At 65.8% G+C, this 53994-nt stretch carries 61 protein-coding genes (2 of these 61 only partly in view); 31 read left to right on the top strand and 30 right to left on the bottom strand.

Translation table 11 applies throughout. From position 1 onward, the window contains the following. The 7 genes from ACN0S5_RS14595 to ACN0S5_RS14565 all read right to left on the bottom strand — a co-directional run. Positions 1 to 194, bottom strand: partial view of an amino acid ABC transporter substrate-binding protein gene (locus tag ACN0S5_RS14595; protein ID WP_417209416.1) — the 5' end (the start) only. The gene continues 820 nt to the left of window position 1, outside the view; only the first 194 of its 1014 coding nucleotides appear in the window; its start codon is at positions 192 to 194; the stop codon falls past the left edge of the window. A gap of 178 nt (positions 195 to 372) precedes the next feature. Beyond that, on the bottom strand, positions 373 to 1083 hold the full coding sequence (locus ACN0S5_RS14590; RefSeq protein WP_417209414.1) for an ATP12 family chaperone protein: 711 nt from the start codon (positions 1081 to 1083) through the stop codon (positions 373 to 375). Next, a complete protein-coding gene (locus ACN0S5_RS14585; protein ID WP_417209412.1) occupies positions 1080 to 1754 on the bottom strand; it encodes an HAD-IA family hydrolase in 675 nt (224 codons plus the stop codon). The genes ACN0S5_RS14590 and ACN0S5_RS14585 overlap by 4 nt, the downstream gene beginning before the upstream one ends. Beyond that, positions 1751 to 2797: an RluA family pseudouridine synthase gene (locus ACN0S5_RS14580; protein ID WP_417209410.1), complete on the bottom strand. Its 1047-nt coding sequence runs from the start codon at positions 2795 to 2797 to the stop codon at positions 1751 to 1753. The genes ACN0S5_RS14585 and ACN0S5_RS14580 overlap by 4 nt, the downstream gene beginning before the upstream one ends. Then, a complete protein-coding gene (gene crcB, locus ACN0S5_RS14575) occupies positions 2794 to 3168 on the bottom strand; it encodes a fluoride efflux transporter CrcB (RefSeq protein WP_417209408.1) in 375 nt (124 codons plus the stop codon). The genes ACN0S5_RS14580 and crcB overlap by 4 nt, the downstream gene beginning before the upstream one ends. Before the next feature lie 118 nt (positions 3169 to 3286). Further along, on the bottom strand, positions 3287 to 4615 hold the full coding sequence (locus tag ACN0S5_RS14570) for a replication-associated recombination protein A (protein ID WP_417209407.1): 1329 nt from the start codon (positions 4613 to 4615) through the stop codon (positions 3287 to 3289). 5 nt (positions 4616 to 4620) lie between these two features. Beyond that, positions 4621 to 5994, bottom strand: coding sequence for a trypsin-like peptidase domain-containing protein (locus ACN0S5_RS14565; protein WP_417209406.1), 1374 nt, complete (start codon positions 5992 to 5994; stop codon positions 4621 to 4623). A gap of 117 nt (positions 5995 to 6111) precedes the next feature. On the opposite strand from ACN0S5_RS14565, the gene ACN0S5_RS14560 reads away from it, so the two are divergent. The 3 genes from ACN0S5_RS14560 to ACN0S5_RS14550 all read left to right on the top strand — a co-directional run bounded on the left by ACN0S5_RS14560 (position 6112) and on the right by ACN0S5_RS14550 (position 10521). Further along, a complete protein-coding gene (locus ACN0S5_RS14560) occupies positions 6112 to 6822 on the top strand; it encodes a CDP-alcohol phosphatidyltransferase family protein (protein WP_417209404.1) in 711 nt (236 codons plus the stop codon). 198 nt (positions 6823 to 7020) lie between these two features. Continuing rightward, on the top strand, positions 7021 to 7845 hold the full coding sequence (locus ACN0S5_RS14555) for a transglutaminase-like domain-containing protein (RefSeq protein ID WP_417209403.1): 825 nt from the start codon (positions 7021 to 7023) through the stop codon (positions 7843 to 7845). Positions 7846 to 8082: 237 nt separating this feature from the next. Further along, positions 8083 to 10521 (top strand): DUF4214 domain-containing protein, encoded by a 2439-nt coding sequence (locus tag ACN0S5_RS14550; protein ID WP_417209401.1) that lies wholly within the window; start codon positions 8083 to 8085, stop codon positions 10519 to 10521. A 139-nt stretch (positions 10522 to 10660) separates the two neighbouring features. On the opposite strand, the gene xylA is transcribed toward ACN0S5_RS14550, so the two are convergent. The 3 genes from xylA to ACN0S5_RS14535 all read right to left on the bottom strand — a co-directional run bounded on the left by xylA (position 10661) and on the right by ACN0S5_RS14535 (position 13970). Further along, on the bottom strand, positions 10661 to 11968 hold the full coding sequence (xylA, locus tag ACN0S5_RS14545; protein ID WP_417209400.1) for a xylose isomerase: 1308 nt from the start codon (positions 11966 to 11968) through the stop codon (positions 10661 to 10663). Further along, entirely contained in the window at positions 11965 to 13416 is a 1452-nt protein-coding gene (gene xylB, locus ACN0S5_RS14540; RefSeq protein ID WP_417209399.1) for a xylulokinase, read from the bottom strand. Before xylB ends, xylA begins: the two co-directional genes overlap by 4 nt. Before the next feature lie 314 nt (positions 13417 to 13730). Beyond that, complete coding sequence (locus ACN0S5_RS14535) at positions 13731 to 13970, bottom strand: accessory factor UbiK family protein (protein ID WP_323767166.1); 240 nt, start codon at positions 13968 to 13970, stop codon at positions 13731 to 13733. Between the two features lie 94 nt (positions 13971 to 14064). Here ACN0S5_RS14535 and lgt point away from each other — a divergent pair, with 94 nt between their 5' ends. From lgt to ACN0S5_RS14510, 5 genes are all read left to right on the top strand, one after another. Continuing rightward, the gene (gene lgt, locus ACN0S5_RS14530; RefSeq protein ID WP_417209397.1) at positions 14065 to 14979 is read left to right on the top strand and encodes a prolipoprotein diacylglyceryl transferase; all 915 of its coding nucleotides are present in this window, start codon (positions 14065 to 14067) and stop codon (positions 14977 to 14979) included. A 50-nt stretch (positions 14980 to 15029) separates the two neighbouring features. Beyond that, positions 15030 to 16049 carry a class I SAM-dependent methyltransferase gene (locus ACN0S5_RS14525; RefSeq protein WP_417209436.1) on the top strand — a complete coding sequence of 340 codons (1020 nt, stop codon included), beginning with the start codon at positions 15030 to 15032 and terminating at the stop codon, positions 16047 to 16049. Continuing rightward, positions 16046 to 16801 (top strand): peptidoglycan editing factor PgeF, encoded by a 756-nt coding sequence (pgeF, locus tag ACN0S5_RS14520; RefSeq protein WP_417209396.1) that lies wholly within the window; start codon positions 16046 to 16048, stop codon positions 16799 to 16801. Before ACN0S5_RS14525 ends, pgeF begins: the two co-directional genes overlap by 4 nt. 116 nt (positions 16802 to 16917) lie before the next feature. Continuing rightward, the gene (locus tag ACN0S5_RS14515; protein WP_417209395.1) at positions 16918 to 17073 is read left to right on the top strand and encodes a hypothetical protein; all 156 of its coding nucleotides are present in this window, start codon (positions 16918 to 16920) and stop codon (positions 17071 to 17073) included. Between the two features lie 313 nt (positions 17074 to 17386). Then, on the top strand, positions 17387 to 18190 hold the full coding sequence (locus tag ACN0S5_RS14510; protein ID WP_417209393.1) for a Hint domain-containing protein: 804 nt from the start codon (positions 17387 to 17389) through the stop codon (positions 18188 to 18190). Between the two features lie 78 nt (positions 18191 to 18268). Here ACN0S5_RS14510 and ACN0S5_RS14505 read toward each other — a convergent pair whose 3' ends face one another. Next, the gene (locus tag ACN0S5_RS14505) at positions 18269 to 18769 is read right to left on the bottom strand and encodes an Lrp/AsnC family transcriptional regulator (protein ID WP_089276733.1); all 501 of its coding nucleotides are present in this window, start codon (positions 18767 to 18769) and stop codon (positions 18269 to 18271) included. A 180-nt stretch (positions 18770 to 18949) separates the two neighbouring features. Between ACN0S5_RS14505 and trxB the strand changes: the two genes are divergently transcribed. The 4 genes from trxB to ACN0S5_RS14485 all read left to right on the top strand — a co-directional run bounded on the left by trxB (position 18950) and on the right by ACN0S5_RS14485 (position 24959). After that, on the top strand, positions 18950 to 19918 hold the full coding sequence (trxB, locus tag ACN0S5_RS14500) for a thioredoxin-disulfide reductase (RefSeq protein ID WP_417209391.1): 969 nt from the start codon (positions 18950 to 18952) through the stop codon (positions 19916 to 19918). Positions 19919 to 20022: 104 nt separating this feature from the next. Next, positions 20023 to 21351, top strand: a complete 1329-nt coding sequence (locus tag ACN0S5_RS14495) for a cytochrome P450 (RefSeq protein WP_417209389.1) — start codon at positions 20023 to 20025, stop codon at positions 21349 to 21351. Between the two features lie 200 nt (positions 21352 to 21551). Beyond that, the gene (locus ACN0S5_RS14490) at positions 21552 to 23630 is read left to right on the top strand and encodes a bifunctional sulfate adenylyltransferase/adenylylsulfate kinase (RefSeq protein WP_417209387.1); all 2079 of its coding nucleotides are present in this window, start codon (positions 21552 to 21554) and stop codon (positions 23628 to 23630) included. Between the two features lie 192 nt (positions 23631 to 23822). Next, complete coding sequence (locus ACN0S5_RS14485) at positions 23823 to 24959, top strand: hypothetical protein (RefSeq protein WP_417209386.1); 1137 nt, start codon at positions 23823 to 23825, stop codon at positions 24957 to 24959. Positions 24960 to 24996: 37 nt separating this feature from the next. Here the strand turns inward: ACN0S5_RS14485 and ACN0S5_RS14480 are convergent, their stop codons facing one another. The 4 genes from ACN0S5_RS14480 to ACN0S5_RS14465 all read right to left on the bottom strand — a co-directional run bounded on the left by ACN0S5_RS14480 (position 24997) and on the right by ACN0S5_RS14465 (position 28505). Next, positions 24997 to 26223 (bottom strand): peptidoglycan-binding domain-containing protein, encoded by a 1227-nt coding sequence (locus ACN0S5_RS14480; RefSeq protein WP_417209384.1) that lies wholly within the window; start codon positions 26221 to 26223, stop codon positions 24997 to 24999. A 91-nt stretch (positions 26224 to 26314) separates the two neighbouring features. Further along, positions 26315 to 27520, bottom strand: coding sequence for a hypothetical protein (locus ACN0S5_RS14475; RefSeq protein ID WP_417209382.1), 1206 nt, complete (start codon positions 27518 to 27520; stop codon positions 26315 to 26317). 341 nt (positions 27521 to 27861) lie between these two features. Then, positions 27862 to 28089: a DUF1150 family protein gene (locus ACN0S5_RS14470; protein WP_323767189.1), complete on the bottom strand. Its 228-nt coding sequence runs from the start codon at positions 28087 to 28089 to the stop codon at positions 27862 to 27864. A gap of 5 nt (positions 28090 to 28094) precedes the next feature. After that, positions 28095 to 28505 carry an Hsp20 family protein gene (locus ACN0S5_RS14465; protein ID WP_417209380.1) on the bottom strand — a complete coding sequence of 137 codons (411 nt, stop codon included), beginning with the start codon at positions 28503 to 28505 and terminating at the stop codon, positions 28095 to 28097. A gap of 161 nt (positions 28506 to 28666) precedes the next feature. Here ACN0S5_RS14465 and ACN0S5_RS14460 point away from each other — a divergent pair, with 161 nt between their 5' ends. The 3 genes from ACN0S5_RS14460 (at position 28667) to ACN0S5_RS14450 (ending at position 30564) form a co-directional block, all read left to right on the top strand. Next, positions 28667 to 28891, top strand: a complete 225-nt coding sequence (locus ACN0S5_RS14460) for a YdcH family protein (protein ID WP_417209379.1) — start codon at positions 28667 to 28669, stop codon at positions 28889 to 28891. Between the two features lie 75 nt (positions 28892 to 28966). After that, a complete protein-coding gene (purE, locus tag ACN0S5_RS14455; protein ID WP_417209378.1) occupies positions 28967 to 29455 on the top strand; it encodes a 5-(carboxyamino)imidazole ribonucleotide mutase in 489 nt (162 codons plus the stop codon). A 35-nt stretch (positions 29456 to 29490) separates the two neighbouring features. Beyond that, a complete protein-coding gene (locus ACN0S5_RS14450) occupies positions 29491 to 30564 on the top strand; it encodes a 5-(carboxyamino)imidazole ribonucleotide synthase (RefSeq protein WP_417209376.1) in 1074 nt (357 codons plus the stop codon). A gap of 112 nt (positions 30565 to 30676) precedes the next feature. On the opposite strand, the gene ACN0S5_RS14445 is transcribed toward ACN0S5_RS14450, so the two are convergent. Together ACN0S5_RS14445 and ACN0S5_RS14440 are read right to left on the bottom strand one after the other, a co-directional pair. Beyond that, a complete protein-coding gene (locus tag ACN0S5_RS14445) occupies positions 30677 to 31822 on the bottom strand; it encodes an alpha-D-ribose 1-methylphosphonate 5-triphosphate diphosphatase (protein ID WP_417209375.1) in 1146 nt (381 codons plus the stop codon). Continuing rightward, positions 31812 to 32567, bottom strand: coding sequence for an esterase/lipase family protein (locus tag ACN0S5_RS14440; protein ID WP_417209373.1), 756 nt, complete (start codon positions 32565 to 32567; stop codon positions 31812 to 31814). The genes ACN0S5_RS14445 and ACN0S5_RS14440 overlap by 11 nt, the downstream gene beginning before the upstream one ends. 53 nt (positions 32568 to 32620) lie before the next feature. Here ACN0S5_RS14440 and ACN0S5_RS14435 point away from each other — a divergent pair, with 53 nt between their 5' ends. Continuing rightward, the gene (locus ACN0S5_RS14435; protein ID WP_417209371.1) at positions 32621 to 33061 is read left to right on the top strand and encodes an NUDIX domain-containing protein; all 441 of its coding nucleotides are present in this window, start codon (positions 32621 to 32623) and stop codon (positions 33059 to 33061) included. A 92-nt stretch (positions 33062 to 33153) separates the two neighbouring features. Here the strand turns inward: ACN0S5_RS14435 and ACN0S5_RS14430 are convergent, their stop codons facing one another. The 9 genes from ACN0S5_RS14430 to ACN0S5_RS14390 form a co-directional block, all read right to left on the bottom strand. Beyond that, entirely contained in the window at positions 33154 to 33996 is an 843-nt protein-coding gene (locus tag ACN0S5_RS14430; protein WP_417209370.1) for a DMT family transporter, read from the bottom strand. 243 nt (positions 33997 to 34239) lie between these two features. Further along, positions 34240 to 37695 carry a chromosome segregation protein SMC gene (smc, locus tag ACN0S5_RS14425; RefSeq protein ID WP_417209369.1) on the bottom strand — a complete coding sequence of 1152 codons (3456 nt, stop codon included), beginning with the start codon at positions 37693 to 37695 and terminating at the stop codon, positions 34240 to 34242. Positions 37696 to 37818: 123 nt separating this feature from the next. Continuing rightward, positions 37819 to 38217, bottom strand: coding sequence for a hypothetical protein (locus ACN0S5_RS14420; RefSeq protein WP_417209367.1), 399 nt, complete (start codon positions 38215 to 38217; stop codon positions 37819 to 37821). 81 nt (positions 38218 to 38298) lie between these two features. Further along, complete coding sequence (locus ACN0S5_RS14415) at positions 38299 to 39108, bottom strand: division plane positioning ATPase MipZ (RefSeq protein ID WP_417209365.1); 810 nt, start codon at positions 39106 to 39108, stop codon at positions 38299 to 38301. A gap of 135 nt (positions 39109 to 39243) precedes the next feature. After that, entirely contained in the window at positions 39244 to 39804 is a 561-nt protein-coding gene (locus ACN0S5_RS14410; protein ID WP_417209364.1) for a F0F1 ATP synthase subunit B, read from the bottom strand. A 4-nt stretch (positions 39805 to 39808) separates the two neighbouring features. Then, positions 39809 to 40360 carry a F0F1 ATP synthase subunit B' gene (locus ACN0S5_RS14405; RefSeq protein ID WP_417209362.1) on the bottom strand — a complete coding sequence of 184 codons (552 nt, stop codon included), beginning with the start codon at positions 40358 to 40360 and terminating at the stop codon, positions 39809 to 39811. 85 nt (positions 40361 to 40445) lie between these two features. Continuing rightward, positions 40446 to 40670 (bottom strand): F0F1 ATP synthase subunit C, encoded by a 225-nt coding sequence (locus ACN0S5_RS14400; RefSeq protein ID WP_089276753.1) that lies wholly within the window; start codon positions 40668 to 40670, stop codon positions 40446 to 40448. Between the two features lie 75 nt (positions 40671 to 40745). Beyond that, positions 40746 to 41516 (bottom strand): F0F1 ATP synthase subunit A, encoded by a 771-nt coding sequence (locus ACN0S5_RS14395; protein ID WP_417209360.1) that lies wholly within the window; start codon positions 41514 to 41516, stop codon positions 40746 to 40748. Then, complete coding sequence (locus ACN0S5_RS14390; RefSeq protein ID WP_417209358.1) at positions 41506 to 41919, bottom strand: AtpZ/AtpI family protein; 414 nt, start codon at positions 41917 to 41919, stop codon at positions 41506 to 41508. The genes ACN0S5_RS14395 and ACN0S5_RS14390 overlap by 11 nt, the downstream gene beginning before the upstream one ends. A 252-nt stretch (positions 41920 to 42171) precedes the next feature. On the opposite strand from ACN0S5_RS14390, the gene ACN0S5_RS14385 reads away from it, so the two are divergent. Together ACN0S5_RS14385 and ACN0S5_RS14380 are read left to right on the top strand one after the other, a co-directional pair. Then, the gene (locus ACN0S5_RS14385; RefSeq protein ID WP_417209356.1) at positions 42172 to 43110 is read left to right on the top strand and encodes an alpha/beta hydrolase; all 939 of its coding nucleotides are present in this window, start codon (positions 42172 to 42174) and stop codon (positions 43108 to 43110) included. After that, positions 43107 to 43463, top strand: a complete 357-nt coding sequence (locus ACN0S5_RS14380) for an ArsR/SmtB family transcription factor (protein WP_417209354.1) — start codon at positions 43107 to 43109, stop codon at positions 43461 to 43463. Before ACN0S5_RS14385 ends, ACN0S5_RS14380 begins: the two co-directional genes overlap by 4 nt. On the opposite strand, the gene ACN0S5_RS14375 is transcribed toward ACN0S5_RS14380, so the two are convergent. Next, positions 43464 to 43736 carry a tetratricopeptide repeat protein gene (locus tag ACN0S5_RS14375; RefSeq protein ID WP_417209352.1) on the bottom strand — a complete coding sequence of 91 codons (273 nt, stop codon included), beginning with the start codon at positions 43734 to 43736 and terminating at the stop codon, positions 43464 to 43466. On the opposite strand from ACN0S5_RS14375, the gene ACN0S5_RS14370 reads away from it, so the two are divergent. Continuing rightward, entirely contained in the window at positions 43735 to 43986 is a 252-nt protein-coding gene (locus ACN0S5_RS14370; RefSeq protein WP_417209350.1) for a DUF302 domain-containing protein, read from the top strand. The genes ACN0S5_RS14375 and ACN0S5_RS14370 overlap by 2 nt on opposite strands. A 177-nt stretch (positions 43987 to 44163) precedes the next feature. Here the strand turns inward: ACN0S5_RS14370 and ACN0S5_RS14365 are convergent, their stop codons facing one another. Both ACN0S5_RS14365 and ACN0S5_RS14360 read right to left on the bottom strand, forming a co-directional pair. Beyond that, the gene (locus ACN0S5_RS14365) at positions 44164 to 45069 is read right to left on the bottom strand and encodes a DMT family transporter (RefSeq protein WP_417209348.1); all 906 of its coding nucleotides are present in this window, start codon (positions 45067 to 45069) and stop codon (positions 44164 to 44166) included. Next, entirely contained in the window at positions 45066 to 45947 is an 882-nt protein-coding gene (locus ACN0S5_RS14360; protein ID WP_417209346.1) for a LysR family transcriptional regulator, read from the bottom strand. Before ACN0S5_RS14360 ends, ACN0S5_RS14365 begins: the two co-directional genes overlap by 4 nt. A gap of 124 nt (positions 45948 to 46071) precedes the next feature. On the opposite strand from ACN0S5_RS14360, the gene ACN0S5_RS14355 reads away from it, so the two are divergent. Beyond that, positions 46072 to 46653, top strand: a complete 582-nt coding sequence (locus ACN0S5_RS14355) for an FMN-dependent NADH-azoreductase (RefSeq protein ID WP_417209345.1) — start codon at positions 46072 to 46074, stop codon at positions 46651 to 46653. A gap of 139 nt (positions 46654 to 46792) precedes the next feature. On the opposite strand, the gene ACN0S5_RS14350 is transcribed toward ACN0S5_RS14355, so the two are convergent. Next, entirely contained in the window at positions 46793 to 47167 is a 375-nt protein-coding gene (locus ACN0S5_RS14350; RefSeq protein WP_417209343.1) for a hypothetical protein, read from the bottom strand. Positions 47168 to 47618: 451 nt separating this feature from the next. On the opposite strand from ACN0S5_RS14350, the gene ffh reads away from it, so the two are divergent. The 11 genes from ffh to ACN0S5_RS14295 form a co-directional block, all read left to right on the top strand. Further along, the gene (gene ffh, locus ACN0S5_RS14345) at positions 47619 to 49133 is read left to right on the top strand and encodes a signal recognition particle protein (RefSeq protein ID WP_417209341.1); all 1515 of its coding nucleotides are present in this window, start codon (positions 47619 to 47621) and stop codon (positions 49131 to 49133) included. Positions 49134 to 49138: 5 nt separating this feature from the next. Further along, positions 49139 to 49657: a GNAT family N-acetyltransferase gene (locus tag ACN0S5_RS14340; protein WP_417209339.1), complete on the top strand. Its 519-nt coding sequence runs from the start codon at positions 49139 to 49141 to the stop codon at positions 49655 to 49657. Continuing rightward, a complete protein-coding gene (locus tag ACN0S5_RS14335; RefSeq protein ID WP_417209337.1) occupies positions 49654 to 50181 on the top strand; it encodes a GNAT family N-acetyltransferase in 528 nt (175 codons plus the stop codon). The genes ACN0S5_RS14340 and ACN0S5_RS14335 overlap by 4 nt, the downstream gene beginning before the upstream one ends. Beyond that, the gene (locus tag ACN0S5_RS14330; protein WP_417209335.1) at positions 50178 to 50684 is read left to right on the top strand and encodes a GNAT family N-acetyltransferase; all 507 of its coding nucleotides are present in this window, start codon (positions 50178 to 50180) and stop codon (positions 50682 to 50684) included. Before ACN0S5_RS14335 ends, ACN0S5_RS14330 begins: the two co-directional genes overlap by 4 nt. Then, positions 50681 to 51250: a GNAT family N-acetyltransferase gene (locus tag ACN0S5_RS14325; RefSeq protein ID WP_417209333.1), complete on the top strand. Its 570-nt coding sequence runs from the start codon at positions 50681 to 50683 to the stop codon at positions 51248 to 51250. The genes ACN0S5_RS14330 and ACN0S5_RS14325 overlap by 4 nt, the downstream gene beginning before the upstream one ends. Then, positions 51250 to 51852, top strand: coding sequence for a GNAT family N-acetyltransferase (locus ACN0S5_RS14320; protein WP_417209332.1), 603 nt, complete (start codon positions 51250 to 51252; stop codon positions 51850 to 51852). Before ACN0S5_RS14325 ends, ACN0S5_RS14320 begins: the two co-directional genes overlap by 1 nt. Before the next feature lie 111 nt (positions 51853 to 51963). Beyond that, positions 51964 to 52260, top strand: a complete 297-nt coding sequence (locus ACN0S5_RS14315) for a chorismate mutase (RefSeq protein ID WP_417209331.1) — start codon at positions 51964 to 51966, stop codon at positions 52258 to 52260. Positions 52261 to 52299: 39 nt separating this feature from the next. After that, the gene (rpsP, locus tag ACN0S5_RS14310) at positions 52300 to 52674 is read left to right on the top strand and encodes a 30S ribosomal protein S16 (protein WP_417209330.1); all 375 of its coding nucleotides are present in this window, start codon (positions 52300 to 52302) and stop codon (positions 52672 to 52674) included. 160 nt (positions 52675 to 52834) lie between these two features. Next, positions 52835 to 52978: a hypothetical protein gene (locus ACN0S5_RS14305; protein ID WP_417209329.1), complete on the top strand. Its 144-nt coding sequence runs from the start codon at positions 52835 to 52837 to the stop codon at positions 52976 to 52978. Continuing rightward, positions 52975 to 53487, top strand: coding sequence for a ribosome maturation factor RimM (gene rimM / locus ACN0S5_RS14300; protein WP_417209328.1), 513 nt, complete (start codon positions 52975 to 52977; stop codon positions 53485 to 53487). The genes ACN0S5_RS14305 and rimM overlap by 4 nt, the downstream gene beginning before the upstream one ends. 269 nt (positions 53488 to 53756) lie before the next feature. Continuing rightward, a protein-coding gene (locus ACN0S5_RS14295) for a hypothetical protein (protein WP_417209326.1) crosses the window boundary here: on the top strand, positions 53757 to 53994 show its start. 848 nt of this gene lie beyond the right edge of the window; 238 of the gene's 1086 nt are visible here — the first part of the coding sequence; the start codon lies at positions 53757 to 53759; its stop codon lies beyond the right edge, outside the window.

Here is a 53994-nt window from a genome sequence, read left to right as displayed (position 1 = left end):
GCCAGCGCGCGGCAGAGATCGACGTCAAAGCCGGTCCATTCGTTGCGTGAATCCAGAGAGGCGAAGCCGATCAGCCCCGCATTGACGCCGCAGGTCAGCTTTTCGCGCTCGCGAACATCCTCCAGCGTGCCAGCCGAGGCCGCACCGGCGGCACAGGCCAGCAAGGTCGCCGCGCAAAGTAGTACCCTCAGCATGCCGTTCTATATCCTTGGATTCGCTTCCTACCAACCGGCACACCAGACCGGGCACACCAAACCAGAGGGGTTCCAGCTCCGCCACCCCTCATGCTGGCACAATTTGGGCGGATTCCCGCCCAAAGGTCAAGCAAGGATGCCAAACGGACGTGCTGGCGGCCCGCCGCACAAACACAGTCTAACCGTCCGACATGGAATGGAAAACCGCCGCGTGCAGAAACTCGCCGCGTTTTCTTTGGGCAACTTTTGCCGCGTCTTCATCGACGCCCCACTGCTCTTCTTGCCATGTCTCGTCGATCCGCGACAGCGCCCATGCCTCTGCCGGATCACAAGCGCCCCGGATCACCGCCAGCGCCAGCACCAGCGATCCCGACATCGACACAAGGTCATGAAAGGCGGCCAGCGCAAAGGCGGACTGTCCATGCACCGGAGCCGTCAGCCGCGCCAGCGCGGCGGGGTCCTGCGGGTGATACATGACCCCGGCCACCGGCCTCAGCCGCGCGTCAAAGGTCGCCTCTGCCCAGTCCAGCAGCGGGTCCCAGCCCTGTTGCTGGCGGTCCACCAGCGCCTCGGGGCTATCGGCGCGGTAACACAGCAGATCGCTGTCGCCATAGGCGGCCAGCATATCCGCCACCGCGGCGTGCTGCGGTGCGACCTTGTCCAGCGCCGAATTGGCCATACGGGTAAAGGGCATTGTGTTCGGATTCACGCGCTCTTGCTGCGCCGCCCATTCGGCGGCAATCTCGCGCGCCAGCGCCTCTGTCGGCACCACCAGCGGCGTCTTGGCCGGAGTCTTGACCCCGCGCCCGTCCAGCGTGACCGCATACCCGGCCTCGGTATCCGCGACCTCGGCATTCTGCCAGAACCGTTTCGGGGCCCATTCGCTCATGGCATCTCTCCCAGCATCGTCTCGATGGTCCGGCCCAGCGCCGCCGCGTCGTCGACGATGTGCTGCGCATCGGCCAGCGCCTCCCGCGGGTGATAGCCCCATGTCACGCCGATCCGCGCGATCCCCGCGGCGCGCGCCATTTCCATGTCATAGCTGGTGTCGCCGATCATCACCGCGTGCTCGGCCTCGACCCCGGCCTCGTCGATGGCGGTGAACAGCATCGCGGGATGCGGTTTTGACGGGTTGTCGTCGGCGCATTGCCGGGTGACAAAGCGTTGCGTCAGCCCGTGGCTTTCCAACAGCGCCGTCAACCCGCGCCGCGACTTGCCCGTGGCGATCCCCAGCACCACATCGTCGCGGGCGGACAGAGCGTCCAGCAGGGCGGGAATGCCGGGATATAGCGGCGAGGCCTCCGGCCCGCCCTTCATGCGCAGATCGGCATAGGCCTCTTTGTAGGCCTCGACCAGCCGGGTCCGCTGCACCGGGCCCAGTTCCGGCGCCAGCGCCGAAAATGCCTGCGGCAGGGACAGTCCGACAATGGCAAGGATCTCTTCGCGCGTGGGCCGGGTCAGCCCTTCAGAGGCAAAGGCCGCGCTCATCGCCCCCAGAATATCGCCCTGACTGTCGACCAGCGTGCCGTCGACGTCAAAGATCACCAGCCGCAGGGTCATTGCAGTTCCTCAAAGGGATCGTCGGCGGCAAAACTTTCTTCCCAGCCCAGCGTGTCCCAGCTGTGCGCCATATGGGTGGGCAGCTTGGCCGTCAGGGCCAGCGGCTTGCCGGTGAAGGGATGTTCAAACCGCATTGACCGCGCATGCAGGTGCAGCTTGCGCGAGATGTCCCCGCCCAGTTGCGCGCCCCAGCCGTCGCCAAGGTTCTCCTGACCCGAACCGCCGTATTTGCCGTCGCCGATGATCGGGTGCCCGATCTCTGCCATGTGGGCGCGCAACTGGTGCGTGCGCCCGGTGATCGGCTCCAGCGCGACCCAGGACGCGCGGCTGGCGACCCGGTAGAGCGTGGCATACAGCGTATGCGCCCGCTTGGCCCCCTCGGTCGTGTTCATGTCGCGCGGGTGGACGCAGAGCATCTTTTCGCCCTCGCCGTGGTGACCGTGACCCGGCGCCTTGACGAGGCCATAGCGGATCTCACCCAGATAGGGCACCGGCACACCGGCGACGAGCGCCCAGTAGATCTTGCGCGTCAGCTTGTGCCGGATCGCGTCGGTCAGCGCCTTGGCCGCCTCGCGCGTGCGGGCCAGCACCAACACGCCCGAGGTATCCTTGTCCAACCGGTGCACAAGGCGCGGTTTTTCGTCATAGCCGAACTTCAGCGCCTCTGACAGGCCGTCGACATGGCGGGTCTGCTTGCTGCCGCCCTGCGTCGCCAGACCGGGCGGCTTGTTGAGGGCGATCAGGTGGTCGTCGCGGTAGATCACGCAAGACCGCATCAGCTCGGCATCCTGATCGGACACCCTGGGCTTGACCGGCGCGCTTTCGACCTCCCCCGGTTCGGGCAGCGGCGGAATGCGCACCTGCTGGCCGACCTCGATGCGGGTCGAGGCCTTGGCCCGCGCGCCATCCACCCGCAACTCTCCCTTGCGGCACATCTTTTCGATGCGGCCCTGGGCGACGTGCGGAAAGTGACGCTTGAACCAGCGGTCAAGGCGCTGGTCACCGTCGCCCGGCCCAACGGTCACGGTCTGAACACGGCTCATGTGGCGACACTCCTTGCAAGGATCAAACCGGCCATAAGGGCGGCGATGGACAGACCGACAGAGGCCGCGACATAGCCCGCCGCAACCCCGACCTGCCCCCGCTCATAAAGCGTGATGGCGTCCAGAGAGAAGGCCGAAAACGTGGTGAAGCCGCCCAAAAGGCCGGTCATCAAGAGCGGCGCAAAACGGTTGGCGTTCAGATGCAGCAGCGCCACGACAAGCACCCCCATAAGGAAAGACCCAAGGATATTCACCGTCAACGTGCCCCAGGGAAATCCCTTGCCCAGCAGGCGTGCGGTCGCGATCCCGGTCATGTAGCGGGCGGATGCGCCAAGAGCGCCGCCAAGGGCGACTTGCAGAATGGGTGTCATGCGCGCGGACATGGCGGTGCGGGGTGCGGAAGTCAAGCGGCCTGCGGTTTCGCAAGGGCGGATGGGGGCGCTGCCCCCAAACCCCCGGGTGTATTTGGACAAAGAAGAAGCCCGGCGGTCAGTCCTTGGTCCGCTGGGCGCGCAGGCGGGCGAAATAGTCGACACGCTTGCGCAGGTCCCGTTCAAACCCGCGTTCAACCGGTTCGTAGAAGGCGGCGCGCTCCATCCCGTCGGGGAAATAGTCCTGACCGGAGAACCCGTCTTCGGCGTCGTGGTCATAGGCGTAGCCCTTGCCATAGCCCTGATCCTTCATCAGCGAGGTGGGCGCGTTCAGGATATGTTTGGGGGGCATCAGGCTGCCGGTTTCTTTGGCCGCGCGGCGCGCTGCCTTGTAGGCGGTATAGGCGGCGTTCGATTTCGGGGCGAGCGCGATGTAGACCAGCGCCTGCGCGATGGCCAGTTCCCCCTCGGGAGAGCCGAGCCGTTCATAGGTTTCCCAGCTTTGCAGGCAGACCGCCTGCGCCTGCGGATCGGCCAGCCCGATATCCTCGACCGCCATGCGGGTGATGCGGCGGGCGAGGTAGCGCGGGTCTTCGCCCGCCTCCAGCATCCGGGCGTACCAGTAGAGCGCCGCGTCGGGGTCCGACCCGCGCACCGATTTGTGCAGCGCCGAGATCAGGTTGTAGTGGCCATCGCCGGATTTGTCGTAGACGGCGGCGCGTTTCATCAGCCGGGTTTTCAGGCCGTTGACGTCCAGCGGCGCGTCCAGCCGCCAAGACGTGACCTGTTCCACAAGGTTCAAGAGCGCCCGCCCGTCACCGTCCGCCATGTCCAGCAGCGCGGCGCGCGCGCCCGGTTCCAAAGGCAGGGCGCGGTCCAGCGCGGCCTCGGCCCTTGTCACCAGCGCCTCCAGATCCTCCTGCCCCAGCCGTTCCAGCACCAGCACCTGCGCGCGGCTGAGCAAAGCGGCGTTCAGTTCAAACGAGGGGTTTTCCGTGGTCGCGCCCACCAGCAGGATTGTCCCGTCCTCCATATGCGGCAGAAAGCTGTCCTGCTGGGCCTTGTTGAAGCGGTGGATTTCGTCGACGAACAGCAGCGTGCCCTGCCCGGTGCGGCGGCGCAGCTTGGCCGCCTCGAACACCTTGCGCAGTTCCGGCACGCCGGAAAAGATCGCGCTGATCTGGACAAAATGCAGGTCGGTGGCATCGGCCAGCAGCCGCGCGATGGTGGTCTTGCCCACCCCCGGCGGCCCCCAGAACACGATTGATCCCAACGTGCCCGCCGCCAGCATCACGCCCAGCGGGGCCTCTGGTCCCAGCACCTGACGCTGGCCGATCACCTCGTCCAGCGTCTGCGGGCGCAAGCGGTCGGCCAAGGGGCGCGGCGCCTTGTCGGCCCGCGCCTGAGTCTCGGGCGCGCTGCCCGCTGTATCGAAGAGATCGGCCAACCCGTTCAGGCCCGGAATCGCAGCAGCAGGCGGCGATTGCCGCGCTGAACCTCGATCTGCACCCGACCGCCGCCGCCGCGCAGCATCTGGCCGACATCGCGCGGCGCGTCGATCCGGCGACCGTTGATGCCCACGATCCGGTCACCGGTTTGCAGTCCGACCTGAGTGCCGTAGGGGCCGGGGTCCAGCACCACCACGCCCTCGGCGTCATGGGGCAGGCCCAGTTCCGCGATCACCGCCGGGTTTGCCCGCGCCACCCGCAGGCCGGGCAGCGTGTTCAGCTCTCCCAGATTGACGGTGTCGCGGGGCGGCGAGTCAGGCGGCGCGATCATGTCGACCAGCGCGATCTTTTCCTGTCCCTGCCGGACATAGATCACCTCTGCCGCACGACCGATCCCGCGCACCGACATGCGGAACAGCATCTCGGCGGGGGTGTTGACCGGCGCGCGGTCGACCCGCACCACCACGTCGCCCACCCGCAGGCCCGCCGAGTCAAAGGGGCTGCCGGGGCGCAGTTCCGCAATCACCACACCGCCCGGCACCGTCAGGCCAAGACTGTCGGACAGTTCCGCGTTCACCGGCTGGCCAACCATACCCGCCCAAGGCCGTTGAAACCGGCGGTGCCCGTCCTGCGCCTGCTCCAGAAACTGCGCCACCAGCGCCGACGGGATGGCAAAGCCGATGCCGTTCGAGCCACCGGAGCGGGTCAGGATCGAGGTATTCACCCCGATCAGCCGCCCCGCCACGTCGATCAGCGCGCCGCCAGAGTTGCCGGGGTTGATCGGCGCGTCGGTCTGGATGAAATAGCCGCGCGCATTGCCGGTGGCGGTGCCGGACCGCGCCAGCCCCGACACGATCCCCGACGACACGGTCTGCCCCACCCCGAAAGGGTTGCCGATGGCCAGCACCAGTTCGCCCACCTCAACCGTATCGCTGTCGCGCAGCGTCAGGTGCGGCATGTCGCTGGCCCCCGCCAGCCGCATGATGGCAAGATCCGATTCCTCATCCGCCAGCAGGACCTCGGCGTCGTATTCGCGCCGGTCGTTCAGCACGACGTGGATATCGGTCGCCTGCCCGACAACATGATAGTTCGTCACCACGATCCCGTCCTCTGACAGGATCACCCCCGACCCCAGAGAGTTCTGCACCCGCGGGCGCGACTGGAACTCGCGGAAGAGATTGCCAAAGACCGGATCGTCGGCAAAGGGGCTGCGCGCATCGACGATGCGACGGGCATAGATATTGACCACGCCGGGGGCGGCCTGTTTCACCAGCGGCGCGAAACTCAGGGAAATCTCGGCCGGGCTTTGCGGGATGCGCGGTTCCTCGGCCCCCGCCGGCAGGGCCAGCAGAATGAAACAAACAAATGCTCTGAACATCAAATCTCTCCGACTGTCTCCGGACCCCTAGGATATGTCCCCCGCCCCCGCACGATGCAAGCCACACCGCGCGCCGGGACAATTGCAACCCTCGCGCATTTGCGCCATGACGGTTGCATGACGCCACGTATCAAACCCGAAACAAGTGCCCTTTCCGTTCACTTGCTGACTGCGACCGGAGCGGTTTTTGCCATGCTCGCCATGCTGGCCGCGGTGCAAGAGAAATGGTCGCTGATGTTTCTGTGGCTGGTGGTGGCCTTTGCGGTGGACGGGATCGACGGGCCGCTGGCGCGCAAATTCGACGTCAAGACCCATGCGCCGCGCTTTGACGGGGTGCTGCTGGACCTGATCATCGACTATCTCACCTATGTCTTTATCCCGGCCTTTGCGCTGTTTCAGTCCGGCCTGTTGCCGGGCTGGACCGGCTGGTTTGCGATCATCCTCATCACCTTTTCCAGCGCGATGTATTTCGCCGACAACCGGATGAAGACGGCGGACAATTCCTTTCAGGGGTTTCCGGGGTGCTGGAACATGCTGGTGTTGGTGCTGTTCGCCATCGAACCGGGGTTCTGGGTGATCCTTGTGCTGGTCACGCTGCTGGCCGTGGCGATGTTCCTGCCGCTGAAGTTCATTCACCCGGTCCGGACAGAGCGGTGGCGTCCGGTGTCGCTGCCGGTGGCGCTGGCCTGGACCATCTTTGCCGGGTGGGCGGCCTGGGTGAATTTCCATCCCGCCAGCTGGGCGCATTGGGGGCTGCTGGTCACTTCGGTCTACCTGTTGTTCGCGGGCATCGCGCAACAAATCATCCCGGCACAGCGCCAGACCTGAGATATGCCCGCCCCCCCGCGCGCGCCGCGTCAGGGCACAGTTTTCCAGCATTATCCGACGATTACCCCGCGATCTGCGCCCTTTGCCTTTTCGCGGCGGCCGAATAGTGTTTGGATGACCGTACCGTAACCGCGCCCGGACATTCTGCCACTCGGCGGGACCCAGAGGCCGAACCGACCACAGATCGGACGTGACGCCATGCGTATCAGACTAGGATGCCGGATTTCCTTCGAGGTGGCGGCACCGACGCCGATGATCTTTCTGCTCAACGTCCATTATTCGCGCGCCAGCGATCTGGAGCGGCCCGACCTGCTGCGCACCGATCCCGCCGTCCCGATCGAGGCATACCGCGATGTGTTCGGCAACTGGTGCTCGCGGATTGTCGCCCCGCCGGGCCAGATGACCGTTTCGACCGATGGCACCCTGCTGGACGCGGGCCTGTCCGATCCGGTGGGCCTGGACGCGCCCCAGATCCCGGTTGAACAGCTGCCCGGTGAGGATCTCGGCTTTCTGCTGCCCAGCCGCTATTGCGAAAGCGACGTGCTGTCGGAGTTTGCCTGGGACAGGTTCGGCCAGACGCCGCCCGGCTGGGCGCGGGTGCAGGCGGTCTGCGACTTTGTCCACGGCCATATCCGGTTCGGCTATGAACACTCGCGCCCCACCCGCACCGCTGTCGAGGCGCTGAACGAAGGGGTCGGCGTGTGCCGGGATTTCACCCATCTGGCGGTTGCGCTGTGCCGGGCGCTGAACATTCCCACGCGCTATTGCACCGGCTACGTCAGCGACATCGGCCTGCCCGAACAGATCCGCCCGATGGATTTCGCCGCCTGGATGGAGGTCTACCTTGGCGGCCAGTGGTGGACATTCGACCCGCGCAACAACGACACCCGCTTTGGCCGCGTGCTGGTCGCGCGCGGCTGTGATGCGGCGGATGTGCCCATGGTCCACAGCTTTGGGCGGCATGACCTGACCGGGTTCGAAGTCTGGATAGACCAGATCGACGAGGGCGCAGAGCCGGGCTGACAATACGGCCGGACAGAAACACGATCCCATGGCGACAGCGGGCATCCCTCCTGCAACCCTCAGATTTTCCGCAGTATGAAAGAGGCCCACACCAAACCATCCGGTCCGCGTTTCCGACCGGACGGACGGGCACGGTTGACGAACTGCGGCGCCTGACGCTTATTTGAGCCAAAGAGACCGCATTCACCCGTGATAACCGATTTTCAGCCTCTCGTATCGGACACCAAGGACAGTTTTATGGCAGTTCCCACGACTCGCTTTCTTGTCGCCAACGGTAGCAATGAACAGTCGCTTGCATTACCCGACGGGGACTTGCCCAATGCCCTGACCACACCGGTCCTGCTTCCCACTCCGCTTCCGGGGCAGGCCGTGACATTTTCCGGCGGGCTCAGCTTTGAACGCGACTGGTACGATATGGTGGCGGTCAACTTGATTGGCGGGCGAGAGTACAATTTCCGGTCAGAACTGACAGGCTCGACTCAAACTTATGGACGGTTCGAGATCGTCAATTCCAGCGGCAGAACGCTCTACTCGCACACCGGTAACGAAGACGGTACAGATTTCACACCTGTAACGAGTGGCACGTATTATCTGCGGATGTCCAATACGACGGGCACCGGATATAAACTCACCGGCGTGGATGTGACTGTTTTCGAAACAGACCTGACCTTCGTCGACATCGAGGCCGTTTTCGGAAGATCCTCGTATTTCCGCGACCTTCCACCCAGCTACCATGACCCCGTTCAGGTAGGCACGATCTACGACGGTGGAAGCTTTGGCTTTGATGCGGTCATTGGCAATATCGGGAAATTTGGCGCAGGTCGTTTTGCCATCGACTTTTACTTGTCCTCCGATACCACGATCTCAGAAGCTGATACCCTGGCCTTCAGCCATAACGTCAACATCGGGATTGCCGTCGATCACCAGCTTCGGATCATTGTGGACAACGCGACCTTCGACAGAGAGGCGCTGGGGCTCGAACCGGGCCGTTACTATCTGGGTGCGATTGTCCGGCCCGTTTCGGGATATCCGGACGAAAATCTGTCAAACAACACCTCTCGGGTTGTCGAGGTCTACCTTGACGAACCGCCGGTGGTCGATTTCGCAGGGCGTCTTGAGTTGCTGGACGAAACCGAACCCGGTGTTGTTTCACTGACCGCTTGGGTGTCGATGGTCGATGTCGATTGGGACACGGTTCCAACTAGTTATTTGCACAAAGTCCGGGCCCCTATCGGGACCACCGGCAATTTGTACGTGTCCGGCGACCAGATGCTCGACTCCGCCGATCTCTTCCTTGCGACATGGTCAACGCCCGGTTTCGACTGGGGCGGTGCCGGGCAAGGCTCGACAGGCGGCCCCTTGGTCCAGGTGGACCTGAACAACCTGTATTTTGCCGGTGAGCAGGCGTTTTTGTTTCAGCGTCTCGATCCTTCGCCCGGTGAACGGGTGCTGCACAACAATGTGTCGGACGCGGTCCCGTTCACGCCGTTGCATGCGTTTCCCGAAGGACCGGTTGTTGCCAGCGATGCGGCGGACATCGTTCTGGGAACGCCCGCCGCCGATATCCTTGTCGGTGCCCAAGGCGCGGACACGGTGATCGGGTCGGGCGGCCATGACCTGCTGTACGGGGACGGGCGCACGCTGGTGCACACCCAGGTGTCGGCCCAGATTTACCGCCTGTACGCCGCCGTTTTCGGGCGCGAACCGGATTGGAACGGGCATCAGTCATGGGCAGAACGGCTGACGCAAGCCGAGATCACGTTGCTTCGGGCGGCCTCTGATTTCGTCGCCTCGCCGGAGTTTCAGGAAACCTACGGCGACACGACAAATGCCGAGTTCGTCACCCTGCTTTATCTCAACGTCCTGAACCGCGCACCGGACCAGATCGGCCTCGACGGATGGATCGCGGCGCTTCAGGACGGGATGAGCCGCGCACAGGTGGTCCTGCACTTCGCCGAAAGCCCCGAGCACGTCACCCGCAGCGCCGCCGCGCAGACAGGATACGACATCGCCCACACCGCCAACGGCTGGACCGACGAGGTCTATCGCCTCTATCTCGCCATTCTGGACCGTGAACCCGACACCGGCGGGTTGCTGGGCTGGATCGACGGTCTTGCGCGCGGCGCGCTCAGCCTTGACGATGTCATTGAACGGTTCATGGCTTCGCCGGAATTCCAGCGGGTCTACGGCGCGACGACCGACCAGCAGTTTGTCACGCTGCTCTATGACAACGTGCTGGGGCGGGGGCCCGACCCGAACGGGCTGCAAGGCTGGCTAGAGGCGCTGGACGGGGGCATGACCCGCGAGAAACTGGTGCGCTTCTTCGTGGACTCGCGCGAATTCATCGCCGCCACGGCGGATGATCTGCGCGCCTTCATCGACGCGGTCGGTCCGCATGACCAGATCCGCATAGGCCCCGGCGACGCGGTTGTCGCCGGGGGTCTGTTTTCCGACAGTTTCATCTTTCTCGATGACGGTCAGGCCAGCACAGTCACCGTGACCGACCTTGAACTCTGGGACAGGCTGGATTTCAGCGCCTTCGGCCAAAGCCCCGCCCAGATTCTGGATGCGATGGAACAGCAGGGCGCGGACGTTGTCCTGACGCTGGGAGCAGAGACCGTGATCTTTGCGAATACCGATCTGGATGCCGTCACCGAAGACATGATCCTGACATGATCCTGATCGCCTGACACCGGAAAGGCGCGGGGGCAAAGGTTGACGATTGGTAAATTCGCCTCTGTAACCTATTGATCTTGCATACCCGCTGGCCTGTCCACGCGTGGACAGGCCATTTTCCCCCTCCATCGGGCCAGCCTCAGACGAACCGGTTCACCCAGTTTTCCAGCCGTTCCTGCCGCCCGGATCGAGGCTCTGGATTGATGCCCTCGGCCAGCACGCGTGCCTGTATCGCGCCCAGATCGCTTTGCAACATCGCCTGCGCACCCGGCGCGTTCCACCCCGCATACCTGTCGGCCAGCGCCGTCTCCAGCCCGCCATCCTCCAGCATCGCCGCCGCCGCCTTCAGGCCGCGCGCGCAGACATCCATTCCGCCGATGTGGGCGGCGATCAGATCCTCGGCGTCCAGCGACTGCCGCCGCAGCTTGGCGTCGAAATTGGTGCCGCCGGTGGTGAACCCACCCATCTTGAGCACGTGAAAATAGGCCAACGCCACCTCTGGCACGTTGTTGGGGAACTGGTCCGTATCCCAGCCGGATTGATAGTCGTTCCGATTCATGTCGATCGACCCCAGCATCCCCTCCGAGGCCGCCAGCGCCAGCTCATGCTCGAACGAATGCCCGGCAAGGATCGCGTGCCCCTGTTCGAGGTTCAGCTTGATCTCACCTTCCAGACCGTATTTGCGCAGAAAGCCGATGCAGGTCGCCACGTCATAGTCATACTGGTGCTTCGACGGTTCCTGCGGCTTAGGCTCCAGCAGGATCGCGCCCTTGAATCCGATCTTGTGTTTGTAATCGACCACCATCGACAGGAACCGCGCCATATTGTCGGCCTCGCGCCCCAAGTCAGTGTTCAGCAGCGTCTCATAGCCCTCGCGCCCGCCCCACAGGACGTAGTTCTGACCGCCCAGCTTTTGCGTCGCGTCGATGCAGCCCTTTACGGTGGCGGCGGCAAAGGCGAACACCTCCGGGTCGGGGTTTGTCGCCGCGCCCGACATGAACCGCCGGTGCGAGAACAGGTTGGCCGTGCCCCAGAGCAGCCGCGCCTTTGCCCCCTCCTGCTTGGTGCCGATATAGTCGGTGATCTCTTCCAGCGTTGACAGGTTGTCGGCGTAGTTGCCCTGTTCGGGCCGGATATCGGCGTCGTGCCAGCAATAGAACGGCTGGCCCAGCAGTTCGAACATCTCGAACGCCACATCGGCCTTCAGTTTCGCGCGGCCCATGTCATCCTGCGGGTGCCACGGACGGACAAAGGTTTGCCCGCCAAAGGGATCGCCGCCTTCCCATGCAAAGGAATGCCACCATGCCACGGCAAAGCGCAGGTGGTCCTCCATGCGTTTGCCCATGACCATCTCATCGGGGTTGTAGTGGCGATAGGCCAGCGGGGTGTCGCTGTCCGGTCCCTCATAGCGGATCGGCGCGATGCCGTCGAAAAATCCCGTGCTCATGTCAGCCCTCTTACTGCTGGATATATCTGCCGCCATGACGCGTAGGCCGCGTCATAATCCGCTGTCAGCGCCGTGTTCGGCGCAATGGTCTCGCGGATTGGCGGCGGCGCCATGACCGCATCGACGCTGCCCGCGCCCGCGCCCACCATGGCCAGCCGGGCCGCGCCCAGCGCCGCGCCAAAATCGCCCTTTTCGGGCAAGGCCAAAGGCACGCCCAGCACCGTGGCCAGCAGTTCGACCCAATAACGCGACTGCGCGCCGCCGCCGATGGCCAGCATCCGGTCCAGACGCGCGCCCGACGCCTTCAGCGCCTCGGCGCAATCGCGCAGGGCAAAGGCCACGCCCTCCATCACCGCGCGCGTCATGTCGCGCCGCTCCGTCCCGACCCCGATGTTCAGAAACCCGCCCCGAATGTCGGAGTCGTTGTGCGGCGTGCGTTCGCCCGACAGATAGGGCAGGAACCGCAGGTCCCCCGGCCCGTCCAGCGTGTCCCCAACCTCTTGCGACAACTCCGCCGGTGAGGCCCCCGTCACCCGCGACAGCCAGTTCAGACTGTCCGTCGCGGCCAGAATTACCCCCATCTGATACCATTGCCCCGGCACCGCGTGGCAAAACGTATGCACCGCACTTTCGGGCAAGGGCGCATAGCCGTCGCGCCCCGCCAAAACCACGCCGGAGGTGCCCAGAGACACAAACCCCGTGCCCTCACGCATCGCGCCCACCCCGCAGGCAGAGGCGGCATTGTCCCCGGCCCCGCCGACCACGATCACCTCTCCGGATATACCCCAGCGCGCCGCCAGATCGGGCCGCAGCGTGCCGCCCGCCTCAGATCCCTCGACCAGACGCGGCATCTGATCCACCCGCATCCCCGACACCTCCAGCAAACGCGCCGACCAGTCGCGCGCGCCCACGTCCAGCCATGCGGTGCCCGCACTGTCGGACATGTCGGCAAACCGCGCGCCGGTCAGGTGAAAGTTCATGTAGGCGGCCGGCAACAGGACAGAGGTGACACGGGCGAACACCTCCGGCTCATGCCGCGCGACCCACAGCAGCTTGGGCGCGGTAAAGCCGGGAAAGACGATATTGCCCGACAGGGCGCGCACCCCGTCCGCCGCGTCCAGTTCCGCCGCCTCGACCGCGCTGCGGGTGTCGTTCCACAGGATGCAGGGCCGCAGCACAGCACCGCTGTCGTCCAGCAAAGTCGCCCCATGCATATGCCCCGACACACCGATGCCACGCACCTGTGCCATCGCCTGCGGATGCGCGGCGGCCAGTTCCACCAGCGCGGCGTCCACCGCCGCCACCCAATCCGCCGGGTCCTGCTCGGACCAGCCGGGATGCGGATGGACCGGCGCATAGGCCCGCTGCGCGCTGCCCAGCGGCACGCCCGCGCCATCGACCAGCAGGGCGCGCAGCCCCGAAGTCCCCAGATCCAGACCGACAAACATGGTTTTCCCTCCCGTGTTGGGTTTCACGAAAACCAACATGCGGGCAGAGTGTCAAATCACCGGCATGAAAAAACCCGCAACCTTGCATCGTTGCAAGCGCTGCGGGCCTGTTTCAGAATTCTGAGAGATTTCCCTCATCGCGCGCCGGTTCCCAGACGCGGCGGTCATGGGACGGCGGGCGGGGCGTCGTTCCGGCCAAAGGCCGGGACCAGCGTCGTCCGTCGACCCGGACGCATTAAAGATGTCCATCGTCCCGGACGCACATTTAATGTCCATCGACCCGGTCGCAAGCCAGCGACCGGGGCATTCAGGCCTTAGCCCTTTTCCAGCGCGTCCAGCCGCGCCTTCAGCGCTTCATTCTCTTCGCGGGCCTTCTGCGCCATGGCGCGCACCGCGTCGAACTCTTCGCGGGTCACAAAATCGCGATCCGCCAGCCAGCGGTCCACCAGCGATTTCATCGCCGTTTCCGCCTCTTCCTTGGCCCCCTGCGCCACGCCCATGGCGTTGGTCATCAGCTGGCTCAGATCCTCGAAAACCTTGTTCCGCGTTTGCATGGGTCACTCCGCCGTTGCATTCCGTTCCTATATGGTCACCCGCGGCGCAACCCTCAAGGTTGACTTTGCCGCCAGACAAGAGGCAACAGGACGCATGCAGGCAGCCATCCCCTTCCCCGACCTCTCGTCCGAGGTCTTTTCCATCGCGCTCTTCGGGTTCGAATTTGCGCTGCGCTGGTACGCGCTGGCCTATATCGCGGGCATCCTGATCGGCTGGCGGCTGGCCGTCTGGACGGTCAAGCGCGCGCACCTCTGGGCCAATGACACCCCGCCGATGACCCCCCGCCAGATCGAAGATCTGCTGACATGGGTGATCCTTGGCATCATCCTTGGCGGGCGGCTGGGCTTTGTGCTGTTTTACATGCCGGGCTATTACCTGTCGCACCCGCTGGAAATCCCGATGATCTGGCAGGGCGGCATGGCCTTTCACGGCGGACTGCTGGGGGTGGTCTTTGCTGTCTGGCTGTTCTGCGCACGCAACAAGGTGCCGCTGGCCTCGACGGCGGACATGCTGGCGCTGGCCACCCCGGTGGGCCTGCTGCTGGGCCGCATCGCCAATTTCATCAATGCCGAACTGTGGGGCCGCCCCTCTGACCTGCCCTGGGCGGTGATCTTTCCCGGCCAAATGGCGCAGGACTGCGGCCAGCCATTGGGAGAGGTGTGCGCCCGCCATCCCTCGCAACTCTACGAGGCCACGCTGGAGGGGCTGGTGCTGCTGATCGTGCTGCTGGTGATGGTGCATCGCGGCTGGCTGAAACGCCCCGGCGCTGTGGCCGGGACGTTCTTTGTGGGCTACGGCATCGCGCGCTTTCTTGTCGAGTTCGTCCGCCAGCCTGACGTTCAGTTCCAGACTGTCGGCAATCCGCTGGGCCTTGCCCTGCATGTGAACGGCTATGGACTGACCATGGGCCAGTTGCTGACGCTGCCGATGATCGCGGGCGGCGCGCTGGCGATCTGGGTCGCCCTGCGCCACGCCCGCACCGCAACAACGCCAGACCCGGCAACGTGACAACCCCGCTCGCCGATATCCTTGCCCGCCAGATTGCCACCACCGGGCCGATGACGCTGGCCGACTACATGGCGGCCTGCCTCATGCACCCGCAGCACGGCTATTACAGCACCCGTGACCCGCTGGGCGCAGGGGGCGATTTCACCACCGCGCCCGAAATCAGCCAGATGTTCGGTGAGCTGCTGGGCCTGTCGCTGGCGCAAAGCTGGCTGGATCAGGGCGCGCCCGCACCCTTTGTCCTTGCCGAGCTTGGCCCCGGTCGCGGCACGCTGATGGCGGACATCCTGCGCGCCACCGCCCGCGTTCCCGGCTTTCACGCCGCCGCCCGCCTGCATCTGGTCGAAACCTCGCCCGCCTTGCGCGCCGAACAGGCCAAGCGTCTGCCGCAGGCCACATGGCACGACGTGGTCCAGACCCTGCCCGACGGTCCGCTGTTCCTTGTCGCCAATGAATTCTTCGATGCCCTGCCGATCCGCCAGTTCCAGCGTGCGGGAGAGGATTGGCGCGAACGAGTCGTCGGCCTGCACGACAACCGCCTCAAACTCGGCCTCGCCGCCCCCGCCCCGCAGCCCGGCCTCAGCCACCGGCTGGACGACACGCAGGACGGCGACATCGTGGAAACCTGCGCCCCCGGTCAGGCCATCGCCGCCGTCCTTGGCGCGCGCATCGCGGCGCAGGGAGGTGTCGCGCTGCTGATCGACTACGGCGACTGGCGCTCCCTCGGCGATACGTTGCAGGCGCTCAAGGGCCACGCCCACATCGATCCCATTGCCCTTCCGGGCACATCCGACCTGACCACCCATGTGGATTTCGAGGCGCTGGCCCGCGCCGCCGCCCCCGCCACCCACACGCTGCTGACCCCGCAGGGCGTCTTTCTGGAACGCCTCGGCATCACCCAACGCGCGCAGGCACTGGCCAGATCGCTCAGCGATGCGGCGCTCGACAGCCACATCGCCGCACATCGCCGGTTGACGCACCCGGACGAAATGGGATCACTGTTCAAGACACTCGCCCTGCTGCCTCAGGGTGCCCCGCCACCCCCCGGACTGGAGATACGCCCCCTGTCATGACGCTCCAGATTATCACCTCGAACAGCCTCGCGCCGTTCCGCCACGGGTTCTTTACCCGCAAGGGCGGCGCGTCGTCGGGCATCTTTGCCGGGCTGAACTGCGGCACCGGGTCCACCGATCAGGCCGAAATCGTCTCGATCAACCGCGCCCGCGTGGCCGACGCGGTCGAGGTTGCGCCAGAGCATCTGGCCACCGTGCATCAGGTGCATTCCGCTGACGCCATCACCGTCGACGGCCCGCTGCCCGATCCGCGCCCCAAGGCCGACGCGCTGGTCACCGCAACGCCGGGCGTGGCGCTGGCGGTGCTGACCGCCGATTGCCAGCCGGTGCTGTTTGCCGACCCCGGCGCGGGTGTCGTCGGCGCGGCCCACGCAGGCTGGCGCGGCGCGCGCGACGGGGTGCTGGAATCCACGATTGAGGCGATGGTGGCCCTTGGCGCCACCCGCGACGGCATCCGCGCCGTGATCGGCCCCACCATCAGCCAGCGCGCCTATGAGGTCGGCCCGGAATTCTTTGAGGATTTCGTCGCCGAAGACCCGGCCAACACGCGCTTTTTTGCCGGTGGCACCGACGACCGCATGATGTTCGACCTGCCCGCCTATGGACTGCACCGCCTGCGCGCCGCCGGGGTCGAGGCGGAATGGACCCGCCATTGCACCTATTCCGACCCAGAGCTGTTCTACTCCTACCGCCGCGCCACCCATGCGCGCGAAGCGGACTATGGCCGACTGATCTCTGTCATCCGGCTCTAGCCGCGGTCGCAGACGGGAAACAATCCGCCCATCCGCACGGGATTGTCCCAATGCTGCCGCAATTTGCTGCAACCTGTAGCGATAACCCAAGTCGGCAGAGTAAAGAGGAGCCTCCCATGAAACCGCAACGCCGCTTTATCGCGTCCATCACCGCCACCGCCAAAGCGGGCGCACCCCGGCTGCCGTTTGAACGCGGCGCGCCCCGGACAGAGATGATTTCCCGCCGGACCCAGGCCCTCCAACCCCGCCCGGCCACCGCCAAGCGCGCCTGAGGCCGGGCCACCGCCAACCAAGACCCGGCAAGGCGGCACCGCCACGCCTTGCCCCACCCCCCGCCAAAGCGCCGCTCAAGACCCGAGATTCGCCACGCTTTGCAGGAAAATGTGGCGGGATCGTCCATTTCGCCCCGACAATCCGCAACACCCCGCCGCATTGTCGCGCAGACTCCCGCCTGCGCCGCGCCAATTTTGACAGAGCGCACCAATTGCGGCCAGATTGTCACCAGTCAGATGCGTTGTTTTAACCGTCCGTCTGTCGTTGTTGGTGGGGGCCAACACGGATGTGACCCGTTGCAAGGGTGTTCACATGACCCGTCTCCACCGCGGCCTCTCGGGCCGGGCCCCGATGGCCAATCATGCCTTTTCTCCTCCTGTCCTGCCGGATCGGGAGGTCTCTCCGGACGGGCGGCCTCGTCGCGCAGGCTCTCTCATGCGCAAATACGAGGTCGCCGCCCTGCTCCCCGATCTCACGGTCTGCTTTACCCAGCATGTGGCCCCCGCCTCACCCCTGTTCGAGGAATGCGCCACCGCCTTTGCCCGCGGCACGCTGATCGAAACGGTGCGCGGCGCTGTCGCGATCGAGGATATGGTCCCCGGCGACTACATCGAAACGGCGCGCGGCAGCGAGCCGGTCACATGGATCGGCTCCACCACCTATGTGCCGGGGCACGACGATGAGGCGACAACCCTGACGCACATGACGCGGATCACCTCGGATGCCTTTGGCATGGGCCAGCCGACGATGGACCTGCTGCTGGGGCCCGCCGCCCGCATGGTGGTGCGCCACCCGCGGCTGGCGGATCTGCTGGGCAAGGACTGCGTGCTAGCGCCGGTGCGCGACTACGTGGACGGCGACCGCTTTTTGCAGGTCACGCCGATGGGGACGGTTCAGCTTTTCCACCTGATGGTGCAGCGTCACACCACGATCCGCGTCGGCGGAGTGGAACTGGAAACCTATCACCCCGGCAACACCGCCGGTCAGGCGCTGGGTCAGAACATGCGCGCCCTTTACCTCAGCATGTTCCCCAATATCACCGATCTCGACGATTTCGGACAGGTCGACATGACCCGCACCGCGCGTGAGGTCGTCGACCGGCTGGTCAACGTCTGACCCAACCGGCCCCCTCGTGCTTCTTCTCTGTCCAAATCCCCCGGGGAGCGCGAGGGGCTGGCCCCTCGCCCGCCCACCTCACGCGGAGCGGCTCAACCGTTCTTCCAGCACCTCGAAAGGCACGCCGGGATCGTCCTTGGCGTTGCGGATCACCAGCGAGGTCTTGACGCTGGCCACGTTGGGCGCGGTCAGCAGATCGCCGGTCAGAAAGCTCTGGAAGGTGGACAGGTCCGGGGCGACGCATTTCAGGATAAAATCCACCTCGCCGTTCAGCATGTGGCATTCGCGCACCAGCGGCCAGGCGCGACAGCGTTCCTCAAAGGCGCTCAGGTCCACCTCGGCCTGACTTTGCAGCCCGACCATCACAAAAACCTGCACCTCGAATCCCAGCGACCGGCTGTCGACATCCGCGTGGTAGCCACGGATATAGCCCTGCTCCTCCAGCACACGCACGCGGCGCAGGCAGGGCGGGGCCGAAATGCCCACGCGGCGGGCCAGTTCGACATTGGTCATCCGACCATCAGCTTGCAGTTCTGCCAGAATCTTGCGATCGATCGGATCAAGCCGGTGACCTGCCATCGTCTCCCCCGTCATATTCGCGATTGTTATAGCAGCCCACCGGCCCTGCGCAATAATATTTCAACCGGGCGCAAGATTCTTTTGCCTCGGTGCCGGTTGTCGCGGCACCGCGCGCGCCCTCTTTTTTCAGGCGCGCGACGCGGCTATATGACGACGGCACCGCCGCTTAGGAGAGCTTTCATGTCCCAGACACGCCACACCAAGGTCCTTATCATCGGCTCCGGCCCGGCTGGCTATACCGCCGGCGTCTACGCCAGCCGCGCGATGCTGGACCCGATCCTGGTGCAGGGGCTGGAACCCGGCGGCCAGCTGACCACCACCACAGAGGTCGAAAACTGGCCCGGCGACACAGAGGTGCAGGGCCCCGACCTGATGGTCCGGATGGAGGCCCACGCCCGCGCCATGGGCACAGAGATCATCGGCGACATCATCTCGAAGGTCGATTTCGACAAGCGCCCCTTTGTCGCCAGCAGCGACAGCGGCACCACCTACACGGCGGATGCGATCATCCTCGCCACCGGCGCGCGCGCCAAATGGCTGGGCCTGCCGTCCGAGGAGGCGTTCAAGGGCTTTGGCGTCTCCGCCTGCGCCACCTGTGACGGGTTCTTTTATCGCGGCAAGGAAATCGTGGTGATCGGCGGCGGCAACACGGCGGTCGAAGAGGCGCTGTTCCTGACCAACTTCGCCTCCAAGGTCACGCTGATCCACCGCCGCGATGAACTGCGCGCCGAAAAGATCCTGATCGACCGGCTGATGAAAAACCCCAAGATCGAACCGCTGTGGTTCCACCAGCTTGACGAGGTTGTCGGCGACGACATGCCCAAAGGCGTGACCGGCGTGCGCGTCAAACATGTGAAAACCGGCGAGATCACCGAGATTCCCTGCGCCGGGGTCTTTGTCGCCATTGGCCACGCGCCCGCCAACGAACTGGTCAAGGACGTGCTGGAAACCCATATGGGCGGCTACGTCGTGACCAAACCCGACAGCACCGCCACCTCGATCCCCGGCGTCTTTGCCGCCGGCGACCTGACCGACCACAAGTACCGTCAGGCGGTGACCAGCGCGGGCATGGGCTGCATGGCCGCGCTGGAGGCGGAACGCTGGCTGGCCGAGCACGACATGGACGCAGAGGTGCAGGCCGCCGAATAACGCCGCCTTCCCCGGCGCGGTCACAGAGCGCGTCGGGCAACGACTTTTTCGCGACAAGACGGCGGACCTTCGATAACCTGCGCGCAGGCAACCGGAGTTCCGCCATGCCGCCCGCATCCGATCTGGACCACATCCCGCACCTGCCGACCCAGCCGCTGGTCGGGCATACGCTGCTTTCCCTCAAGGATTTCCTTGGCTTCGCGCGCCGCAACACGCAGGCCTTCGGCGAGGTCTACCGCATCAAGATGATGGGCCGCTGGCGCATTTCCTTTACCAGCGCCGATGCCGCCGAATACATCCTGATGGACCCGGACCACATCTTTTCCGCCAAACAGGGCTGGCACGATTCGCTGGGAACGCTGTTTTCCGGCGGGCTGATGCTGCGCGACCATGACGACCACCGCCAGCACCGCCGCATCATGCAGGCCGCCTTTCGCAAACCGGCGATGGACAGCTACCTTGCGCTCATGGCGCCGGAACTGGACCGGATGATGGCGGGCTGGCCGGTCTCGCGCCGCCTGTCGTTTTATCCCGCGATCAAGGATCTGACCCTGCGGCTGGGCGCGCATGTCTTCATGGGGCTGCCCGCCGACACCCCCGAGGCACAGGCCCTCAGCCGCCGGTTCATCGACGAAATCGCCGCCGCGATCACCGTGATCCGCAAACCGCTGCCACTTACGAAATACCGGCGCGGGGTGCGCGCCCGTCGCGCGCTGCTGGATCGGTTTCACGCCCTTGTCGAAACCCGGCGTCAGGGCGACGGGGCCGATTTCTTTTCCCAGATGTGCCGCGCCACCGACGACGAGGGCCGCCACTGGTCCGACGCGGAAATCGCCGAACACTTCAACTTTCTGATGATGGCGGCGCATGACACCACCGCCAGCGGCCTGTCGTCGATGCTCGCCGCGCTGACCGATTTTCCCGACTGGCAGGACCGCCTGCGGGCAGAGGTCGACGCGCTGGGGGCCGGGCCGATGACCCCCGCGCTGCTGGAGGCGATGCCGCAGACCGAAATGGTGTTCAAGGAGGCGCTCCGGCTGGTGCCGCCTGTCGCGCTGATCCCGCGCGTCGCCCTGCGCGACTTTGACTGGAACGGCATCCGCATTCCGGCGGGCCACCCGGTGTCGGCCAACATCACCATGGTCATGCGCTCGCCCGAGCATTTCACCGACCCCGACCGCTTTGACCCGGAACGCTTTTCCGACAATCGCGCCGAGGACCGCAATCACCGGTTCGCATGGATGCCCTTCGGCGGCGGCGCGCACAAATGCATCGGGCTGCATTTCTCGATGATGCAGGTCAAGTGTTTCACCCGCGCGTTGCTGTCGCGATACCGTGTCACCCGTGACGACAACGCGCCGGTGCGCTGGAAACGTCTGCCGATCCCGCAGCCCAAGGGCGGGCTGCCGGTGATCCTGCACCCGCGCCCCTGATCGCGCGCCGCCCTGATCCGCCTCCGCTGACCCGCGCGCCCCGACACGGCACGTCCGGCGTGGCCCGCTGTGCCGCGCCCTGCGCGCCGTTGCCAAAGCGCCACGCCGGCGGAAATCCCCCGTTCCGGTCAACTACCACTTTTCTGCGGGTGCAAAGCGTGCGATGTGTTCAGCGCTGAACACACTTTGAGTCGCCTGACATGCCCGCCGCCACCCTGCCCTCCAACCTGCCGGAAGAAGACCAGCTCTTTCGCCTCTTGCGTCAGCTTGACCGCGCGCCAGAGGCCTCGCAGCGGGTGACGGCAGAGGCGCTGGGCATCTCGCTGGGGCGGCTCAACACCTACCTGCGCGCCGCCACGGACGCAGGTCTGGTCAAGGTCACCGAACGGTCCGGCCCCGACCGGCGTCAACGCTTTGCCTATGCGCTGACCGCCTTTGGCGCTGACGAAAAGACCCGGCTCGCCGACACCTTCCTCGCCCGCAAATTCGCAGAATACGACGCGCTTCACGCCGAACTGACCGGCAGCGCAAGCGGTCTCATCCCCTTGAAGTACAGGAGCAAACTCATGCAGAACAATCTCGCCCCCATTCAAGAGCTCTACGTCTCTTATGACAGCGCGCAAAAGCTCAAGGTCGAAGCCGCTGACCTGACCAGCCACGACCTGACCCCGCGCCAGATCTGCGATCTGGAACTGCTGATGAACGGCGGCTTCAACCCGCTCAAGGGCTTCCTGTCGGAAGAGGATTACAACGGCGTCGTCGAAAACATGCGCCTTGCGGACGGCACCCTGTGGCCGATGCCGATCACCCTCGACGTGAACCAGGCCTTTGCCGACACCGTCGAAATCGGTCAGGACATCGCCCTGCGCGACCAAGAGGGCGTCATCCTCGGCACCATGACCGTCACCGACAAATGGCTGCCGAACAAGGCGCGTGAGGCCGAAAAGGTCTTTGGCGCTGACGATCTGGCCCACCCGGCCGTCAACTACCTGCACAACACCGCAGGCGAAGTGTACCTCGGCGGTCCCGTGACCGGCATCCAGCAGCCCGTGCATTATGACTTCCGCGCCCGCCGCGACACGCCCAACGAACTGCGCGCCTATTTCCGCAAGCTGGGCTGGCGCAAGGTCGTCGCCTTCCAAACCCGCAACCCGCTGCACCGCGCGCATCAGGAACTGACCTTCCGCGCCGCGAAAGAGGCACAGGCCAACCTGCTGATCCACCCGGTTGTCGGCATGACCAAACCGGGCGACGTCGATCACTTTACCCGCGTGCGCTGCTATGAGGCGGTTCTGGACAAATACCCGGCCTCGACCACAACCATGTCGCTGCTGCCGCTGGCGATGCGTATGGCGGGCCCCCGTGAGGCGGTCTGGCACGGCCTGATCCGCAAGAACCACGGCTGCACCCACCTGATCGTTGGTCGCGACCACGCTGGCCCCGGCAAGAACTCTGCCGGTGAGGATTTCTACGGCCCCTACGACGCACAGGACCTCTTCCGCACCCATCAGGAAGAAATGGGCATTGAAATGGTCGACTTCAAACACATGGTCTATGTGCAGGAACGCGCACAGTACGAACCCAACGATGAGATCGAAGACAAGGACAACGTCACGATCCTGAACATCTCGGGCACCGAACTGCGCCGCCGTCTGGCCGAAGGTCTGGAAATCCCCGAGTGGTTCTCCTTCCCCGAGGTGGTCACCGAACTGCGCCGCACCAAGCCGCCGCGCTCGAACCAAGGGTTCACCGTCTTCTTCACCGGCCTCAGCGGCTCGGGCAAGTCGACAATCGCCAACGCGCTGATGGTCAAGCTGATGGAAATGGGCGGTCGCCCGGTGACGCTGCTGGACGGTGACGTGGTGCGCAAACACCTGTCGTCGGAACTGGGTTTCTCGAAAGAGCACCGTGACCTGAACATCAAGCGGATCGGCTACGTCGCCTCCGAGATCACCAAAAACGGCGGCATCGCGATCTGCGCGCCCATCGCGCCCTACACCGCGACCCGCCGCGCCGTCCGCGAGATGATCGAGGAATACGGTGCCTTCACCGAGGTCCATGTCGCCACCTCGCTGGAGGAATGTGAGCGCCGCGACCGCAAAGGCCTGTACAAGCTGGCGCGCGAAGGCAAGATCAAGGAATTCACCGGCATCTCCGACCCCTATGAAGAGCCCACAAACGCCGAGTTGATCGTCGAGACAGAGAATGTCGACGTCGACAACTGCGCGCATCAGGTGATCCTGAAGCTGGAGTCGATGGGCCTGATCGCCGCGCAATAAACGGCCCCACAGACAGACGAAAGGCCGGGCGCTCTGCCCGGCCTTTTTCTTTTGCGCAGCGCATCCGACCCGACCCGGCGGGCCCACAGCGGCCCGCGACTCGACGGAACCGGGCGGCGTGGCTACACTCGTGGCCAGTCCGGCGATGTCCGACCCTGACGGTCAGACGCCTGATCGCCGCATGAGATGCCGATGCTCAAAACCGGACTCCGTTTTCTGATCGTCCTCTGGCTGGGGCTGGCGTCGCCGGGTCTGGCACAGCCGGAAATCCATGTTGTTGCGGTTGGCAGCGGGCAGCCATCCAAAGACACCTTCGCCCTGCCCGAGGCCCGCGTTCTGGTGGATCGACCGGGCCGCGACGTCAGTCTGGTGCTACTGGATAGCGGCCTGCTGCACTGGAAGATCGAGGCCACCGCCGGAACCCTCATCAGCGACATCATCCGCAGCGGGCCGGAGTCAACGGACAGCAAGGTGTCGCTTTACGGCATTCCGATGATTGGCGTACAGGTCTCGGGGCTGCCGCTGGTTTTCAACCCGTGGGGGCGTGAGTTCCGACGGCTGATCGACAGGGTCGCGGACAGGTCGGGCACCGACCGCATCAGCAGCTTTCAGGCGCGGCACAAGGCCCCCGCAGCACCGCTGAGGGTCGCGTCCGTCAATACTTCCACCGCCGCGCTGGCGCGGGACTACCTGTCGCCCTTGCTGGACGCCGGGGACGACCTCGCACCGGACATCCGCAACCGGATCGACGACGACGGCGGTCCGCCGGGATTTACCGTCGCGTTCGATGAAACCGGGGTCAGCCTGACCGGGCCATCCGGCTCGCAGCGGTTCCCCGCGCCCCCCGGCATCCCCCCGATCCTCTTGCCGGTGACCGGCGTGTATGACCCCGCGTCGCAGATGATCTACTGCATCACCGTCGGGGCAGAGGGATACCTGTATTCCGTCGATACCCAAAGCGGAGACTGGTCGGTGATCACCAGTCTGGACGACTACGACGCCGCCGGACTGCTCTATGACACGGACACACGCCAACTGATCCTGACCGGCGCGTTTTCGCGACCGGGCGACATCCGGGCTTTCGGTCTGGACGGCAGCCGGTCGTCAGACTTCATCCCGACCACACGCTTTCCCGGACTGACCGACCTGTTCGACTATGGCAATGAACACGGCCCGCCGCTGACACCGCTCGTCTACCGTGACGGCTGGCTGCTGCTCGAAGCTGTGGCCGAGGTTGACAGCGCCGCCCCCGGCCCCCGCCCGCATCGCCTCTACGCCGTGCAGCTTGCAACCGGCAAGGTGCGCCTGCTGCGCTTTGGCCAAGACTAGCCTCGGGACCAGACCACCGCGCGCCACGCGTTTGCGCTCAGCCCCGCAACCGCACCCGCGCCCCGTGGCCCGACCGGCTTGGCCCTGACGGCGTGCCCCGCAACATCTCTGCCCCGTAAGGCGCCTCCGCGCGGGCGAATTTCACCAACTTGGTCAGATCGTGGCGCATGTCTTCGAACAACGCCTCAAAATCATCCATCCGCATGTCATAGGCCGTCTCAAAGGCCGCATCCCAGTCGTCCTCTTCGCCCACCGCGCGCCAGAAGGTGACCATGCGGTCCTCGCCAAACCGCAGCGCCAGCAGCGCCGCCGCAAGGTTCGAGGCCGAATATTCCGCATCGCTGCGCACCGACTGCTTCTTGCGGATGAAATCCAGCGGGATCGGGTCCTCGGCATCGCGCGACTGCAACGACACCAGCATCGGCACCGATACCGTCCGCGTGGGGCCCTCGCGGGACTTGATCTGCGCCAGATAGGCGCTGCCCTCAACCATCCACGACGGCCCCATGCGGCGACGCCCGAACCCGTCAAAGGGCACCTTGTCATAGCTCATCTCGCGCTGAACATGGTGCATGTATTCGTGCAACATCACGTATTGATAGCGCCCCTGCCAGATCTCGTAAGAGGTGACAGCCTCCTGATCCCCGGACGGCATGCACAGCGCGATCCGGTTGCGGTAGGCGCTGCCCATCACCCGCTCGACCCCGACGCACAGATCGTCCGCCGTCTCTTCCGCCGCCGCGGGCGACAGATCGTCGATCCCCGGCACCGGCAACTTCAGCAGGTCTTCCAGATCGTCCCGGCCAAAGGCCACGATCAGCACCGGCTTGCTCGCCGTGGCGATGCCGTATTCGACCGCAAAGGTCTGGCGCGCCTCCTCATAGGACCGCTCGATATAACCGCGAATCACCGGAGAGATATTGTCCTTGGTCAGGATCAGCGGCGGCTCCGCCGAGGGCATGACCTCCGCCGCCTGCGGCGCATAAGAGCCGATCTCACGGCACCAGCCCACCGCCGCGCGCTCTGAAAACTCGGGCAGCGCGTTGAACACCGCATGGGCCTCTTCGCCCTCCAGCCGCTGCACAAACTCCGCCACCGCGCGGCGCGTCTGCACACCGGTGACGCCATCCGCCTCGCCGGGGTCCAGCCCCAGCCGCGCCAGTTGCTGCTGCACGCAGGTCACATGGGTGTCAGAGGCCGCAGCGGCCCCCGCCGTCGCCCCCAGACAAAGGGCCAGTGCTGAAATCAACCGTGTGATCGTCATGGGCTTGATCCCCTGATGCTAACTGGCACCAAAGGTAGAAACGCACGGCCCGCCCGGCAAGTCAGGGGAATCCTACCCTGCGCGCCCCGCCTCACCGCCCCAGTTCCGCCTCCGTCAGCGGCCGATGGGCAAGGATCTGGTCGCCGTTCATGTCGCGATCCGCCAGAAACTCGCGCTGCGCCATTTGGTCGTCGCGCAGCGTCGGATAAAGATCCTCGAAGGCCTGCACCGTCATGCCGTAGACCTGTTCAAAGGCGGTGAACCAGTTGTCGGTCTCGCCCACCACGCGCCAGAACCGGAACAGGGTTTCCTCGCCATAGCGTTCCACCAGCATCGCCACCGCGTAGGCGGACACATCATAGGCCTCGGAGGCGCGCACCTCGCCCGCCAGCCGGATCTGCCGCAGCGTCAGCTCCGACCCCGCCGCCAGCGTGCGCATCGCGTGCAATCCGGGCACAAACCGGCCGAATTTCTCTCGCATGAACGCCTGCTCGACCACCTGCGCCGTGCCCTCGACCATCCACGCGGGGCCCATGCGCGGCCGCACGCTGTCCGGGTCGTTGACCCAGCGCGGCACCTTGTCATAACTCAGTTCGCGCTGGACGTTGTGCACCAGCTCATGCGCCATCGTCACCGACAGCACCATCCGGTACAATTCGCCCAGCGCCGGGGTCCGCAGCGCCAGCGTGGTGCCGCAGAACGACACCCCATCCCGAGAGGCGCTGGCCCCAAGGCCAAACTCCGTCTCGCAGTCGCGCCGCGCCCGCGCCCGCACATCGGCCCAGGACTGCAACGCCATCGTCCCCGCCTCGGCCACCAACCGCTGCCAGGCGTCGGCATTGGTGGCCACGATGATCCGCACCTGACTGGCCACCTGCACACCATAGCGGCGATACAGAAACGCTTCGGCCTCCAGAAAGGCGGTCATGACATGGTCGGCGATCTCGGGATGGACATCCGGCCCGATAAAAACCTGCGGCGGCGTCGATGAGGGCATCACCGCCCGCGCCACCGGCGCGCTCAAGCCGATCTCGCGGCACCAGCCCACGGAACTGCGCGCATCGAACGCCGGAAGCGCGTCCAGAACCCCGCGCCGTGCCGCGTCCAATGTGTCCACATAGGCGCGCAGGGCGTCGCGGGTGCGCGGCCCGGTCAACCCGTCCACCGGCCCCGGCGCATGCCCCAGCGCCACCAACTGCCCCTGCACGCAGGCCACATGCGCATCCCCTGCCCCGGCCCCGGTCCCTGACAGCGACATGCACAGAACCGCCAGCGCGGCGAGGCTCCCTCTAGGCATCGGTGGCTCCGTTCTGGTTGACTGATGCTCCCAGTGACGCCCAGCGACCGGCAACCTGTCAAGACCGCGCCGCGCGCCGATGCCCAAGCCTTTGGGCCATCGCGATTCTTGGCCCGCCACCAAAGTCCGGGCCACAGCCACTGACCCCGGTCCGCGCCGGATCACACCCGTGCCCGGACATGAGTCCACAAGGCCGCGCAAACGGCCCCGGCTTCTTCTTTGTCCAAATACACCCGGGGGAGTCGACCGCAGGGAGACGGGGGCAGCGCCCCCCGACCCCCTCGATATCGTCAGGATCGCTCTGACCGGCAGTCCGGTCCGATCCTCGGCCTGTCAGGTCCTCAGTGCACCGTCACCGGCGCCAGATCGTTCTGCCGCGCCAGCACAAAGGCCAGCGAGCGGTCCTTGACCAGCGCCAGCCGCTCGCCATCGGCGCGGTGCACCGCGTACAGCGTTTCCTGCCCGGCCACCTGCTCGCGCAGGTCGTCCGGCAGATCGGCGGTTTTCACCGGGCGCACATAGACGGTCTTTCCGGCGACCAGCTTGTCGAAATCATACTTGGCATGCATCGAAATTATCCTTTCCTGATGCTGATCGTCTGAACCACGGACTCGGGCCGCGTCATCGTCAGATCCACGTGCAACAGCCCGTTCTCCATGACGGCCTCGCCGACCTCGACACCGTCGGCCAGCACAAAAGAGCGCTGGAACTGGCGCGCGGCGATTCCGCGATGCAGAAAGATTCGGTCGCCACCATCGTCGCCCTGCCGCCCCCGGATGACCAGTTGCCGGTCCTCCACGGTGATCGACAGGTCACTTTCGCAGAACCCGGCCACCGCCAGAGTGATGCGATAGGAATGATCCGATGTCTGTTCGATATTGAACGGCGGATAGCCTTCGCTGGTCTTCGCAGTCCGCTCCAGCAAGCGCTCCAACTGCTCAAAGCCAAGCATATGGGGATAAGATCCCAAGGTAAGTTTGCTCATCGACACGTCCTTTGCACAAGCGACCGTCACACCGGGCCCCACGTTTCGGCGACCGCGACCCTCGAAATATGGGCACCGGGGCGAAAACGCGCAAGGGGCTTTGCGCAAAGCATTCGAATCGCTATCTTGAGGCTCCGGATGACCGACAGGGGACTTGGCACATGAACGCGCCCACAGATATCTCGATGAAGAACGACGATGTCCTGCGGGTCGAGCTTGAGGTTTTCCGCCGCGAACACCGCGACCTCGACGACGCCATCCGCGCGTTGCAGCACACCGGCACCGCCGATCAGCTGACCCTGCAACGGCTGAAGAAGAAAAAGCTGAAGCTGAAGGACAAGATCGCCCAGATCGAGGACCGGCTGCTGCCCGACATCATCGCCTGAGAGCCCCCCTCAGCGCCCCCATTGCACCCCCCTCCGCATCCCGTATAACGAAACCCTCTTAACGCGGAGGGACGGATGGACAGCCCCAAGGTCGGCATCATCATGGGCAGCCAGTCGGACTGGCCCACAATGGTCGAGGCCGCCGATGTTCTCGACGAACTCGGCGTCGCTTATGAGACCCGAATCGTCTCGGCCCACCGCACACCCGACCGGCTCTGGGACTACGGCAAGACGGCGGTGGCGCGCGGCCTGCACGTCATCATCGCAGGCGCAGGCGGCGCGGCGCACCTGCCCGGCATGATGGCCTCCAAGACCCGCGTGCCGGTCATTGGCGTCCCGGTCCAGACCCGCGCCCTCAGCGGCGTCGACAGCCTCTATTCCATCCTCCAGATGCCACGCGGCTACCCGGTCGCCACCATGGCCATCGGCGCAGCGGGCGCAAAAAACGCCGGCCTCATGGCCGCCGGCATCCTCGCCCTGCAAGACCCCGCGCTGGCCACCCGTCTCGACCAGTGGCGCACCGACCTCTCGGCCTCCATCGCCGTGGAACCGACCCGCGACTGACCCACACCCCCAACGCCCAAAACGCAGGTACGCCCATGACCGCCCCCCTCCTCCCCGGCAGCACCATCGGCATCCTTGGCGGCGGCCAGCTTGGCCGCATGCTCTCCGTCGCCGCCAGCCGCCTCGGCTTCAAGACCTGCATCTATGAGCCGGGCGCAGACTGCCCCGCCTCCCATGTCGCCAATGTCCACATTCAGGCCGACTACGACGACACCAGGGCGCTGGACCGCTTCGCCAAGTCCGTCGACACCATCACCTATGAGTTCGAAAACATCCCGACCACAGCGCTCGACATCCTCGAACAACTCCGCCCCATCCATCCGGGCCGCGAGGCGCTGCGCATCAGTCAGGACCGCCTGACCGAAAAAACCTTCCTGCAAGACCTCGGCCTGCACATCGCCCCCTTCGCCCCGGTGGACGACGCCGCCAGCCTGACCCAAGCCATCGACACCATCGGCACCCCCGCGATCCTGAAAACCCGCCGCTTCGGCTATGACGGCAAGGGCCAGGCCCGCCTGACCTCCCCCGCCGACGCCGATACAGCCCTCGCAGCCCTGCAAGGCGCCCCCGCCGTGCTGGAGGGCTTCGTCGACTTCACCGCCGAAATCTCGGTCATCGCCGCCCGCGGCACCGATGGCCGCGTCGCCGCTTTCGATCCCGGCCAGAACGTCCACAAGGACGGCATCCTGCGCACCACCACCGTGCCCGCCCCGTTGCCCAACCGCACCCTCACCGACGCCGTGCTCACCGCTGGCCGCATCCTGAACGCGCTCGACTATGTCGGCGTCCTCGGCGTCGAGTTTTTCGTCACCCCCGGCGGGCTGCTGATCAACGAAATCGCCCCCCGCGTGCACAACTCGGGCCACTGGACGCAAAACGGCTGCCTGACCGACCAGTTCGAACAACACATCCGCGCCGTCGCGGGCTGGCCGCTGGGCGACGGCAGCCGCCACAGCGACATCCGCATGGAAAACCTCATCGGCGACGATATGGACCGCGTCCCAACCCTCGCCGCCGACCCCACCTGCGCCCTGCACCTCTACGGCAAATCCGCCACCAAACCGGGCCGCAAGATGGGCCACGCCAACTTTCTGACACCACAGGCCTAACCCCCCGGTTTCTTCTCTGTAAAAATACCTCGGGTGGAGTTTGAGGAGGGCAGCGCCCTCCTCAAGGCCTGCGTGGCCTGAACGCAAACCACCCTGTGCGCGCAGCGCTCCGCTAGGCGATGAAACGCCCCGCCACAGGTCCGCTCATATACGCCACCTGCCCGCCCGCGATCACCGCCGCGATGCGCCGGGTCTCCCGCTCCATCACCACCACATCGGCCCGCAATCCGGGCATCAGCCGCCCGCGATCCGACAGGCCCAGCACCCGCGCCGGCCCCTCGGACACCAGAGCCCAGGCCGCCGCCTCCGCCATCAGCCCCAGTTCCACACAGCGCCACGCCGCCCGCGCAGGCGACGGATAGTGATAGTCAGAGGCCAGCGCATCGCACAGCCCCGCCCCAATCAACTCCAAGGCCGAGACATTGCCCGCATGGCTTGCCCCTCGCACCACATTCGGCGCGCCCAGAACCACCGGCTCGCCTGCGTCCCGCGCCGCCTGCGCCGCCTCCAACGTCTCGGGGAACTCCGACACAAACACCCCGCGCCGCCGCCACTCGGCCCGGCCCTCGGACGTCTGGTCGTCATGGCTGCCCATCCGCACGCCCTTTGCGGCCAGCCGCGCGCAGAACGCCTCCAGCGCGGCAGGCACCTCGGCCCCCGCCGCGTGCAACCGCTGCATCAGCGCCAGATGCGTCTCCGGGCTGCGCCCCGATTTCAACGCCTGCCCGGTCAGGCGCGGCGGCGTGCGCCCCTCGGCCAGCCGCTTGTGCGGCAGGTGATCGTTGAACAGCACATAACCGATGCCCCAGCGGTCCAGCGCCGCCTCTGCTCCGGCAAAACTCTCGGTGAAATGGGTCTCCAGCCGCATCTGCACCCGCAGATCCACCGGCACAGTCGGGGCCACCGCCTCGACGGCGGCAAAGACCTCCTGCGCAAACGCTGGCCCGCGCATCCCGCCTTCCCATGACCAGAACTGCGCCAACACGGCGGTGGTGATGCCGCAGGCCCCCAGTTCGGCGGCCACCGCCACCATACCCGAATCCCGCTCGCGCAACGCGCCCCGGCGCGGGGCCATGTGCCGCTCGAACCCGTCGCCATGCACATCGACGATCCCCGGCAGCAGATCATAGCCCGACAGGTCCACCACCCGCCCGACGAGTCCATCCGCAATCACCCCGCCTGCCACCGACAAAGGCGCAGGGTCCCAGCCCCCCGGCCGCATCACCCGCGCGCCGCGCAACTCCAGTTCAATCGACATTACACGCCCCCGTCAGGCAGGACAGCGCCGCCTCTCCCAGCAGGACGTGCCAATCCACGTCTCCGTCGAAATGGCCCTGCTCAAGGAACAGCACCACCTGCACCATGACCTCGGGGGCCTGCATCATGAAGGTATGCGTGACCGGCAAAACGATATGCTCCTGCATCCCGTCCACCCGCGTCGAGGCGACAGAGACCTTGCCATCGTCCGGCCCCGGAATCATCGCGCTGGTCGCCGCGTTCAGCGTCTGCGTCCCGGCAATGACCCCCAGCGGAAAATCGACGGGCGGCAGCCGCGCGGGCAGGTCGTCCGGTCCGGTGCCCAGTTGCAGCCCCGCCGGTCCGTTGAACCACGCAAAGATTTCCCAGCCGCCCATCACATCGACCAATTCGCTGCCGCTGTTGGGCGGCCCCAGCATCACCACACGCCCCAGATGCTCTGGCCGATGATCCTGCAACCAGTAGCGCAACAGGATGCCACCCATGGAATGGGTGACAAAATGCACCTCCTGCGCGCCGCATTGCGCCACCGCGTCAGGCAGGGTTTCCCTGGCAAGGCGCTCAATCCGGTCCGAGGTGGACGCGTAGCCAGGGACAATCACCCGATGCCCCCGCGCCTCCAGAACCAGCCCCAGAACCGCCATGGAATACTCGGTCCGCGCCAGCCCGTGTAACAGGATCACACAGTCTCCGGCACGCGCGGCAACCGGGAACAAGGTCAGAAGAGAGAGCAAAAGCCATTTCATGCCGCTGGCATAGCGCTGGCGCAGCGCCTAGAAAAGGACCAAAGGAATGTCCAATGCCCAGCCCCCGCCTCGCCACCCGCGCCGTGATCCTGCATGAGGACCGGCTGCTGCTGGTCAACGCGTGGCGCGACGCGCGGTCCAACCTGTGGTGCGCGCCGGGCGGCGGGGCCGAGCCGCACGCCAGCCTGCCGGACAATCTGATCCGCGAGGTGTTTGAGGAAACCGGCCTGACCATCGCCGTTGGTGCGCCCTGTCTGGTGAATGAGTTTCACGACCCCGGCGGCCGCTTTCATCAGGTCGAGGTGTTCTTTCGCGCCACAATCACCGCCGGGGCGATTTCGGACCACTGGAAAGACCCCGAGGGCATCGTCCACACCCGCCGCTTCTTCACCCGGACAGAGGTCGCCGCCCTGCGCCTGAAACCCTCCAGCCTGCCCGAGGTGGCATGGGGCGCGGGGTTCACCTACGACCCGCTGGAACCGATCCAGCACTAGGCCCCGGCAGGGCAAAGTCCTGACAAAGGGTAAAACCGTCTCTGTAACCCATTGATTTTTCACAGCCGCGCCGCTGTCCACGCGTGGACAGCCTATCTTCGCAGCACCGACAGCGCGACCCCGCCCAGCACGACCAGCGCGGCCACCACAAAATCCGCCGTCACCGCCTCGCCCAGAAAAACCATGCCCCCCGCCATCGCAATGACCGGCACGGTCAGCTGCGCCACCGCCGCCACGCTGGCCGTCAGCTGAGGCAGCACATGATACCACAGCGCATAGCCCAGCCCCGAGGTCACCGCCCCCGAAATCACCGCCAGAGCAATGCCCGACACCTCCGGCGCCATTGCCTCGGGGCTGACCGGCAAGGCCAGCCCGATCAGAAAGCCGATCGGCGCGGCCAGCACAAAATTCGCCCCCGTCGCCAGCAGTGGATCACGCGCCCGCCGCCCGGCCAGCGAATAGATTCCCCAGCCCAGCCCGGCCAGAACCATCGCCGCGCCATGCAGCAGGCTCAGCTCCAGCCCGCCACCGGGCCATAGCAGCCAGACCAGCCCGCCAAAGGCCATCGCCGCCCCCAGCCAACGCAGCACGGGCGGCCGCTCGCCGCCCATCAGGCTGCCGCCAAACATCGTCACCTGCACGGTCCCGAACAGGATCAGCGCGCCCAACCCCGCATCCAGCGCCACATAGGCGACCGAAAACCCGTAGATATACAGAACCAGCCCCAGCACCCCGGCCATCCGGCCCGGCCCGCCCAAGGCCACCCGCCTGCGCAGCACCAGCGCCAACAGAACCAGCACCACCGCCCCGGACCACAGCCGGATGGTGCCAAAACTCACCGCATCGATCCCCCCCGCCGCCAGCGCCGCGCGGTTCAGCACCGAATTGGCGGCAAAGGCCACCATGGTCAGCGCGATCAACAGAAACAGACGCATGCGGATACTCTGGCGTTCAGGTGGCTCTCGGGGACACAGGGCAAACCGCCCGCGGCATCAGGCAAGACAAGACACCCGCCAGTCTTGACGCAAAACCCACGGCGAGAAAACCCGTTGCCGACACCCGCACCGCGCCATCCGCCGGCCGCGCCTTCATGTTTCTTCTCTGTAAAAATATCCGGGGGAGTCGACCGCAGGGAGACGGGGGTCATGCTGCAAGCATGCCTTCGGCATGGGCCCCCCTCAGGCCACCAGGCTCTCGGCCCGCTTGAGATCGACCGACACCAACTGGCTGACCCCCTGCTCCTGCATCGTCACGCCAAACAGCCGGTCCATCCGCGCCATCGTCACCGCGTGGTGGGTGATGATCAGGAACCGCGTGTCGGTGCGGCGACACATCTCGTCCAGCATGTCGCAGAAACGAGTCACGTTGGCATCGTCCAGCGGCGCGTCGACCTCGTCCAGCACGCAGATCGGCGAGGGGTTGGCCATGAACACCGCAAAGATCAGCGCCAGACAGGTCAGCGTCTGTTCGCCCCCCGACATCAGCGACAGCGTCGACAGCTTCTTGCCCGGCGGCTGGCACATGATCTCCAGCCCCGCCTCCAGCGGGTCATCGCTTTCGACCATCATCAGGCTGGCCTCGCCGCCGCCAAAGAGATGGGTGAACAACATCGAGAAGTTGCTGTTCACCTGCTCGAAGGCAGTCAACAGCCGCTCGCGCCCCTCGCGGTTCAGGCTGGCAATGCCGGACCGCAGCGTCCTGACCGCTTCTTCAAGGTCCGATTTCTCCGACACCAGCGTGTCGTGCTCTTGCTGAACCTCTTTCGAGTCCTCCTCGGCGCGCAGGTTCACCGCGCCCAAGGCGTCGCGCTGGCGTTTCAGCCGCGATACCTCGGCCTCGATCCTGTCGGAGGCGGGCATCTGGTCGGGGTCCGTGTCCAGCTGCGTCAGCAGCGCCACCGGGGCAAGGTCCATCTCATCCGCGATCCGCTCCGCCGCCGCGGTCACGGTTTCGCGCGCCGCTTCGGCGCGGGCCTCGGCGCGGGCGCGGGCCTCGCGGGCCTCACCGGCCTGCCGCTCGGCGTCGCGCTCTGTGGCGATGGCCTCGCGCAGCGCGCCCTCTGCGGTCGACAGCGCGTCGCTGGCCTCAGCCTTGCGCGCCTCGGCGGTCTCCATCGCGTCGGTCAACGCGCCGCGCTGATCCTCCAGCGCGCCGGGGACGTCCTGCGCCTCGGCCAGTTCCGCTTCGCTGTCGGCCTTGCGTTCCGCCAGTTCCGTCGCGCGTTTCTCGGCGGTGTCCAGACGGTGCCGCCAGCCGGACAGATCCTTGGTCACCTGTTGCGACCGGCCCTTGCGCGCGTCACCATCGCGGCGCAGTTCGTCATGCGCCGACCGCTTGGCCATCATGGTCATGCGCGCCGCCTCGACCGTCATCTTGACGTCTTCGGCCTGCGCCCGCGCCTCTTCGAGATCGTCCAGCGTGTCGACCCCGCGCTGCGCCTCGGCCAGTTGCCCGCGCGCGGCCCCGGCCTCGTCCTCGTAGCGTTTGACCGACAGCGCGGCGCTTTCCACCTTGCCCTCGGCCATGTCGCGGTCGGCCTCGGCGCGGCTGAGCGCGCGCGCCGCATCGGCCACCGCCTGATCCGCCGCCCGCCGGGCCATGCGCGCGGTCTTGTCCGCCTCCGTCAACTCCCGCAGCCGCGCCACCAGCGATTCGTGCGCCGCCAGCGTGCCGTCCAGACGGGCCGAGGCCTCGGCCATCTCCTGCTTGAGCCCCTCCAGCCGGTTGAGCTGTTCCAGCCGCAGCGCGGCGGTCGAGGGTTGATCCTCGGCCCATGCCCGGTAGCCGTCCCAGCGCCACAGATCGCCCTCCAGCGTGACCAGCCGCTGACCGGGTTTCAGCAGGGCTTGCAGGCGCGGGCCATCCTCGGCCTCGACCAGACCGATCTGGCTGAGGCGACGCGCCAGAACGTCGGGGACCGACACATGCCCCGCCAGCGGGCTCGCGCCCTCGGGCAGGGGCTGGGTGTCATCATAGGCCGCCAGCACGACCCAGCCGGTCGGCCCGTCGCCCTCGACCTCGGGGGCGCGCAGGTCATCCGCCAGCGCGGCCCCCAGCGCCTTTTCGAACCCCTGTTCCACTTGCAGCCGGTCAAGGATCTGCCCGCCCTCGGCGGTATCGCGGTCCAGCAGGCGGGCCAGCGCCGTCACCTCGGCGCGCAGGGCGTTCATCTGGCCCTCTGCCTCAGAGCGTTCACCGCGCGCCTCGGCCTCGCGGGCCTGTGTCTCGGTGCGGGCGGTTTCCGCCTCGGTCAAGGCCTCTTCGGCCTCTTCGGCGGCGGCGTGCGCCGCTTCCAGCCGGTCCTGCGCAAGGTCTGCCGCCTCACGCGATGTCAGTAGCGTTTCCTTGGCCGCCTCGACCATGGCGCGCGCCCGGACCGCCTCGTTTTCGTTGCGGTCAAGGGTCTTGCGGCAATCCGCAAGAAAGCGTTGCGCCGACTGGTGCCGCGCCGCCAGCCGCGCCACATCCTCTGTCTGCTGCTCCAGATCGGCCTCGCGCATCTGCAAGACGCTGGCGGCCTCGCGTGCCGCCTCATGCGCCTCTGCCAGCCGCTCGTCATGCCCTTCCGAGGCTTTTTGCAGCTCGCGCGCCTCCCATTCCAGCCGTTCGATTGTCTCTCCGGCGTCGCGGTTCAGTCCGGCCTCGCGGTCCATGTCGCGGACCAGTTGCGCGATGCGGTTCTGCAAGGTCTCGATCCGGGCGAGCGCCTGTTTCTCCTGCCCGGTCAGCGTGTCGCGCTGCACGATCAGCCGTTGCAGGACAGCGGCGGCGATGGCCTCTTCTTCGCGCAGCGGCGGCAGCGCCTCCTCATAGGTGCCGCGCGTCTTTTCCGCCGCCCGCGCCGCCGTTTCCGCCTGCGCGGCCTTTGTCACCGTCTCGCGCAGCGCGCTCTCGGCCGTGGCCCGCGCCTCATCCGCCTCACGCCAGCGGCGGTACAGCAGCATCCCCTCGGCCTGCCGCAACTCCGACCCGATGGCGCGATAGCGCGCCGCCTGCCGGGCCTGCTTGGCCAGTTGCGACAATTGCGCCGCCAGTTGTTCGACCACGTCATCGACGCGCAGCAGGTTGGCCTCGGTGCTTTTCAGCTTCAACTCCGCCTCGTGTCTGCGCTGGTACAGGCCCCCGATTCCGGCGGCATCCTCCAGCACCTTGCGGCGGTTCTTGGGCTTGGCGTTGATCAGTTCCGAAATCTGCCCCTGCCGCACCAGCGCCGGGGAATGCGCGCCGGTCGCGGCATCAGCAAACAGCATCTGAATGTCGCGCGCGCGGGTGTCCTTGGCGTTGACCTTATAGGCCGACCCCACGTCGCGGGTGATCCGGCGGACGATTTCAAGCTGGTCGCTGTCATTGAACCCTGCGGGGGCCAGCCGGTCGGCGTTGTCGATATGCAGGCTGACCTCGGCAAAGTTGCGCGCCGGGCGCGAGGCGGCCCCGGCAAAGATCACGTCCTCCATCCCGCCGCCGCGCATCGCCTTGGCGCGGGTTTCGCCCATGACCCAGCGCAGCGCCTCCAGCAGGTTGGACTTGCCGCAGCCGTTCGGCCCCACCACCCCGGTCAGGCCGGGATGGATCACCAGATCCGTGGGATCCACAAAGCTTTTAAAGCCGGTCAGTCTGATTTTGGAAAAGCGCAAGGGTTCAGGTCCGATTCCGTGATGGACCTCAGCCTGCCCTGTCCTGTCGGAGCGAGTCAAGAAAACCGTGGCTCATATGGCGGGCATCCGCCACTTCTCCACAAGATATTGGGGCTGCGCGCCTTACTTTCGGCAGGTCAGGGCACCGGCATAGGTCGCGCCCCGCCGCGTCACGTCGCCGATATCGCAATAGAGGGTTTTTGGTCTGCGCGGCCTTTTCGGGGCCGGTTTGCCGTCGCAGGACAGGCCGATCCACATCATCGCCGGGTCGCCTTCGACCCAATCGGCGCGGCATCCGCTTTCGATCTGTGCGGCGATCCCCGCCTTGCGGGCGACATCCGGGAACCGGGGCAGCCAGTCCGGGTTGGTGCGCGTCGCCTCCACCAAAGCCCCCTGAAAACGCAGGGTAAACCGCGCCCCTTCGACCTCGCGGATGCGTTTCTCGGCCCCATAAAAACCCGGCCCCGCCGCATCACATGCGGCGAGGCCAAGCAGGAGGAGAACACATGATAACCAACGCATGACCAAGCATGCCGCAAACTGGTTACCAGCAGGTTAACTCCCGCGTTTCACAAGTTGAGTCAGACCCGGCACCCGAAAAGGTCAGAAATTGACCTCGACCCCCGGCAGCTTGAGCGATTTGACCAGATCGCGCACCTCTTGCCGCGCCGCGATGTTCGACAGGCTCAGGCTGCGCACCCCGATGTCGCGCAGATCCAGCAGGGTCAACCCGCGCGGAAACAACTCGCGGAACACCACACGTTCGGAAAATCCCGGCCCGACACGAAACCCGATCCGTTTCGACAGGGTGTCAACCGCCTTTTCCATCTTGGCCTTGTTGATCATCTGTTGCGCGCCCACGCGGTTGCGCAGAACGATCCAGTCCATCGGCGATAGCCCCGCCTGCGCGCGCAACTGCCGCGCCGACCAGACCATTTCCGCGTAAACCGAGGGGCCCAGGATCTTTTCCCCATCCCCCTCGATCCGCGCCAGCAGGTCGAAATCGACGAAACTGTCGTTCAGCGGGGTGATCAGCGTGTCGGCCAGCGAATGCGCCACCTGTGCGAGCCGGGTATAAGAGCCGGGGCAGTCGATGATGACGAAATCCGATTTCTCTTCCAGCTCCGCCACCGCGCGGTTCAGCCGGTTGTCGGCGGCCTGCGCTCCGGCGGCCACGGCGGCGGGATCGGCCTCTGGCAACTGCATGTAGCCGGGCACCGGCAGGTCCCGTTCTTCCTTTTTCAGCCAGGCCCGCCGATTGGCGAGATAGCGGCCAAGGCTTTGCTGGCGCAAATCCAGATCAAGCGTCCAGACCCGGTGATCCATCCGCGCCAGCGCTGTGGCGACATGCATCGCGATGGTCGACTTGCCCGCGCCGCCCTTTTCGTTCCCGACAACGATAATATGTGCCACGCCTGTGCCTCTTGTCCGTTGCGCCACGGCTGTCCCGTGGTCGGTTGTTTTTTGCGCCTGCGCCCCGGCCAAGGTACCGGAACGCGCAAGGCCCGGCGCTTTGGCCGGGCCTCGCCGCAGTTCCTGTGGTCGCGATCAGTGCAGTTTGGCACCCACGACGGCGATGGCGTCGTCGATCAGCTTGCCAGCGCTGTCCGCTGTCATCTGCTCGGCCACGACGCTGCGCGCGGCGGCCACGGCCACAGCGGCGGCGCGGTCACGCACCTCGCGGATGGCCGCTGCTTCGGCAGAGGCGATCTGGCTCTCGGCGGCGGCAAGGCGGCGGGTGATCGACTGGGCGATCTCTGCCTTGGCCTGCTCGGCGGCCAGTTCGGATTCCTGCTTGGCGTGCGCAATAATGCGATCCGCCTGCGCCTGAACCTCACGCTGCTTGCGCTCATAGCTGGCCAGCAGGGTCTGGGCCTCTTCACGCAGCAGGCGTGCTTCGTCCAGTTCGCTCTGGATGTCCTCGGCCCGCTTGTCCAGCAGCCCGCTCAACATGCCCGGCACCTTGAAGTAGATCAGCACCGCGATGAACAGCACGAACCCAAGCAGCACCACGAAATCGGTGTTGCCCAGCGAAAAGAACGGACCCGAGGCCGCGGCGGCAGGCGTGGCCGACAGCGCGGCCAGAGCGGGAAGGATGATCTTTTTCATGGCCTTACCCTTTCAGCTGCGCATCGACCGCACGTGCGATCTTGGCGTCGTCGGCGGCACCGCCCAGCGCGGCCACGATGGCCCCGGCGGTGTCCTTGGCCACGGTTTCGACATGGGCCATGGCGCTTTCGCGGATCTCGGTGATGGCCTTCTCCGACTCGACAGCCTTGGCCGCGATTTCCGCATCGGCCTTGGCGATGGCGTCGTTCAGATCAGCCTTGATATCGTCACGCGCCTTTTGCGCGATGGTCTGGGCCTCGGCCCGCGCATCGGCAAGCGCCTTGTCATACGCGGCTTCGGCGTCTTGCGCCTTGCGCTTCAGATCTTCGGCGGCGGCGATGTCGTTTGTGATGGTCCCCTGACGTTCCGCCAGAACCGCGGCGATGCGCGGCAGGGCGATACGGGCCAGCACAAAGTAAATCACGACAAGCGTGATCACCAGCCAGAAGACCTGGTTTCCGATCCAGTCGCCGCAGAGCTGCGGCATCCCGACGGCGCTGCCGCCGGCGTCGACGCATGCGCTGACAGGCTCGGACCCGTGAGTTTCGGTCGCCATGTTGTCCTCCGTCGGAACTTGTCTCTACATCGGGCGGTCAGGGCTGCCTGACCGCCCGCGCGTAAGGATCGTTAAGTTCCGTGGTTCAGACGGCGAACATCAGCAGCAGCGAAACGAGGAAGGCAAAGATGCCCAGCGCTTCTGCGAATGCGATGCCGATGAAGAGAGTAGCAGTCTGGCCAGCGGCGGCCGACGGGTTGCGCAGAGCGCCGGACAGGAAGTTGCCTGCCACGTTGCCCACCCCGATTGCGGCTGCGCCGGAACCGATTGCTGCCAGGCCTGCGCCGATGTGTGCGAGATCGCCTTCCATTGAGATTCTCCTTACGATTGGAAGTTGAGTATTCGGGTTGTTCGTTGGGTAGGGTGGGTTTTCAACCCACCGCCCTTAGTGATGCGGGTGCAGCGCGTCCTTGAGGTACACGCAGGTCAGGATCGTGAAGACATAGGCCTGGATAAAGGCCACCAGAATCTCCAGCCCGTACATGGCGGTGATCGCAAGGATCGAAATCGGCGAGATCGCGGCGATGGCTGCGAACCCGGCGAACACCTTGATCACCGCGTGACCGGCCATGACGTTGCCCGCAAGACGAATGGAGTGGCTGACCGGGCGCACAAAGTACGAGATCAGCTCGATCAGGGCCAGGATCGGGCGCAGCGCCAGCGGCGCGCTCGACACCCAGAACAGGCCAAGGAAACCGGCGCCGTTCTTGACAAAGCCCAGAATGGTCACGGTCAGGAAGACCGCCATTGCCAGCACCACGGTCACGGCAAAATGCGAGGTGGTGGTAAAGCTCATCGGCAGCAGGCCAAGGAAGTTGGCGGAGACGATGAACAGGAACAGGGTCATGATGTAGGGGAAGTACTTCAGACCATCCTTGCCAGCGACATCCTCGACCATCTTGTAGACAAAGCCGTAGGCCAGTTCGGCAATCGACTGCGACCGCGACGGCACGATGGCCCGGCGCGAGGTGCCGATGACCATCAGCAGCACAACCGCGACGATGGCAAGGAACAGCCACAGCGTCACGTTGGTGATGGTGAACAGACCGACTTCGCCATGGCCGAACAGCGGCTTGACGATGAACTGGTCCATCGGGTGGAACACCAGAGCACCGCTTTCCGCGGCATGATCTGCACCGTGCGTCTCAGTCGCCATCTCTTTTCCCCTCATCCGCTCCGGTGATCCGGGCGCTGTTCTCATCGCCCTCGCCGGGGCTTTTGCCTGTGGCCCCGCCGGGGCCTGTCCCGGCCGGGCCGGGGTTCATACTCGCCTGCACCTCTTTGGCCGTGCGCAGCATCACCTTGATGCCCGCGGCGACGCCCAGAAGCGCGAACACCACCATCAGGAACGGCTTGGTGCCCAAAAGGGCGTCGAGACCAAAGCCGATCCCGAAACCGATCCCCAGACCGGCCACCATTTCCGTCACCATGCGCCAGGCGACATTGGCCTGACTGTAGTGCTCTTCCTGATGGGCCTTGCCAACTTTCTGACCCGCCTTGTAGGCGGCCAGCTTGGCGTCCAGGTCGTCCAGCTTGCGCTTGGGATCTTGGTCGCTCACGTCGGTGTCAGCTCCACTCAGGGTCGCCCTTGTGCTATGTCGCGGCGGGGCCTGAGTCAACACGCCTGACAGCCGGTCGCCCCGCGCATCAAGCCCCTGTTCTGTAACGCATTTTCCCCCCACCCGCCCGCGCCGGTCATTCCGCCGCAGCCGCATCCGGCGCGGGAGGCGCTGCAAATGCACATTCAACTTTGCGGTTGAGTTTTCCGCCGCCCCCGCCCACACCTCTGCAAACCGCGACAGGAGACGCCCATGCGCCCCGCCTATTGCCTTGGCCTCTGGCTGGCTCTGCTGCCCCCCCCTCTGGCCGCCGAAGATATCCGGATGCCCCTGCCCGAGGTCACCCTTCAGGCCACTTATCTGGCCGCTGAGTCCCCCGCCGCCGTGGCGATGATCCTACCCGGATCGGGGCCGACCGACCGGAACGCCAATTCCACGCAGGGGCTGTCGACCGACGCCTACCGCCTACTGGCCGAGGCGCTGGAGGCGCAGGGCATCGCCACCCTGCGCGCCGACAAACGCGGCATCGGGCAAAGCACCGGCAACCCCAACGCGGTAAGCCTTGGGCTCTACGCGCAGGACGCGGGCCACTGGATCGACCTTGCGAAGGACCGCAGCGGGCAGTCCTGCGTCTGGCTGATCGGCCATTCCGAAGGCGGGCTGGTGGCCTTTGAACTGGCGCGCAGCCGCGACGACATCTGCGGGCTGGTGCTGCTGGCCGCGCCGGGCCGTCCGATCAGCCAGATCCTGCTGGAACAACTGCGCGGCGTGCCCGCGCTGGCGCAGCACCAGCAGGCGCTGGAAAAAGCAATGATCTCATTGATCGCCGGCAGCCCGGTGCCGCCAGAGGCCCTGCCAGGCCCGTTGTCCGCCATCTTTGCCCCGCCCGTTCAGCCCTTCCTGATGGACCTCTTTGCCGTCGATCCGGCGGAACAGGCGCGCACACTCGACCTGCCCGCGCTGGTCGTGCAGGGCACCGCCGACCTCCAGATGGCTGAGGACGACGCCCGCATCCTTGCCGAGGCGCTGCCGCAAGGCACGCTCTACAGCGTCGCGGGCATGACCCACACACTGAAGACCGCCAAGGACGACAGCCGCCCGGCCAATCTGGCGACCTATTCGGACCCCACGCTGCCGCTGTCCTCCGGCCTTGCCGAACGGATCGGCGCGTTTATCCTTGGGCCGCGATGACCGATCGCCTCGATTCTGCCTTTGCCGCGCTCGCGGACCCCACCCGCCGCCGCATCCTTGCGATGCTGCTGGAGGATGACATGGCCGTGACCGATGTGGCCGAACCGTTCGAAATGTCGCTGGCGGCGATTTCCAAACACCTCACCGTGCTCACCAACGCCCGCCTGATCAGTCAGGAAAAACGCGGCCGGGTGAAATGGTGCAAGCTGGAACCCGACGCCCTGCGCGAAGCCTCTGTCTGGATGCAGGGCTTTGGCCAGTTCGAGCCGGTGAACCTCGACGCCTTTGAACGGTTTCTGGAACAGGAACTGCCCGCGCGGGACGCGCCGCCAGAAGAGCCACCAGAGGCGTAATCATTCCAACCCGCAGGCCGACAGCGCCCCCAGCAGCCGCGCCCGCTGTGCCGCCACCGGATAGGGGAACATCCGCGCCGCATGGGCCAGCGCATATTTCGGCGCAATCTCCCGGAGCGTCGCCACCTTAGCCGAGGCTTCCTCAATCAACCCCTGTTCCATCAGCGCCCGCACCAGTTGCACCCGCGCCGGAACGAACCTGTCGACCCGCGCCAGCACGGACCGGAAATGCGCCACCGCCGCGTTCCAGACCCTGACCGCCAGAGCCGCCATGGCCGACCGCATCCACATCGCCAGTGCCCATGACGTCGACCGCTCCGCCGCGCTTCAGACCGGCCAGACGATGGCGCTGTATCTGCCGCTGCGGGTGCTGTTCTTCGAGGATGCTCAGGGGCAGACATGGGCGCTTTACGACGATCCGGCAGGGATCGCGCCCTCTCACGGGCTGGCCGCCGACGATCCCGCCGTCACGCGGATGCAGGCCGCGCTGACCCGCTTTGTCACCATCGCCACCGGCGACTGACGCGCCGCCGCACCGGGCGGGACCGGGCCGGTCCAGACAGGCGCGGGCCGCCCCGTCCGCGCCCCTCCCCGACAGCCCCGTTTCCTAACAGAAGGTAAAACCGTCCCTGTAAGTCCTTGATTTTTAATACCCGCAAACCTGTCCACGCGTGGACACCCCGACAGGCCGCGCCGCTTTTCAGGTCTTCGACAGCACTGCGGGCTTGTCCTCATCCTTCAGCAGCAAGAGCAGCGAAAACGCCGTCAGCGCCACCCCCGGCAGAATCATCGCCGTCGGCACGCCCCGGCCCAGCGCCAGTTCCCACAGGATCACACAGCTCGGCACGATATAGGTATAGGCCATCACCTTGGCCGCAGGCAGCCGCAGCGTCGCGTAGCGCAGGATCAGAAAGGTCACGCCGGTCGCCGCCAGCGAGACGTAAAGGATGGTCCACCAGACGATGGCGGGCAGCGCCGCCCAGTCCATCGCGATCAGGTCCGGCCCCGCCCAGAGACACAGGATCACCGACCCCGCCGTCAGGATGCCCGCGTTGAAGGCGACCCCCGGTTCGCCCCGGCTGAGCCGCCGCAACATCGGCGCATAAAGCGCATGCGCCACGCAGCCCCAGAAATAGATCGCCTCGCCGCGCCCGACCTCGAACCGCAACAGCGCCGCCAGATCGGCGTCAAAGATCACCCACAGCGCCCCCACGCCGCCCACCACAATCGCCAGCGCCATGCGCGGCGTCGTGATCTGCCGCATCACAAAATACCCAAAGACCGCCGTCAACGCCGGGTTCAGGGTAAACACCGCCGCCATGCTGACCGGCGCTGCCGTCTTCAGCCCCTCGAACATGGTGACAAAGTAGATGGCGAACAGCCCCGCCAGCACGACATACCGCCACGGCGCGGCAAACACCGTGCGGCTGACCTTGCCCGACGCCAGCGCCCACACCCAGAGCACCACCCCGGCGATGACAAAGCGCACCGCGTTCAGGGCCGCCGGGTCGATATGGGGCGCTGCCATTGCGCCGAGCGAAAACGACCCCGACACCAGCATGGCAAAGCCCAGCATCGCAAGGTGGCCGCGGCCCGCCTCTGTCATCGCGCCGATGCCTCGCCGCAGAACTCCTTGAGGTGGCTCAGAAACGCCTGCACCTTGGCGGTGCGGTGCAGATCCACATGTGTCACCAGCCACAGCGGCGACGTCCAGTCCTCACGCGGCGGCATGACCTGCACCAGATCCGGGTGCAGCGACGCCTCGCGCGTGCCCATGAAACCGATGCCCGCCCCACCAATCACCGCCGTCTCGCCGACCCGCACATCGCTGGTGCGGAACACGATACGGTCAAAAGGCACCCGCGCCATCAGCCAGCGCTGAAACGGCGCGCGGCTGTCGGGGTCGTCATGCCCGACAAAATAGTGGTCTTTCATCGCCGCTTCGTCTTCGGGGATGCCGTTGGCCTGCACGTAGTCGCGGTGCGCATACATCGCGATATCCTGCCGCGAAAAGGCCTGCACCACGTTGTCGGGCTCCTGCGGGGCAGGACCAGCGCGCAGCGCCACATGCGCCTCGCCGTATTCCAGCCGAAAGACCCGGTCATCGGTCAGGAACCGCACGATCACGTCCGGATACCGCTCGCGGAAGGTCTTCAACGCGGGCACCACCAGCGGCGCAAAGGCGATGAGCGACGTCACCAACAGGTCGCCCGCCACCTCATTGCCACGGCCTTTGATCCGCCCTTCGAGTTGCTGCAACTGTTCGTCGGTGGTTTTCGCCACCCGCATCAGGTCCGTGCCCGCCTCGGTGGCGGTGTAGCCGCGGGCATGTCGCTGGAACAGCTTGACGCCCAGCCGCCCCTCCAGCGCGTCAATGTGGCGGATCACGGTGGCGTGGTGCACACCCAGCACCTCTGCCGCGCCGCTGACCGTCCCCAGTCGCGCCACCTGAAAGGCCGTGCGGATCTCATCCCAGTTGTCCATCTGACGTCCCTCGCCATTGCTGCGCGAATGCGCACACTGTCTGCGCTTTGTGTGGAATTGCGTTCGATAATGCAATGATCAAATGAGGGCTGTAGCAGACATCTTTCTCACAAGGACCCGACCCATGACCAAGACCGTACTCCGCATTGACGCCTCCGCCCGCACCGAAGGTTCCGTCACCCGCCAACTGGCCGATGCCGTCATCGACCGCATCGCCCCGACGCAGGTTGTCGCACGCGACCTGACCCAGACCGTGCCGCAGATCGACGGCACATGGCTGGCGGCGAACATGACGCCCGCCGACTCCCGCACCGCCGAACAGCGCGCCACGCTGGCGCTGTCGGACACGCTGATCGAAGAGGTCCGCGCCGCCGACACCATCGTGATTGCCACACCGATCTACAACTTTGGCGTGCCCTCCAGCCTGAAGGCGTGGGTGGACATGATCGCGCGCGCTGGCGTCACGTTCAAATACACCGACACCGGCCCGGTTGGCTTGCTCGAAGGCAAGCGGGTGATCTTTACCATCGCCTCGGGCGGCACCGAGGTCGACGGCCCGATCGACTTTGCAACACCCTGGCTGCGGCATGTGATGGGCTTTGTCGGCATCACCGACGTGCAGGTTGTCCGGTCGGATCGCCTGATGGTCGATGCCGAAGCGTCCAAGGCCCGCGCCGATGAGGATCTGGCCAAACTGGCCGCCTGAGCCTGTCAGACTGAACAAGACCGGTTTGCGCGGGGTCTGCCGACCGCGCGCAAACCATCTCGCCAGACCCCCGTAGGGCCGTGCGGGCCGGGTCCGCGCCGAGCAGCATCGGCGCCGGACCGATGGCGCCGCTGGCCGGTCAGCTCGACGCGAATCCCAGCGCGATCTGCCCCAAGAGTCCCTGCACCTCACGATCCCTCGGATCAAGCTCGGCGTAAAGCAGGGCCGATTCCGGATCGCGGAACACGTCCACCGGATAGGGCATCTTGGCCTGCACCGCATCGCGGTACAGCTTGCAGATGCCGTAATTCACCTTGCCGGGTGCAAAGATGGAACTGCGCGCGCGCGGATCGCGGGCCTCGTAATATGAGGTGAGTCGGTTTGCCAGACGCGCCGTTTCGGCAAAGAAGCCCTCCGGAAACCGGCAATCCATGACATCCAGCAGAATGTGCTGCCCACCGTCGAACATCGGGTCTGAGCGATACCGCAGCAGGGTTTCGATGTTCTGATCCACGGTGATATCGCCTCGGAACAGGACCAGCACAATATTTAGATGAGGCAAGACGCGGTATGTGGCAGGCATTGTGGGCGGCGGTCCTTGAGCAGGGCAGGGTTTTTCTGGCTCTCTGGCACAGACGGGGCTGGCGGGGCAACTGCGGCATGGGGGCATCGCCCCGGTGCACAACCCTAGCCGCGACATGGCTAACAGACCCTTACCGCCCGCAGACTTGACTCGGCGCGCGCCTTCGCCTATCCGACCCGGACTCCCGGAAGCCTTTGCAGTCTTCCGGTCCCTTGGGCTATGCCCGGGATCGCCCTCCGTCAGCGCGTTGCGCCCACGGGGGCGCACCCGTTTGGCAAAAGCCCGTGGGGGATTTCGCGCATTGTCCATCCGCGATTGAGTCACCGGGTGAGGCCCCCTACCTTTCAGGGGCACAGATAGAAGAGAAGGAGGGCCTGCCCTCATGTTCGAAAATCTCTCAGAACGCCTTGGTGGCGTCTTTGACCGGCTGACCAAGCAGGGCGCCCTGTCCGAGGATGACGTCCGCACCGCCCTGCGCGAGGTTCGCGTGGCGCTGCTGGAGGCGGACGTCTCGCTGCCCGTGGCGCGCAACTTTATCAAGGCGGTCGAGAAAAAGGCCACCGGGGCCGCCGTCACGAAATCCGTCACCCCCGGCCAGCAGGTCGTCAAGATCGTCCACGATGAACTGATCGCCGTGCTGGCGGGCGAAGACGGCGACCCCGGCAAGCTGCGCATCGACAACCCGCCCGCGCCGATCCTGATGGTCGGCCTTCAGGGCGGCGGCAAGACAACCACCACCGCCAAGCTGGCCAAACGGCTGAAAGAGCGCGACGGCAAGAAGGTCCTGATGGCCTCGCTGGACGTCAACCGCCCCGCCGCGATGGAACAGTTGCAGATCCTCGGCACCCAGATCGGTGTCGACACCCTGCCTATCGTCAAGGGCGAAGACCCCGTTGCCATCGCCAAGCGCGCCAAGACGCAGGCCGGTCTGGGCGGCTATGACGTCTACATGCTGGACACCGCCGGTCGTCTGTCCATCGACGAAGAACTGATGGCTCAGGTCGAGGCGGTGCGCGATGTCGCCAACCCGCGCGAAACGCTGCTGGTGGTCGACGGCCTGACCGGTCAGGACGCCGTGCACACGGCAGAGAACTTCGACACCCGCATCGGCATCACCGGCGTCGTCCTGACCCGGATGGACGGCGACGGGCGCGGCGGTGCCGCCCTGTCGATGCGCGCCGTCACCGGCAAGCCGATCAGATACGTCGGCCTTGGCGAAAAGATGGACGCGCTGGAGACGTTCGAGCCCGAGCGTGTCGCGGGCCGCATCCTTGGCATGGGCGACATTGTCGCGCTGGTGGAAAAGGCGCAGCAGACGCTGGAGGCCGAACAGGCCGAGCGCATGATGAAGCGTTTCCAGAAAGGTCAGTTCAACATGAACGACCTCAAGATGCAGCTGGAACAGATGATCAAGATGGGCGGCATGGAGGGCATGATGTCGATGATGCCCGGCATGGGCAAACTGTCGAAACAGGCGGCTGAGGCCGGGATGGACGACAAGGTGCTGAAGCAGCAGATCGCCCTGATCCAGTCGATGACCAAGAAAGAGCGCGCCAACCCGCAGATCCTGCAAGCCAGCCGCAAGAAGCGCATCGCCAAGGGCGCGGGCATGGATGTGTCCGACCTCAACAAGCTGCTCAAGATGCAGCGCCAGATGTCCGACATGATGAAGAAGATGGGCAAGATGGGCAAAGGCGGGATGCTGAAACAGGCCATGAAGGGCATGTTCGGCGGCAAGGGCGGCATGCCCCCCGGCATGGACCCCTCCCAGATGGACCCCGCCGCGATGCAGGCGGCGGCCAAACAACTGGGCGCCAAGTTGCCCGGCGGCCTGCCCGGCATGGGCGGCGGCGCGGCACTGCCCCCCGGCCTGTCGGGCCTTGGCAAGAAAAAGTAATCTCGATGCCGGCCCCGACACTCCACACCCCGCGCGCCACGCTGCGCCCGCATGTCCTGTCGGACATGGACGGGTTCGAGGCGTTTTATGCCTCGACGCGGGCCAGCTTTATGGACGCCCCCAAGTCCCGGACCCACCTGTGGTACGGCCTGTCCTCCGAGGTGGGCAGTTGGGATCTGATGGGCTTTGGCGCATGGGCCATCGACGTCGACGGCGATCTCGCCGGTCAGGTCGCCATCACCCACCCCCCGCATTTCCCCGAGCGTGAACTGGGCTGGATCCTCTTCGACGGCTTCGAAGGCCGCGGCTACGCCTTTGAGGCCGCCACTGTCGCGCTGCATTGGGCGTGGGAGCAGGGCATGCCGACGCTGGTGTCCTATATCGACCACCGCAACACCCGGTCCATCGCGCTGGCGCGGCGACTGGGGGCCGAACTGGACCCGCAGGCCGCAACCTATGACGACGTCGACGTGGTCTACCGGCACAGCCCCGACACCGACGGCGGACCGGAGGCCTACGCATGAGCCTGACCAACGCCCCCCGCATCGAAACCGATCGTCTGATCCTGCGCGGCCCTGAAAAGGCGGACGCCGAGGCGGTCATCGCCTTCCTGCGCGATCCCCAGCGGTCTGACGGCTTTGGCCACATCCCGCTGCGCGGCGACGCATGGCGCTGGTTCGCCCTGAACGTCGGCCACTGGCACTGGCACGGCTATGGCTATTTCGTGATCGAATTGAAGGCCACCGGTCAGGCCGCCGGGATCTGCGGCCTCTGGTTCCCGGAAACATGGCCCGAACCGGAACTGGGCTGGGTGGTTTTTGACGGCTTTGAGGGCAAGGGCATCGCCCGCGAGGCGGCGGAACGCGCCCGCGCATGGGCCTATGACGATCTGGGCATGACCACGCTGACCTCGAACATCGTGCCGGGCAACACCCGCTCCGCCGCCTTGGCCCAGCGCCTTGGCGCGCAGTACGAACGCACCTACCACAATGAGAACATGGGGGAGGACGAACTCTGGCGCCATCCGGGACCGGAGGCGCTGGCATGATCCCCCAGATCACCCTGACCACCGACCGCCTGACCCTGCGCACCCCGCTGGAAGAGGATTTCGCACCGGTCGCCGCCTTCATGGCCTCGCCGCGGGCGCGCTTTGTCGGCGGTCCGGTGCAGGATGAGTTCGCACAGTGGCGCGGCTTTCTGTCCGGCTTCGGCCATTGGGCCTTGCGCGGCTACGGGTTCTTCATGGTGCTGCACGACGGTCAAAAGGTCGGGCGCGTCGGCGTGGTCAATCATGTCATGTGGGACGAACCGGAACTGGGCTGGCACATTTTCGACGGCTTCGAGGGCAACGGCTACGCCACAGAGGCATCGGCCTGCGTGCGGGACTGGGCCGGGGCAGAGCGCGGACTTGGCCCGCTCATTTCCTATGTGCACCCCGAAAACGTCGCGTCGCGCCGGGTTGCCGAACGGCTTGGCGCCACGCATGAGCGCGACCGCGACTTGCTGGGCCATCCGGCGCAGGTCTGGCGCCACATCCGGGGGCCCGCATGACCGCGCCCTGCGAACAACACACCCCCGGCCCCGGTGCCCGCGCCGCCGCCCGTCTGGGTGGCCGGCTGCCGGTGCTGGACACGCGGCGGCTGCAACTGCGCGGCCCGCGCATCTACGACTTTGACGCCTACGCCGGTATCCTCTGCTCGGACCGCGCCGTTCATATGGGCGGACCTTTCAGCCGTGACGCCGCCTGGGCGGACTTCACCAACTACACCGCCTGCTGGCTGCTGCACGGCTTTGGCCTCTGGACCATCGACGCCAGCACCACGCCGTCAGCCGGGTTTGCGCTGCTGGGGTTCGAATACGAAGACCCGGAACCGGAAATGGGCATTTTTCTCACCGCAGAGATCGAGGGCGAAGGCTATGCCTTCGAGGCGCTCGAAGCTGTGCGCGCCCATGCCTTCGACGTTCTGGGCTGGGACAGCGTCGTGTCTTATGTCGCGCCGGAAAACGCCCGCTGCATCGCGCTGATGGCCCGGCTCGGGGCCCGCCGCGACGCCTATGCCGAGGCGGAACTGACCGACGGCACCCATGTCTACCGTCACCTCAGAGGGGCCGACTGATGGGCCACCGTGACATTCCCGTGCTCGAAACGAAACGGCTGGTGCTGCGCAGCCCCAAGCCTGAGGATTATCCCGACTTCAAGGCCACCTTTGCCTCGTACCGGTCGCGGTTCATGGGCGGGCCGCTGAACGCCTATGAGACATGGATGCTCTACGCCGCCGAGATCGGCCATTGGGAAATCCGCGGCTTTGGCATGTGGATGGTGCACCTGCGTGAAACCGGCGAGACCGTGGGCATGGCCGGTGGCTGGTTCCCGGCCAAATGGCCGGAGCGGGAAATCGCGTGGATCATCTGGCCGGACAAGGCGGGCAAGGGCTATGCGCTGGAGGCCACCGACCGGGTGCGCCGCCATCTGTATCGCGATTGCGGCTGGACAACGGCGGTCAGCTACATCGACCCCAAGAACCTCGATTCCATCCGCCTGGCAGAGCGGCTTGGCTGCACCAAGGACCACGACGCGCCGACCATCGACGGCAGCGACGCGGTCTACCGCCACCCCGCGCCGGATCATCTGGGCGGGCAGGTGGGCCATGGCGTCGCCATGGAAATCGCTCACTATCAGGATCCCCTGTTCAAACCGAAAGGCTGGGCCATTGACTGACACCCTTTCCCGCGCCGCCGCTGCCTGCGGTCCGCGCATCTTGTGCGCATCGGTTGTGCATGGGTTGTGCATGGCCTGTGCATGGCCCAATTCGACCAAAAGGACCGCCCGATGAACGACGCCGTTTCCCTTGCCGCCGACCTGCTCAAGGAACACCGCGAGTCCATCGACAGGCTCGACGCGATCCTTGTTTTCACGCTCGCAGAGCGGTTCAAACACACGCAGGCCGTGGGCGTCCTCAAGGCGCGGCACGACCTCCCCCCATCCGACCCCGCGCGCGAAGACACACAGATCGCGCGGCTCCAGGATCTGGCGCTCCAGGCCGATCTCGACCCGGAATTTGCCAAGAAATTCCTGAACTTCGTCATTCAGGAAGTCATCCAGCACCACAAGCAACACCAATCCTGACGGACCTTCCGTCACACACGCCATCCAAGGAGAAAACCAATGGCAGTCAAAATTCGTCTCGCCCGTGGCGGCTCGAAAAAGCGTCCCTTCTACCGTATCGTGGCAGCGGACAGCCGCATGCCCCGCGACGGCCGCTTTATCGAAAAGCTCGGCACCTATAACCCGCTCCTCGCCAAGGACAGCGAAGACCGCGTCAAGATGGACGTCGAGCGCATCCAATACTGGCTGGGTCAAGGCGCACAGGTAACCGACCGCGTGTCGCGTTTCCTCGAAGCTGCCGAGATCATTGAGAAAAAAGAGCGCAGCAACCCCAAGAAAGGCGCACCGGGCAAGAAGGCTCAGGACCGCGCAGAAGAGAAGGCCGCCAAGGCCGCAGCGGCTGCCGAAGCGGCCGCAGAGCCCGCCGCCGACTGATCGCGGCGCGGGGACTCCGGCGGATGCCTCCCTCGGTCATGGGGTCTTTCCAGCGGAAAGATCCCCAGCCGTCCCATGGCCCTGCCGGGCCCCGGTGGACGGGTTGGCGGGCGGGCGATGTGCGACAGCACGAGTCCCGTCCCGCCGACCCGGCGGTGCCATGTTCCGCCTGATCCGCCTTGTCATCCTTCTGGCCGTGGCATTCACCGCAGGCTTTCTGTATTCGGAGATCACGTGGCATGATCGCTGCGAAATCCGGGGAGGCGAGGCACGCGGTGGCGTCTGTTTCGACATATCACAATGACTGATACGATCTGCGTCGGCGCCATTGCGGGCGCTTTCGGTGTCCATGGCGAAGTGCGTCTCAAGAGCTTTACCGCCGATCCCTACGCGGTCGAGGATTATACCCCGCTGACCACCGAAGACGGCTCTCGCAGCTTCGAGATCCAGATCCTGCGCGAGATCAAGAACGGTTTCGCCGCCGAGGTGTCGGGCGTGACCACCAAGGAACAGGCGGACGCCCTGCGCGGCACCCGCCTCTTTGCCCCCCGCGACCGCCTGCCCAACCTGCCGGATGACGAATATTACCACGCCGATCTGATCGGCCTTGCGGTGTTCGATACCGGTGGCGCGGCGCTGGGCACGGTCAACGCGGTCCACAATCACGGCGCCACCGACCTGCTGGAGCTTCAGGTGCCCGGCCTGTCCCGCACCGTGCTGCTGCCCTTTACCTTGGCCGTCGTGCCCACGGTCGACCTGACCGCGGGCCGCATTGTCGCCGACCCGCCCGAGGGACTGTTCGACGAGACGTAGGCGTATCGCTACCGCCAGAATTGTGTCAGCCGCAAGGCCTTGCAATCATAGGGATTGACGCGAATCTGCCCGGATTTCGCCGCCCCGATGCACGGATGCTCAGGCCCGCTTCACCGACTTGACCGTCTCGGGCAACAGCCACCCCGCAACCCCCGCACTGTCCACCACCCGGAAACCTCTACAGGGAAATTGGCACCTTTCAGACCACTTTGCGGCCATAATTTTTGTCTAATTTTAGCCGCAATCGAATTGGTTTTGAGGGGGATTACATGGACGTTTTGGTCTATCGCCTTGTCCTTGCGGCAGTGGCTCTTGGTCCCGCCGCCATTCTGGTGGTTGTGCCGATTTCCTCGGCCATCTTGCCCGTGGGTATGGTCATCGGAAGCGCCGGCAGCGTCTTTGCGCTGATGACCTCGTTGCGTGGGGACCGGCCCCACCGCCATGGTCCCGCGCTCTTGCGGCGGGCCGCCTTGCGCCGCCCCGGATCGGATCTGCCGCCGCTTGGCG

Origin of the sequence: Antarctobacter sp. (assembly GCF_048262615.1) — a bacterium.
Classification (GTDB): domain Bacteria; phylum Pseudomonadota; class Alphaproteobacteria; order Rhodobacterales; family Rhodobacteraceae; genus Antarctobacter.
This window is presented reverse-complemented; position numbering and strand designations above follow the sequence as displayed.

What these genes read in the sequence shown, in the direction of transcription:
- ACN0S5_RS14385 (WP_417209356.1), top strand. Translation starts at nt 42,172, where the DNA reads ATGCGCCCCGCCTATTGCCTTGGCCTCTGGCTGGCTCTGCTGCCCCCC.
- ACN0S5_RS14370 (WP_417209350.1), top strand. Translation starts at nt 43,735, where the DNA reads ATGGCCGACCGCATCCACATCGCCAGTGCCCATGACGTCGACCGCTCC.
- ACN0S5_RS14590 (WP_417209414.1), bottom strand. Translation starts at nt 1,083, where the DNA reads ATGAGCGAATGGGCCCCGAAACGGTTCTGGCAGAATGCCGAGGTCGCG.
- ffh (WP_417209341.1), top strand. Translation starts at nt 47,619, where the DNA reads ATGTTCGAAAATCTCTCAGAACGCCTTGGTGGCGTCTTTGACCGGCTG.
- ACN0S5_RS14550 (WP_417209401.1), top strand. Translation starts at nt 8,083, where the DNA reads ATGGCAGTTCCCACGACTCGCTTTCTTGTCGCCAACGGTAGCAATGAA.
- ACN0S5_RS14335 (WP_417209337.1), top strand. Translation starts at nt 49,654, where the DNA reads ATGAGCCTGACCAACGCCCCCCGCATCGAAACCGATCGTCTGATCCTG.
- ACN0S5_RS14465 (WP_417209380.1), bottom strand. Translation starts at nt 28,505, where the DNA reads ATGAGCAAACTTACCTTGGGATCTTATCCCCATATGCTTGGCTTTGAG.
- ACN0S5_RS14525 (WP_417209436.1), top strand. Translation starts at nt 15,030, where the DNA reads ATGACGCTGGCCGACTACATGGCGGCCTGCCTCATGCACCCGCAGCAC.
- ACN0S5_RS14315 (WP_417209331.1), top strand. Translation starts at nt 51,964, where the DNA reads ATGAACGACGCCGTTTCCCTTGCCGCCGACCTGCTCAAGGAACACCGC.
- crcB (WP_417209408.1), bottom strand. Translation starts at nt 3,168, where the DNA reads ATGACACCCATTCTGCAAGTCGCCCTTGGCGGCGCTCTTGGCGCATCC.
- ACN0S5_RS14585 (WP_417209412.1), bottom strand. Translation starts at nt 1,754, where the DNA reads ATGACCCTGCGGCTGGTGATCTTTGACGTCGACGGCACGCTGGTCGAC.
- ACN0S5_RS14365 (WP_417209348.1), bottom strand. Translation starts at nt 45,069, where the DNA reads ATGACAGAGGCGGGCCGCGGCCACCTTGCGATGCTGGGCTTTGCCATG.
- pgeF (WP_417209396.1), top strand. Translation starts at nt 16,046, where the DNA reads ATGACGCTCCAGATTATCACCTCGAACAGCCTCGCGCCGTTCCGCCAC.
- ACN0S5_RS14440 (WP_417209373.1), bottom strand. Translation starts at nt 32,567, where the DNA reads ATGAAATGGCTTTTGCTCTCTCTTCTGACCTTGTTCCCGGTTGCCGCG.
- ACN0S5_RS14430 (WP_417209370.1), bottom strand. Translation starts at nt 33,996, where the DNA reads ATGCGTCTGTTTCTGTTGATCGCGCTGACCATGGTGGCCTTTGCCGCC.
- xylB (WP_417209399.1), bottom strand. Translation starts at nt 13,416, where the DNA reads ATGTTTGTCGGTCTGGATCTGGGGACTTCGGGGCTGCGCGCCCTGCTG.
- ACN0S5_RS14330 (WP_417209335.1), top strand. Translation starts at nt 50,178, where the DNA reads ATGATCCCCCAGATCACCCTGACCACCGACCGCCTGACCCTGCGCACC.
- ACN0S5_RS14565 (WP_417209406.1), bottom strand. Translation starts at nt 5,994, where the DNA reads ATGTTCAGAGCATTTGTTTGTTTCATTCTGCTGGCCCTGCCGGCGGGG.
- ACN0S5_RS14505 (WP_089276733.1), bottom strand. Translation starts at nt 18,769, where the DNA reads ATGGCAGGTCACCGGCTTGATCCGATCGATCGCAAGATTCTGGCAGAA.
- ACN0S5_RS14325 (WP_417209333.1), top strand. Translation starts at nt 50,681, where the DNA reads ATGACCGCGCCCTGCGAACAACACACCCCCGGCCCCGGTGCCCGCGCC.
- ACN0S5_RS14445 (WP_417209375.1), bottom strand. Translation starts at nt 31,822, where the DNA reads ATGTCGATTGAACTGGAGTTGCGCGGCGCGCGGGTGATGCGGCCGGGG.
- ACN0S5_RS14410 (WP_417209364.1), bottom strand. Translation starts at nt 39,804, where the DNA reads ATGAAAAAGATCATCCTTCCCGCTCTGGCCGCGCTGTCGGCCACGCCT.
- ACN0S5_RS14535 (WP_323767166.1), bottom strand. Translation starts at nt 13,970, where the DNA reads ATGCAAACGCGGAACAAGGTTTTCGAGGATCTGAGCCAGCTGATGACC.
- ACN0S5_RS14470 (WP_323767189.1), bottom strand. Translation starts at nt 28,089, where the DNA reads ATGCATGCCAAGTATGATTTCGACAAGCTGGTCGCCGGAAAGACCGTC.
- ACN0S5_RS14395 (WP_417209360.1), bottom strand. Translation starts at nt 41,516, where the DNA reads ATGGCGACTGAGACGCACGGTGCAGATCATGCCGCGGAAAGCGGTGCT.
- ACN0S5_RS14495 (WP_417209389.1), top strand. Translation starts at nt 20,023, where the DNA reads ATGCCGCCCGCATCCGATCTGGACCACATCCCGCACCTGCCGACCCAG.
- rpsP (WP_417209330.1), top strand. Translation starts at nt 52,300, where the DNA reads ATGGCAGTCAAAATTCGTCTCGCCCGTGGCGGCTCGAAAAAGCGTCCC.
- rimM (WP_417209328.1), top strand. Translation starts at nt 52,975, where the DNA reads ATGACTGATACGATCTGCGTCGGCGCCATTGCGGGCGCTTTCGGTGTC.
- ACN0S5_RS14360 (WP_417209346.1), bottom strand. Translation starts at nt 45,947, where the DNA reads ATGGACAACTGGGATGAGATCCGCACGGCCTTTCAGGTGGCGCGACTG.
- ACN0S5_RS14380 (WP_417209354.1), top strand. Translation starts at nt 43,107, where the DNA reads ATGACCGATCGCCTCGATTCTGCCTTTGCCGCGCTCGCGGACCCCACC.
- ACN0S5_RS14320 (WP_417209332.1), top strand. Translation starts at nt 51,250, where the DNA reads ATGGGCCACCGTGACATTCCCGTGCTCGAAACGAAACGGCTGGTGCTG.
- ACN0S5_RS14560 (WP_417209404.1), top strand. Translation starts at nt 6,112, where the DNA reads ATGACGCCACGTATCAAACCCGAAACAAGTGCCCTTTCCGTTCACTTG.
- ACN0S5_RS14435 (WP_417209371.1), top strand. Translation starts at nt 32,621, where the DNA reads ATGCCCAGCCCCCGCCTCGCCACCCGCGCCGTGATCCTGCATGAGGAC.
- ACN0S5_RS14510 (WP_417209393.1), top strand. Translation starts at nt 17,387, where the DNA reads ATGACCCGTCTCCACCGCGGCCTCTCGGGCCGGGCCCCGATGGCCAAT.
- ACN0S5_RS14420 (WP_417209367.1), bottom strand. Translation starts at nt 38,217, where the DNA reads ATGCGTTGGTTATCATGTGTTCTCCTCCTGCTTGGCCTCGCCGCATGT.
- trxB (WP_417209391.1), top strand. Translation starts at nt 18,950, where the DNA reads ATGTCCCAGACACGCCACACCAAGGTCCTTATCATCGGCTCCGGCCCG.
- ACN0S5_RS14485 (WP_417209386.1), top strand. Translation starts at nt 23,823, where the DNA reads ATGCTCAAAACCGGACTCCGTTTTCTGATCGTCCTCTGGCTGGGGCTG.
- ACN0S5_RS14450 (WP_417209376.1), top strand. Translation starts at nt 29,491, where the DNA reads ATGACCGCCCCCCTCCTCCCCGGCAGCACCATCGGCATCCTTGGCGGC.
- xylA (WP_417209400.1), bottom strand. Translation starts at nt 11,968, where the DNA reads ATGAGCACGGGATTTTTCGACGGCATCGCGCCGATCCGCTATGAGGGA.
- ACN0S5_RS14400 (WP_089276753.1), bottom strand. Translation starts at nt 40,670, where the DNA reads ATGGAAGGCGATCTCGCACACATCGGCGCAGGCCTGGCAGCAATCGGT.
- ACN0S5_RS14305 (WP_417209329.1), top strand. Translation starts at nt 52,835, where the DNA reads ATGTTCCGCCTGATCCGCCTTGTCATCCTTCTGGCCGTGGCATTCACC.
- ACN0S5_RS14460 (WP_417209379.1), top strand. Translation starts at nt 28,667, where the DNA reads ATGAACGCGCCCACAGATATCTCGATGAAGAACGACGATGTCCTGCGG.
- ACN0S5_RS14405 (WP_417209362.1), bottom strand. Translation starts at nt 40,360, where the DNA reads ATGGCGACCGAAACTCACGGGTCCGAGCCTGTCAGCGCATGCGTCGAC.
- ACN0S5_RS14340 (WP_417209339.1), top strand. Translation starts at nt 49,139, where the DNA reads ATGCCGGCCCCGACACTCCACACCCCGCGCGCCACGCTGCGCCCGCAT.
- ACN0S5_RS14515 (WP_417209395.1), top strand. Translation starts at nt 16,918, where the DNA reads ATGAAACCGCAACGCCGCTTTATCGCGTCCATCACCGCCACCGCCAAA.
- ACN0S5_RS14475 (WP_417209382.1), bottom strand. Translation starts at nt 27,520, where the DNA reads ATGCCTAGAGGGAGCCTCGCCGCGCTGGCGGTTCTGTGCATGTCGCTG.
- ACN0S5_RS14375 (WP_417209352.1), bottom strand. Translation starts at nt 43,736, where the DNA reads ATGGCGGCTCTGGCGGTCAGGGTCTGGAACGCGGCGGTGGCGCATTTC.
- ACN0S5_RS14580 (WP_417209410.1), bottom strand. Translation starts at nt 2,797, where the DNA reads ATGAGCCGTGTTCAGACCGTGACCGTTGGGCCGGGCGACGGTGACCAG.
- purE (WP_417209378.1), top strand. Translation starts at nt 28,967, where the DNA reads ATGGACAGCCCCAAGGTCGGCATCATCATGGGCAGCCAGTCGGACTGG.
- ACN0S5_RS14355 (WP_417209345.1), top strand. Translation starts at nt 46,072, where the DNA reads ATGACCAAGACCGTACTCCGCATTGACGCCTCCGCCCGCACCGAAGGT.
- lgt (WP_417209397.1), top strand. Translation starts at nt 14,065, where the DNA reads ATGCAGGCAGCCATCCCCTTCCCCGACCTCTCGTCCGAGGTCTTTTCC.
- ACN0S5_RS14480 (WP_417209384.1), bottom strand. Translation starts at nt 26,223, where the DNA reads ATGACGATCACACGGTTGATTTCAGCACTGGCCCTTTGTCTGGGGGCG.
- ACN0S5_RS14555 (WP_417209403.1), top strand. Translation starts at nt 7,021, where the DNA reads ATGCGTATCAGACTAGGATGCCGGATTTCCTTCGAGGTGGCGGCACCG.
- ACN0S5_RS14490 (WP_417209387.1), top strand. Translation starts at nt 21,552, where the DNA reads ATGCCCGCCGCCACCCTGCCCTCCAACCTGCCGGAAGAAGACCAGCTC.